Origin of the sequence: Bacillus sp. RC240, from assembly GCF_044907945.1 — a bacterium.
GTDB classification, from domain to species: Bacteria; Bacillota; Bacilli; order Bacillales; family Bacillaceae_G; genus Bacillus_A; species Bacillus_A mycoides.
In genome coordinates, this window is record NZ_JBIYCT010000012.1 from 57,672 (window position 1) to 115,160 (window position 57,489).

Sequence of the window (57,489 nt, forward strand, 5' to 3'; positions counted from 1 at the left end):
TGTTTTTGGCTGTTCTTCTGCTACCTTTGATTGTACAAATGTTTGGTTTGCTGTTTTTAATTCATTATACGTTTGAACAATTTGTTCTCCTGTACTTGCTATATTCTCAAACACTTTCTTTGCATTGTCATAACTTCTTTGTAATTCGTTAAAAGCTGCTTGTGAATACTGACCTGGTTTTTCACCAAATTCATAAGTACCTGCCAATACTTCTTTCACTTTCGCAATCTCTTCATATAACGCATTTACTTGCTCTAATTTTGTACGATTAGAAAACTCGTTATATGCTGCTAATACTTCTGAAGAGCTCAACGCTTTACTATATAATTTTGCAAGCGCAATTTGTCCATTTAACGGAATACCACCATTTCCGTTACTATCTGGGTCTGCACCAAGTGCAAATGGCACGTTCGGGTGATATACTTTCCCTTGAGCTGGTTGACTATTTACTTTTTTACCATCTACATAAATTGCTACTTCACTACCGTTATACGTTCCTGTTAAATGATACGTTTTGTTTGCTGCTAATTGAACGCCTACACGTTTATAACTGCCACCAATATGAGCCCATAGTTCTACATATCCATTTCCTGTAGATTCAAAACCAATTCCGCCACTCTCTGTATTTTGTAAAATTCCTTGTCCACGAATTTCATTCATCGAAAATACAGTTTCTAACGTAAACGTATTCGCTACTTTTTCTTTTTGTGCTGCTGAAAATGGAAGGTACCCAAATGTATTTGCTTTTCCATTTAATTTCATTACATTTATTTTCAGAGCTTTATCATATTCAATAAATACATTCCCTTTCACATCACCTTTCGTCCCAAACGGTGAGTTATCTTTAAATGTACCATCTAAGAAATTCACATCAAAAACGTCTGCCTTTGGTACTTTCACATTCGGATCAATATTATCTTTTTTCGTTGTGATTTCTGCAGTTAATGGTTGCTCACTTTCATTGCCAAACGAATCAATTGCAACCACTTCAAGTGTATATGATTTCCCGCCATCTAATCCAGCAAGCGTAAATGTAAGTTCTTTTGGCACTGGATCACGATAAAATTCAGAGAACGCTAATAGCTTATTTTTAATCTCACCTGTTTGTTTATCCTTTGCTTGCAAGCGATAAGAATGAACAAGAAGGTTGTCCAATGCTTGCGGGAATGTTACTGTTGCCGCATTTTCCGTTACATTTGATACAGCAAGCTTTGCATCCTTCGCAAAGTATGGCTTTTCTTTATCACGATCTTCTACATAGTTGAATCCTTCTTTTTTCGTTGGTAATTTAATTTTCCAAGGCTCACCTGTCCAAGAGTTTGTATGGAAATCACGGCGATTAATCGTTACCTCTTTGTCATCTACCTCTACTAATAAACCTTGGCTTAATGTACTAGCTCCTGGCGGGATATTCCCTTGTACTTTACCACCTTCAACTTCCATATAGCTTACAGAAGATGTTCCAACAGACGTAAAGTCTTTTTGATGAATCGATCTTGGATCATCTAACGGATAATGTGAATGACCTGAAAACGTAATTACTTGTGGGTATTCTTTTAATACCGCATTAATTTTTGCACTATCTTTCGTTCCCCATTCTTGGCTACCGTACACTGTATCTTTAATATGTTGATGTAAAAACACAAAAATCGGTTTTTCTGGATCATCTTTTTGTGCCTTTGCCATTTCTTCTTTTAACCAATTAATTTGCTTGTCCGAATAATAGCCATGCGTTGTTCCATCCTCTGGTGACATTACGATAAAGTGATACCCTTTTACTACATTATGATAATAAATCGATTCCATTCCTGTCTTTTCTAAGAAACGCTTCTGTGCTCCCTCTACAGATAAGCCGTTCCAATAATCATGATTACCTAGAGAATTCATTCGTACCGCATCTTTATTTGCATTTTCGTTATACACTTGCATAAAACGATCATATTGCTTTACTGAACCCGAATCAGTAAAATCACCTACAATGACAAACGCATCTTGCTTTGGTGCAAGCGTATTAAATTGCTCAATCGCTCTTTTCCAGCGGAACGTATCATCTGTTCCACTATCTTTAATATGCACATCACTTACAACTGGAAAAACAAGCTTCTTCTCACTTGGTGCCTTTTCTTGCTTTTTCTCTTCCGCTTTAACCGACGCACTCCACGGAAATGACACGAATGCTAATACAAAAACCATCAATAATCCAATAAGTCCTTTTACTTTTCTTAAAGCAGTTCTTTCCACGTAAATCCTCCTCATATAATAAACTATTTACAATGGTTATTGTATCGAATGCATATTAACTTAGTTTGAATTAAGAATGAAATTTATTTAATTTTTGTAAATATACAGTCAATTTTGTGTAACATCCCACATTACTTGTATTATCTTATACAACCACCTTTTGTCTTACAGACTCTCATAACTTATTACTAGCTGTAAGCCTATTAAACATCTTTCGTGAAATTTTTCGCCCCTTTATTAACACAACTATCGTTTTACAACATTTAATAGTAATAAAAAGAAACTATGAAGGGAGGAACTATTAATGGCTTGTAAAAAAAATATCGGCTGCTATGCCCCTTTATCTATCATCTGCCCTCCCTACGATCCACCTAAACCACCAAGCTGTGAACTAGTCACGAATGAATTTGCTGGTAATTTTTTTATAACAAAAGAAATCCCTCCACCTTCTGAAAATTCCACATTAGTTTTATGGGAAGGAGATGGTTTACTTAAAATATCAGGTACCATTTCTGTGTATAATAGCACTAGTAGTACCGGAGGGGTTACCGTTCAAATTATTGGGCAGGTGACAAATACTTTTACTGTCTATCCTGGCAACACAATGTCATATACAGGTCAATCATTACAATCTGTGACAATCATTAATATTCCAAATAACCCAATTCAATATATAGAGGGAAAATATTGTTGCCAATTCTCATTTTGCTTATAAAATTCTTTACCACCCTAACTTACAAACTATACAAAAAAGCATACCATTACGGTATGCTTTTCCTTATGAAATCGGATAACGCACTGTAAGGCATAATTGCCCTTGGCTCGTTGCCGTCCCTGTTGTTACAATTTGAATTGTAGTAAAATACCTTACTGTAAACGATCCACTACTTTGTGGTTGTACAGTAATTGTATTAACTACTGTCGCTCCTACTAGAAAGTTTACTGTAACTGGATTTACACCCACATCATATTTTATATATCCAGATGCGTACAGGTCTTGTGTAATATTATTCGTATATACCGTTTCAGTGACCGCACCAGTAGCAGCCCAATCTATACACACCTGATCTTGAACAAGTGTTTTACTGGAACAGCATGATAAGTTAGAATTGCACATCTTAGTCCTCTCCTTTTCTATTATGAAAGTGGATAACGTGTTGTTATACAAAACTCTCCTTGATATGTTCCAGCTGTTCCAGCAGGTAAAGTTACTTCAATTGTCTGGAAACGACGGTACGTAAAAGCTATACTCGTTCCAGGATTTAATGTTTGTGTATCAAGTGTAGCTCCTGTTGCATCCAAAACTGTAAGCGTGATTGGACCTGGCCCGACGTCATACCTAACGAACCCTGTTCCAATCATATTTTGATTAATATTGTTGTTATACAGCACATTTGTAATTGCAGTAGCAACTACAGTTCCTGACCATGGACTACACACTTTATCTTGTACAAAATTTTTATCTGGACAGCAAGTTAATGCTGACCCTGAGCACTCACAAGACATAGTTGTTTCCCCTCTCTCTTTTATATTCCCTATATGTGTATGTCCCTCAGAGTCTTTTGCCTGTACTATTCATCTATTTTCAAAAAATATGCAAATTCCATTACCAATGACTAGATAGATTCCGATCTGTTTCGTTTTTTCATAAATTTATAGATTAAAATACCACCTACAATAATAAGAACGACGGCTAATATCGGTAGCATATATTGTCCAACAACACCCGCTGCTTTTTCCCAATGCGGACCTAATTTCATTCCAAAATAAATATACAAAGTCGTTAATGGGAACATTGCTACAAATGTATATATGCTAAATTTCCATATGTTCATTTTCGCCATACCACATGGAACGGAAATAAGCGTTCGAACTCCTGGCACAAAGCGTCCAACAAATGCTACAACCGGTCCATATTTTTCAAAGAAATCATCTGCTTTTTGAATTTGTTCTTCTTTAATGAAGAAGTATTTCCCGTATTTTATTAATAGAGGACGACCACCGTAATACCCGAGCGCATATAACGTTAAAGGTCCTGTCGTTCCGCCAAGCGTTCCAGCTAATACAGCTAGCCAAAAATTCATATCTCCCTCATATACCCAATACCCAACCATGGGCAAAACTACTTCTGCTGGAATAAATTCAAACGTTAATGCTAACACAACTCCAAAATAAGAAAACTGCTTTAAAAACTCGATTATATCTAAAATAATTTGCTCCATATTTTCAACTCCTATCCTACGTTTACGTTATGCTTTTCTTGTAATTGAACTGGCGCCATCTTTACAATTCGGTTCAAAATGAACAACACAATTCCAATATCATCTAAAATACCGATAAACGGCAGGAAGTCTGGAATTAAATCAAGCGGCATCGCAACATACCCAACTAAAAAAGCAACAGATAAAATTTTCTTCTTTATTGAAACCTCTTTTGAAGTAAAAAAGTCAAATAGGAATGGAACGAAACGACGAACATGAAATACAACTCTTAATCTACTAATAAGTTTTTTCATTTTTATTTCTCCTCTCTTTGTATACAAAAAGGACCCTACCAAATATGGTAAGGGTCCTAAAAAAGACAATAAGGGGCCTTTACCATTGCTGGTAAAGGTCTCACTAACAACGAAACGTTGCCAATAAAGCCGAGGGTTTCTCCCTGTAATGACGACTTTACTGTAATAAGTTACTCCCCTTTATATACACAGTTTTATACAATCACATTAAAATATTTACCTAAGCTTGTCAATATTTTTTTCATTCACCATTCAGATTATTACATTGCAAAAAGCTCTCTTTCACGCTCTCTATTGAAGTAAATTGGAGTGTATAACCATCTGGATCAAGAAATATTATTTTAACTTCTTCCCCACATCGTTCTTCTACAAATGATATTTGATAAAACGCTAACTTTTTCTTTAACCGCTCGATATTTGTAGTTTTTAACAATAGTTCCTTCACTGATGAGGTTACAGTTTCTCTATACTCTCCCAGTCCCCTGTTTACAACAAAACAAATTCTCGTTAAACCAATATCATACCACACACCTGTTACACGTATTTGTGGCCTCTCCTCGCTCGGTTTAAACCCTAAAATTCCTTCATAAAAATATAATGTTTCCTTTAAGTTTTTAGATTCTAAGACAATACATGTTGTAACACTTTCCATCCGCACTCCCCCTGCCCCTTTTAGTTTTCTATATGAGTCATAATTTGCAATTATGTACGAATACAATACATAGTGATGAATATTTCATTTATAAAGGAGGCGTGTAACATGGATAAATTCATGAAATCTTACATACCTTATCACGGTCCAAATGATCCTTGCCCTCCAATTGGAAAGAAATACTACTCAACTCCCCCACACCTATTTATGGGCTTTCAACCACCTAACTTACCCCAATTCCCACCAAACGAAGCTTTAAGAAAAGGGACTTTATGGCCTGCTTTTTATGATTTTTATGAAAATCCTCACAAAAAAGGACGGTGAATAAAAACGTGACACAAACATTGCCTGATGAATATTACAAATGGATTGAAGAACTACAAGAACTAGACTTTGTATTAGTTGAACTTACCCTCTATTTAGATACGCACCCCGACGATACTGCAGCTATAAATCAATTCAATGATTTCTCCTATAAACGAAGAGTATTACAACAAAAAATTGAAGAAAAATACGGGCCACTTCAGCAGTTCGGAAATAGTTATTCTAACGCTCCATGGCAATGGAGCCAAGGACCGTGGCCATGGCAAATATAAAATGAAACTTTAATCAAGTGGAGTTTACGGGCAGCAAATAGCGGGATAAAGGAGAGAAACTATGTGGATTTATGAAAAAAAATTACAATATCCAGTTAAAGTGAGTACTTGTAATCCAGCACTCGCCAAATTATTAGTTGAACAATATGGCGGTGCGGACGGCGAACTGGCTGCTGCTCTTCGCTACTTAAATCAACGTTATACAATTCCTGATAAAGTCGTTGGCTTACTAACCGATATTGGTACAGAAGAGTTCGCACATTTAGAAATGATTGCTACAATGATTTATAAATTAACAAAAGATGCAACACCTGAACAAATGAAAGCTGCCGGATTAGACGCGCATTATGCGAATCATGATAGCGCCTTGTTTTACCATAATGCAGGTGGTGTTCCTTTTACTGCCACTTACATTCAAGCGAAAGGAGATCCTATCGCAGATTTATACGAGGATATTGCAGCTGAAGAAAAAGCACGAGCGACTTATCAATGGCTAATTGATTTATCAGACGATCCCGATATAAATGATAGCTTACGCTTTTTACGCGAACGAGAAATTGTCCATTCTCAACGTTTCCGAGAGGCTGTAGAAATTTTAAAAGAAGAACGTGATAGGCAAATTTATTTTTAATACACATATCCTAGCGATATGTGTTTTTTTACGTTAAAAGTGAAATTCTTCCTGCATTAACATATAAATAGTATATTTATTCAATTTTACGCATTATTTTAAAATATTTTTAAAATTCCCTCTTGCTTTCTAGTCATCAGACCTTTAAAATAATAACAGTCAATCGACAAATTATTTGAATTTTCGACAAAAAAACGCTCATTAGGAGGCTTTTCTTTATATGCGTACAACTTTAAAACCAGCGCAAATACTTTCGATTAGTTTATTACTATTCGCAGTTTTCTTCGGTGCTGGTAATATGATTTTCCCGCCTCTTCTCGGTCTTTCTTCCGGAGAAAATATGTGGGTTTCCATTACAGGATTTATTATTACAGATGTCGGTTTATCTTTACTAGCTATCGTCGCTGTTGCCCTTGCTGGTGGTAGTTTTAATACTTTAGCGAGCCGTGTTCACCCAAAATTCGCAGCAGTATTCGCTATCATTATTTATCTTTCCATCGGCCCACTATTTGTTATTCCACGAACTGGAACTGTATCTTATGAAATTGGGATTGCACCACTTTTCCCAGATCAATGGTACTCTATGTTAGTTTTTAGTGCGATTTTCTTTATAGTCGTCTACTTCTTATCGTTAAATCCATCCAAATTAGTAGATCATATCGGAAAAATATTAACGCCAATTTTGCTTGGAATTATTGCAATTATGGCAACAAAAGCGATTCTTTCACCAGGATCATTTGCAGAACCTGTTGGTGACTATAAAGAAATTCCATTTTTCAAAGGATTTCTTGAAGGCTTTTTAACATTAGATGCAATCGGAGCACTCGTATTATCAACGATTGTTGTAAATGCAATTCGTCAAAACGGGATACAAGATAAGAAATCCATTGCGAAATATACAATTATTTGCGGAAGCATTGCGGCTCTTTTCTTAACAATTGTTTACTTCTTACTAGGTTATATCGGCGCTTCAAACGGAAACTTAGGACAATTTGAAAATGGCGGTCAACTATTAGCAACTATTATGTATCAATTTTTTGGGACAAGCGGTAATGTTTTATTAAGTATCGCAATTATCTTTGCTTGTTTAACGACTGCAATCGGTGTTGTAAGTGCATTCGCCAACTATTTCACAACAGTATTAACAAATGTTTCATATAAGAAGCTTGTACTATACGTTTGTATTTTTAGCTTCGTTATTTCAAACTTAGGATTAAGTTTATTAATCAAAATTACATTACCCGTATTGATTATTTTATATCCAATTACAATCATTTTAATTTTCGTATCATTTATCGATAAATATACGAAACGTAAACCTTCTGTCTATATCGGAGCGATGATCGCAGCATTCATTATTAGCTGTATTCATGCACTTGATAATGTGGGAATGATACCAAGTTTTATCGCTAATATCGTACACACAATTCCTTTTTATAACTTAGGAATCGGCTGGATCGTTCCAGCAATAATCGGTGGTATAATCGGATACTGTACTCCACAAACAGAAGCTGCAGGTGAAGTTTCTACAAAATAAAGAAAAGAAGCAAGCATTGATTATGCTTGCTTCTTCTTTATTTTCAAATCGTATGCTTAAACGTAAACAGCTCTTCTTTTGACTGCACAGCAGGTTGTTCCTTTTCTACATCTGTCTTCATTCTCACTCCTCCTAACCTTACTTTCATCATCGCCTCTTCTATACTTTTTACAATCATATTTCCTGAAAAAATAGTAAGTCCAAAAAATGTGATGGGAACGAGCGGAATCCACGGATTCACTGTTAATGATCTAAAATAGACTCCAATTAAACCTGACCATTCATGCGTGTAAGATTCTATTTCTTCTATCGGTCCTAAAAACTGAACTGTTCCACCAAAGAATATTTCCAGTAATCCTAAGTGCAGTAAAATAGTAAGAGTTTGCGTAAACTGCTGAAAAAATACAAGTATAAACGTCATATAGAGATGCGGGAAAATATGCTTTATAACAATGTGCCTTCTCGATCCACCCAATATACACGCAGCTTCAATAAATTCTTCGGTTCTCAATTTACGTACTTCCTTCGCAACATACAGTGCAATAACTGGCATCACAAGCATTACAAGTAATAAAACTTGAAACGAAGCTCTTTCAAAAAAGGTTGTTGTTTCCTCCCCACTCCCAAATGCATTTGCAAGGTGAAGAAAAAAATACGCAATCATAACTGTTGGAATAACTGTAAAACTATCAAAAAAAGCCTCGATTTTTGAAAACCCTCTTTTTACATATGTTCCAAGCACAACACCAAAAAACACACCTATCACCATTCTAAGTGCCGCAATTAAAATAGATATACCAATCGTCCACTTCGCACCTTCAATGACTAAATGTAACAGGTCGTATCCTTTCCGGTCTGTCCCAAGTAAAAATTGTAATGAAGGTGAAAACGGTGGCACTTGTGGATTTTCATCCGCATCATATTGCAATGTAACTTGTCTAATATGTCCATCATTCCATATCGTATTTCCGATGCTCAAAAGAACTAATATGAGAAGAAACCCAATGCTTATCCAAAATCTTTTATCGCGTTTTATATACGTCCACATATTATAGTCTCTCCTTCATCGCAGCTGGAATGAGATAATGAAACAATTTAAACAAAATAAAAATCGGAATATAAATAAGCAGCACACTAACGATGAAAACCTCAACCCTAATACTCTCATACGATTTCAAAAACATAAAAATACCACCCGTATTAAAAATCCATTCTATAATATATAAATTAGATAACATAAAAAAGATATTCGTTTTCGCAAAGAAAAGTGTACTAAGCAACACATTTCGTAAAACATGACGATTTAAAATATGAAAACGATTCAGCCCTTTCGCCTTAGCAAATAGTACATAATCTTTTTCTAGCTCATTTTCAAAACGAAGCACTAACATTTTTACAAACAGAATCGTAGTCGGTATACTCAAACAAAATATCGGCAATCCTCTAATCGACTCGCCTCCAATTGACGCAATTTGAAAAGGTAAAAAGCCTGTTCTTTTAAAAAACCATATAACTAAAATTTGTGATACTAAAATAAGTAGAATGTCTGGAATAGATTCTAGGAAGATGAGAAATGATTTAATGCGATGCTGTATACGCGGTGAACTATTCATAATGACATAAACAATACAAAATGCTACAAATAATGAAATGAAAAAAGCCGCCAAAAAAATCACAATCGTTTCTTTATAATGGACGAACAACTGCGGAAATAAAAATTTACCTCTCACATATTGAAAATTGGAGATATCCATTAAGTTCACAAACACTTCTTTTAAACTCTGTATGTACTTTGATGCATGCAACTCAAATCCGTAAAATAATTTCGGTAATGCCCCTAAACAAATAATACCCAAAATCGAAATAATAAATTGAACCGTCACTTCCATCCCATTCAGAAAAACTTTTTTGACCACGTTTTCCCTTCTCTCTCTATATAATTTCCCTTTTAATTTTATTCTTAATTTTCTGAATTGTAAATATTTATACATAAAAAAATCACTAGGTTATGATTCTAGTGATTCTTTATGCGCATGCCCTTCTCTTTTCGCAAACGGCATATACAAAATAAAACATCCAATAAGTGCAGCTATTTCTAATGAAATAATATAGTAAGGGTGTGGCCCTAACATATCGAGTAATGAAGCAGTTTCTGGCTTACGAGCTAAAAACATATAATTGCCACCTGTTTTGTAGTTCACAAAAGAAACGATTGGAATTATTATGTTTAAAAATATCATCGTACGCTTAATTGATTGCAAGGTCGGTCTATATCCTTCTACCCACGTCATAAAGAGTGGTGCCCAAATGAGTAATACATGTGCAACGAAGAATTCTATAAAGCGAAAATGCGGAAAAGCATATTGCACGTTCGGCGTTAAAATAGCTTGTGATGCACCGATAATTCCTGTAAAAAATACAATCTCATATATGCGATAACTTTTCGTTACAATCATAATCGATGCTAACAATAAACTAATCGTACATAACTCGAATGGTAATGAAGTGCCTAGTTCAAAAATCCCCGATTTCCATTCCCACATATGGAGCCCAATTTCACTCCCAATAAATAAAAATGCAATCGCATATCGAACCGCTATATTCCACTCACTTTGCCGTAATATATCTTGGTATTGATACAGAAAAAATATCCCCACCAACATAATAAATAATATAAGGACGTGTTGCCTTGAGTATGGAATAAATGGTTTTAATGGATGCGCACTAAAATAAGCTTCCATCTTCCTTCCTCCTCTCCTTCATACAATATTATTGTTAGAAAGAAACAACGAGTCAATTCATCTGCTTAAACCATGTACAACCTCTACATTACATTTACATATCGATACCTTACAAAACTGTAAGGTTATTGTAAGCTAAAACGATTTGTCAGATTCTTCACCTCTTCTATACTTAATGTAGATACTAAAACGAACGAAAAGGTGATAAATAGATGAAGAAGAAAAATAAAGTGTTAATTACTAGTGTAGTAGCGATCGGAATTGCAGCTGGATCATATTTTGCATTTGCTGGCGGTGGTTCAGAAGTAGCAATGGCATATAGCGGTTATAAAATTACGGAAAAACAAATTGAAAATGCACAAAAATTTGGCGGCGAAGTTATTCCAAATGGTATTGAAACAATTTCATTCGATCCAACAAAAGGTACGTATGAATTAGCTGTTAAAAAAGGTGATGAAGTGAAAAAAGGTCAGCTTCTGTTTAAATATAATGACCCTACTGCTAAACAAGGTGTAACGGAAGCAGAAATGCAAAAGAAAATCGCACAAAAAGAAGTAACATTGTTCCAAAAACAAATTGATGCAGCGAAACAAAAATTACAAAAAGATAAAAATGCAGGCCTTCCCGCTGAAGCATTAAAAGCATCCGAAATTGAAGTTGGGCAATTAGAATCACAACTTGAAATGAAGAAGTTTGAAGTAGAAAAAGCTGATGAAATGATTAAAGTAGCAAAAGAGAAAGTAAACACACTTTCTGTAACGAGTCCAGCCGACGGTGTAATTGATGATATCGTAAAAACTGCTGATGAAAAAACAGGTATGAGTGGCATTACACTTCGTCACGCTGGTCAATTTAAAGTAAAAGGTCAACTTTCTGAATATGAACTTGCTAGTATGAAAGTTGGGCAAGAAGTAACTGTTTCATCAAAAACTGTCGCTGGTAAGACTTGGACAGGAAAAGTAACAGAAATCGGTTCTACACCATTAAAGAGCATGGACGAAAACAAAACTGTTTCTAATTATCAATTCACTGTCACATTAGATAATAGTGAAGAATTACAAAACGGCTTCCATGTTTACGTAACGAGTAAATCTGGCGAAGCAACTGGTACGATTGTTCCGAAAAGCAGCATTGTGAAAAAAGGTGACAAAAATGTTGTCTTCGTTGTAAAAGACGGTAAAGCGAAAGAACAAGCAGTTACTGTTGAATTCGAGACAGATAGCGAAGCAAAAGTTTCTGGAGTGAAAAAAGGAGAGGAAATTATCTCTAAACCTGAAAAAGACTTAAAAGACGGTATGGAGGTTGTCACTCAATGATTAACTTAAAAGGCATCACGAAATCTTTCCAAAATGGTGCAGAGTCCGTTCAAATATTACACGGAATTGATGTAACACTAAACCAAGGAGAATTCACTTCTATTATGGGACCATCTGGTTCTGGTAAATCAACATTAATGAACATTATCGGTTGCTTAGATAAGCCAACGACAGGTGCGTACGAACTAGCTGGTCAAAACATTTCAAACATGTCTGAAACAGAACTTGCACATGTTCGTAATAAAGAGATCGGATTCATATTCCAAAACTTTATGTTATTACCGAGACTTACAGCACTTCAAAATGTAGAACTACCTCTTATTTACGCTGGAGTCGATAAAAAAGAAAGACGTGAGCGCTCATTAGCAGCTTTAACAAAAGTCAGTTTAGCTGATCGTGCTACTCACTTACCAAATGAATTGTCAGGTGGACAAAAGCAGCGTGTCGCAGTCGCACGTGCAATCGTAAATAACCCGAAATTTCTCTTAGCAGATGAACCGACGGGTGCACTTGATACGAAAACAAGTACACAAATTATGGATCTCTTTTACGAATTAAACAAACAAGGCTCAACAATCATTATGATTACCCACGATCGTGAAATTGGGGAAGCGGCCGCACGTCAAATTGTAATTCGTGACGGAAATATCGTCCAAGATTGGAGAGGTTAATTTTGAACACGAGTGAAAATATACGCATGGCCCTTTCCTCTATCTTTGCTCATAAAATGCGTTCTATATTAACAATGCTAGGTATTATTATCGGTATTAGCGCCATTATTACTATCATTTCAATGGGTGATGGTACAAATGCAAAGTTTAAAAAAGAGTTAGGCCAAGGAAAAGATACTGAAGTAACGATTTACTACAACAACCCTGATTATGGAACTGATAGTGCCAAAATCACACCTGATATGCTAAAACGTCTTCAAACTGTACCAGGCGTTAAAGATGTTTATCCAGATGTAAGTATGAAAGTAAAAGCATCTTCTGGTTCAAAAGATGTCTCTCTTGATTTAAAAGGTGGAACAGGCGCCTTTATGACAGATTCGAAAATAAAATTAGTTCACGGTCGTGAATTAAACGACAGCGAATTAAACCAAGCAATTCCTGCTGTTATATTAAATGAAGAAGCTTTCAACAAATTATTTAGTGGTTGGGAATCAAATCTATACACAGATGTAAAAGGAAAGCCGTATAAAATAGTCGGTGTATACGAAACGAAAAACGAATTTGGAATGGCTATGCCTGAAGGTTATACATCTCTTGAAAACGCGCCTGTCATTTCAGGAGTAAATGAGTATGACTCTGTAAAATTAACAATGACCTCTCCAACAGAACGCAAAAGTGTAGAAAAACAAGCTGTTTCTGTTTTAAACGACATGAAAGCTCCTAAATTCGAGCACAAATTCGAAGCACAGGACTTAGGTGAATTTACGAAGCAATTAGACGAATCCATCGGTATGATGAAAATGGTATTCGGTGGCATTGCCGCTATCTCCTTACTTGTTGGTGGTATCGGTGTAATGAACATCATGCTTGTATCTGTAACAGAACGTACACGTGAGATCGGTATTCGTAAAGCACTTGGTGCAACGCGCGGTAAAGTATTAACACAATTCTTAATTGAATCTTGTATTTTAACAGGACTCGGTGGTTTCATCGGATTCATGCTCGGTATTTTCTTCGCTTGGATCGTCTCAATCTTTGCCGGATGGCCACTCGTTATCTCAAAAGAACTTGGACTTCTTTCAGTAGGTATCTCAATGCTAATCGGTATTGCATTCGGTTTACTACCAGCAAACAAAGCTGCTAAACTTGATCCAATTGAATGTTTACGATATGAGTAAATAAAAAACGTAGGAGTTTACACTCCTACGTTTTTTATTTTGTTGAAGGCAAATTCAATTTTATCGCTGTTTTATTAAAAATCTGCGTCTCTAACTTCTACTATATAACTCTGAAGCAATTCGCGAACTAATTCATAACAATATCGTCCCTTTAAATCATGTTTCTTCTATTATATATGTTTCATGTTGCGATTACCTTTTTATCCTTGCAGCTTCCATTTCACATTACAACTATCCTGCAATCCTATTATTGCAAAAATACTATGTAATAACACAAATTCAAGGCGTAATTTTTTCCATACTACAACTTGTTTTGTAACAATTATATCTCTATTTCATTAAAATCACCCCTATATATACGACTTCACACACAAGAAGATTATATTTTCATAACTACATTACGATTCAAATAGTTAAATACCCCTTTTTTGTAACGTTACAGAAACATTCTCGTAACACAACCGATACAATTTTAATCTATTAGCAATTAAAATTGTATTGATTTTATGATTCTTATGTTCTAATCCCCTAAAAAACGCAAAGAAAACGCTATCAGGATATTAATGGAATTATTACAGAATATTAATGCCTCGTTACGAATGCTTTGTAGTTTTGTGTTTTCCGCAAATAAGAAAATAATGGTTGCTATAATGAGGTCAACGAAAACAAATGCAATGGAGGCTATTATGAAAAAATTTATGGGTATAGCAACAGCAGCGGTTTTTGGTCTTGGGATTTTCACAACATCTGCTAAAGCAGAAACAATCGTAACGACTGATGTACTAAATGTACGAGAAAACCCAACTACTGAATCACAAGTTGTCGGAAAGTTATTAGATGGATATAAAGTTAACGTTTTACATACAGAAAACGGCTGGTCAAAAGTTAAATTAAATAGTGGTAAAGAGGCTTTCATAAGCGCTGACTACACAAAAGATACTTACTACGTAACAGCAAACGTATTAAACGTACGTGCTGGAGCGAATACAGATTCAGCGATTCTTGGTAAATTGAAAAAAGATGATGTAATCGAAACAACACACCAAGTACAAAATGATTGGATCCAATTTGAATATAACGGCCAAACAGCTTATGTACACATTCCTTACTTAACAGGAAAAGCACCAGTTAAAGTTCAGCCAGTAGTTAAAGCTGAAAAAGTAACTAACGTTCAAGATACAGCTAAAGTTCGTGAAGCAGTTAAAGCTCAAGAGGCAGCTGAAGCTCAAGCAAAAACTAAAGCTCAAGAAGCGGCTAAAGCTCGTGAAGTAGTTAAAGCTCAAGAGGCAGCTGAAGCTCAAGCAACAGCTAAAGCCGGGGAAGTAGCTAAAGCTCAAGAGGCAGCTAAAGCTCAAGAAGCGGCTGAAGCTCAAGCAGCAGCTAAAGCTCAAGAAGTGGCTAAAGCTCGTGAAGCAGCTAAAGCTCAAGAAGTGGCTGAAGCTCAAGCAGCAGCTAAAGCTCAAGAGGCAGCTAAAGCTCGTGAAGCAGCTGAAGCTCAAGCAGCTAAGGCTCAAGAGGCGGCTGAAGCTCGTGAAGCAGCTAAAGCTCAAGAGGCAGCTGAAGCTCGTGAGGCAGCTAAGGCTCAAGAGGCAGCTAAAGCTCGTGAAGCGGCTAAAGCTCAAAAACCAGCTACACAACAACCTGTTGCGAAAGAAACTGAAACAAGTGCACCATCTTCTTCTCGTGAATTAAGAGTTGTAGCAACAGCTTACACAGCAGATCCACTTGAAAATGGTTACAAAGCCGGAGATCAAGTAAAATCAGCTATGGGCCATAACTTAACAGCTAATCCAAACATGAAACTAATTGCAGTTGATCCAAGTGTAATTCCATTAGGTTCAAAAGTATGGGTTGAAGGTTACGGAGTAGCAATCGCTGGTGATACTGGTGGAGCTATTAAAGGAAATAAAATTGATGTTTTAATGCCAGATAAAGGTACATCAAGTAACTGGGGACGCCAAACAGTTACAGTGAAAATTTTAAACTAATTATAAAAAAAGAGTTAGTCTCATTATTGAGGCTAACTCTTTTTTAATGATTCTTACATTCTTTCTTTCTCTTGAAAGTAACTAATATTATCCCGAAGCCATTTTCTCTCTGACATAAACAAGCTCCCCCGTTTTTTATATACTTTATCAAACGTCTTTAAAACTTCTTCATGATCAGCAAACTTATGTAAGAAACGAAGAGCAATAACAATCTCTGATTCATCGGTAGGTACTACTTCATTTTTACGTCTTCTAGAAACAATCTTATTCACACGTTCACAAATTGGCTTAATCGTCCTTTCGTCTCCATATGCATAAAGAGCTCGAACAGCCTCGTATTTCACCATTATATTTCTATCCTTTAAAGCTTCAATATAAACTATTTGTAAGTCCGCTCCCCCTATTTTTGCTAACACTTCAATAACGGTTGAACGAACATAAGCACTATCCCTATATAAAAGCTTTGTTAATGGAAGAATCGATTGATTTGTTCCAATCTCAAGCAACGTATAACAAATATTTGTAATCTCATCTTTATTTTCTTCAGTATCCAGCAACTTTAGCAACGCACGTTCCGCTTCTAACGATTTATATAACTTTAAGGAAGAAACTGCCCAAAAACGAACACTATCGTTTTTATGATAAATATAAGGAATAATTTTATTTGTACTACTTACTTCTGGTAACGGATAAATATTACTAAGTAATTCACTTAACAGAGTCGGGCTCTCTTCATATTCCAAACGATCTATAAGGTAATCAGCAATACAGATTTCTTTCGTATTTATAGCGAGTTTCGTCATTAAATAATAAATATCTTTCTTCATAGATATCTTTTTTGCTTTTATTAACTTCTCCTGTAAATAAGGAAAAGTTAATAGGTCATATAGCTCTTTTGCTTCATCATATGCACGATGCCATATATCTGTCTCTTCATCGGCCATTCGCCTTAATAAATCATCTATATACTCTTCCATCTCCTTCTCTCCCGTCCAAATTAAATCTATCTCTTTGCATTCTATATACGATAGATTACTATTTCAACAGAAAAAAGAGGATGCCATAGCATCCTCTCCTCCCTTCCCTATTCCACACAAGTAAACTGTGTCCAAGCCCCAACATAATCTAGTAAAAACAGTTCTTCTTCCGCAATTGTACCGACAATATTTTTCCGTTCATCTATCGGCATTTCTTTCAAGATGATTTGTAGTTCACCTTTATACTTTCCGAATAGGTTATTACCAATTACAACTTGCCCTCTTTTCTGTCGTACACTTTCGCGCACTGGGAAATCATAGTCTTTGTACTTTTTACGCACTTCTGTAGAACGTACCATATACTCTGTTATGTCACCGCGTCTTACGTGTAATTCTTGCAGTGTCGCTCTCTTCTCTACTTCAGTCGCTTCGTCTACAAATTGTACCTTTAGCTGTAACATGTAACGATTTAAGTTTCCTAGTTTCTCTAACTCTTCTTCACTCGCATAAGCATTTCCGATAATAACATCATCAATAAGCCCTGTTGCCCATAAATGTTTCGCTTGTACTTCAATTGGTAAGTTACGATGTTGTTCTAACGTACATAATCCGTCATTAATATCCCATGGACCAATTTCAGCTGCATGTGACGTAATAAATGCTGCCGTGCGAATACCATGCTTTTTAAAGCGTTCACTACAGCGAATGAAATAATCATACGGAAGACCAGTAAATTTTTGCGGATAAAAATTGTGACAACCAATTAAAGCTGATTTATTCGCTTGATGCGAAAGGATATTTTCTAAATAGGCAATATCATTACTTACATTCAGCTCAATTTTTAAGCCATATGGATTATTAGTCATTTTCGCTTCTGTTAACCCGTCAAACCCTACATCTAAACGAATTCCATCTGCACCTAACTCTGCAAAGAATGATAGATCACTATAACTAATACCAAGTTGATCGAATACAGCCGGAGCTACATCTAAAATAACTTCCATATTATACTCTTTTGCATGCCCAATAATTTCTTTAAATTCAGCTACAATTTCCTCTTTTGGACGATTAACAGACAGTAAACATGTGAATATTCTTGAAAAACCGTGGCGTGCCGCTGCCGAAATGTATGCCATATCTTGTTCTTTCGTTGAATGCTCTGGATAAAGTGAAATTCCTAATTTACGCTCCATGCTTTTGCATCTCCTTCACACGTTGTATTAATGCCATGCTCGTAAATCTATATTTTGCAGATAAACATGTTGCACATAAAATCGTTGGTACGATGATAAAGTACGGTGATTCTAAACTAAATGCCACATAAGCTCCCATTGAACATCCAATAAATAATATCGACACAAGTAGTAAAACTAATAGCGATTTACTTTGTATCCACTTTGAATAATGTGCAATACACTGCCCCGCCACGAATGTAATTAAGATGATAATTGCTCCGAGCATTCTGTTTTCTCCTCTCCTGCTAATTGTTGTTTCTCATACATTTTGAAGAATGGATAGTAAATAACGAATGAGATAACAAAGTTAACAAGTACAAGTACACCGGCCATAATTGTCCAGTCCGTACTAATAATCGCTGCAATTGGCGCTAACATCGTAAATGGCAGCTTCGCCATCATGAGCGGAATCATACCTGAAACAACTGCGAAATATGATACCGTCGTTGTAACTAACGGTGTAATAACGAACGGAATAATTAAGATTGGATTCATTACAATTGGTGCCCCGAAAATAATTGGCTCGTTAATATTGAATAATCCTGGTACGAATGATAATCTACCTAACTCTTTTAAGAACTTAGATTTAGAGAACATAAACATAATAACTAAAGCTAACGTTGAGCCTGATCCACCGATCCATACGAACCATTGAATAAATTGCTCTGTAAATAAGTTTGGTAACTGATGTGCATTTCCTGTAGCCGTAAATACTTCCATATTTTCAAGAATTGCTGAATCCCACATCGGACGAATGATTGGTCCTAAAATCGCTGGGCCATGTATACCGAACGACCAGAAGAATACAATTAGGAATACTGTTAATAAACCACCGAATAAATTATTTCCTACTAATACTGATTTTAATGGTGCGATTAAATATGTGATTGTTGTGTTTACATCAAATTTCAAACCGTAACGAATACCCCAGAATAAAAGAATAACTACTAAAGTTGGAATTAATGCTGCAAACGAGTTTGCAACTGCTGGTGGTACACTATCTGGTAATTTAATCGAAATATTATGCTTAATCATAAAGTGATAAATTTCTACTGCAATTAATGCTGTAACAATTGCTCCGAATAAAGAAGTTGCACTTAATGTTCCTACTGAAATATATCTACCTGCATCAATAACACCTGGTACAGCTTTTGTTATTTGAATTGGTTCAACTGATGCTAGTAAAAAGGCGAGTACAGATAATAATCCTGCACTTAATTGATTGAGCTGATAAAAGTTCGCGAGTGAAGCCCCTACCCCAAACGCTGCGTATAATGCCATTAATCCTACTGTAAATCGGAATGGAATATCTAAAATATGGCGAAACGGTGCAATCCACTCCATATATGCATCAATTGGTAAGTTTAAAAAGATAACGAAAAATGACCCGACAATCGTTAACGGTAATGTAGAAATAACTCCATTTCGAATTGCTAATAAATGTCGTTGCCCCGCAATTTTTTGCGTTGTCGGCATAATCTTCTGTTCCATAAAACTCATAAAACCATTCATCGATAACCCTCCCTATGTTCAATGTGGCGAAATTTAAAAGTTATAACATTATAATGTTTATATTTAAAAAAATATAATTACGCTAAAACTAATTGTTCAGCTTGCTTAAGTACTTTCAAACCATCACACATGCCATAATCTCGTTGTTCTATAATTGCAACTGGTATATCGTATGATTTCGCAAGAAACTCTACTGCTGGAAACAAATACTTCACCTGTGGTCCAATTAAAACAACATCAGCATTTTTTATTTCCAGTTTCACAAGTTCTGAATCAACTGCTTTAATTTTATAATCCTTCCCTTGTTTCTTTGCCTCTTCTTGCATTTTTCTTACAACCATACTCGTTGACATACCTGCCGCGCAACATAATAAAATGTACATCTTATACTGTCACTTTCTCTTCCACTCGTTTATGAAGAGTAATAAATTCTTCAGCAAGTTCTTTCACTGTAATGGCATTCATTAAATGATCTTGTGCATGCACTAATAATAAACTTATTTCTGCATGATTTCCTCTTGCTTCTTCTTGAATTAAATCCGTTTGAATACGATGAGCGGATGATATTTCCTCACTAGCAAGTGTCATCTTTTCACTCGCATTCTCAAAATCTCCTTGTCTTGCAAAAGCAATTGCTTCAAGCGCCGCGCTTCTCGCGTTGCCACCATGTAAAATTAACGCAAATGGAGTTTGCATATCAGTCATTTAAAATTCCCCCAAGTTATGTTTTTTCTATATTTTTATCTTATTATGAAAACGCATACAATTAAACATAAAAAACTTCCGTTGTGTAACGGAAGTTTTAATATACTTTTTCATAATGATAGTAAGATTTCTTGAAAATCATCAACAGCTTGAGCCTGATGCAATTTTTCTATTATAGTTTGACTAGACATAATATCAAATAAAAAATCATAAAGCTTTTGTAAATCTTCATTATTATTGCGCTTCACACTAAATATAATAATAACTTGTACTTTTTTATCTCCCCAGTCAATCGCCTTATCGAGTGTACAAAACATCAAAAATGTCGTATCGCTTAATAATTGCATCGGATGCGGAATTGCCACTAAGTTTCCAACCGCTGTAGGAGATGTGTTCTCTCTCTCCATAATAGAAGCATAAAAGTTTGCGGATACATAGTTTTTCTCAGCAGCTTTCTCACATAAAAACTGGATAACCTCTTCTTTCGTAGAAGCACTACGATTTAAGAAGATCAAATCTTCCTTAATATATTGCTGGATACTATCATTCACATGTGTAAATAACTGCTTACCAATTGATTTAATCTCTTTATCATCAAATATTGAGTTTACCTTTATAACCGGAACAGGCAAACCACTCGGTATATAAATCGTACTAATAATACAATCTATTTTATCTTTATAAAGATCTTCCACTTTCAATTGATAGTACCCTGTAATACCTACAATCTCTAGTTTATCTCGGAAATGTGATAGAATTTTATATTTCAGTAGTTGTGCACTCCCTTGACCAGTTGCACAAACTAATAAACATCTTTTTTTTTGATTATTTTCCTGCAAGCGGCTCATCGCCCCACCAAAGTGAATGGCAATATAACCAATCTCACTCTCTGGAATGGATTCATCCGTATATTCACCAATTATATCTCCAACGAGAACTGCAATTTCAAAAGCATATGGATAATTTTTTTTCACTTCTGCCAAAAGAGGATTTCGCGTATTTAACTTATATTTCAAACGATTTAATAACGTTTTTAAATGAACACCAAAACCAAATAATAATTCTTCATCGTAATAAAAAGTAAGATTCCGTTCTTCCGCTACTTTGAAAAGAATATGCTGCATGAATGCATATACGTCTTTCCCTAATAGCTCTTCCACATTTTCATAGCGATCTCTCGCTGTAACAGCAGTACTTAATAAATGCATCGTCACATATAAAATTTCTTCTTCTGGAAATTGAAGTTTTAGCTCTTCCCCTAAATTCCCTAAAATCTGTTTCGCAATTTTATATTCTTTCTTTATTATAAGTTCAGATTCCTCTACATGCAGTGCTTGAATGTAATGATCATCCCTGCATCTCTTTAAAGCAATCGCAATATGAATTGATAAATTATCAATTTCTATATCTGATAAATATATCGTTCCTCCCTCGATATACTTTAGTATAACTGAGCGGATGAGAGAAATATGGGGTAACGATAAATATGTGTCCGTCTGCTCATAGTTCTCATGAAACGGAGTATGGTCATAACGCGGCAAACCATATTGTGATAAACAAGAACGAATATTAAATTCTTCTCCTACAATACGTATACCATAATATGGTCTTTTTTCAATTTGTAACTCATAGCGACTACAAATATCTGTAACATCTTTCATAATTAAATTTACAGTAGATTTACTCACATAAATCTCTTCCGCTAGCTGTGAAAGCTTCACATACCCATCTGTCGTTAAAATACGGTGTAAAATATAAGCTACTCTTTCTTCATAAGAAGTTGGAATCTTTTCTGTCTGTTTTTGAAATACATTTACGCAAAAATCTTCAAACTTCTTAGTTTGTATAATTTCTAGTTCGTACCCATTCCCTCTTTGTGATTCAATTTTCGCTCCGTGTTCTTCCAATATATCATTTAATAATTTTATATCCTTTTGAATCGTCTTCGTTGATACGTGTAAACGGCTCGCTAAAAAAGCTCGATTTAGCATCGATTTCTCTTCTAAAAACTCCTCTAAAATGGAAATTAATCGCTGATGCACTTTTGTCATAGCTCTTCCTCTCGCTCTTTATATAAAAGGGAAAAAGCCACTGAAATCAGTAGTTTTTTCCCTTTTATCCCGCGTTCATTATTTCTTTAGCGTAAATCCAAACTTATCCCAAGCTTGTAAATAATCTAATAAGAAGATTTCTTCCTCTATAATTCGGCCGACTACATTTGTTTTTCCTGTATTCACCATATCTTTTAAAGCAATTTGCAATTCACCTTTATATTGGCCATATTTCTCATTATCAATTAAAAGATCGCCACGCTTAATTTCACGCGTATTATGCGGTTTAAACTCTTCTTTTTTATATTTCACACGACTTTGTGTAGAACGAATCATATATTCAGATACATCCCCGCGATAAAAATGAGGTTCTTCTAATACGATAATTCTTTCTAAATCTGTTGTTGTATCGTATAGTTCTATATCAAATGTTTGTTTCTCTTTATTTAACGCACCTAGTGCTTGTAATTCTTCTTCTGAAGCATAAGCATTCGCAATAATAACATCATCAATTAATTCTGTTGCAAACAAATGCTTCGCCTGTGTTGTCATCGGTAATTCGCGATGCTGCTCTAACGTACATAACCCTTCTGTTACTGGCCAAGGTCCGTATGTTGCATCAAATGATGAAATAAAAGCAGCCGTTCTCATACCGTAATCTTTAAATTGTTTCGAGCATTTAATGAAATGATCGTATGATAATCCTGAATAACGATGTGGATAAAAATTATGGCAACCAATTAAATTTTCACGATTTGGTCTATGGCTCATAATGTTATCTACATATTTCGTACCGTTACTCATATTAATTTCAATTTTTAAGCCGTATGGATTGTAAGTCATAATCGATTCTTCTAAACCAGAAAATCCAACATCTAAACGGATACCGTACGCTCCTAACTCATGGAAGAACGATAAATCATTATATGAAATACCTAATTGTGTAAAGACAGACGGACTAATATCAACTAATACTTGGAACCCTAATGCATTTGCATGAGAGATCGTTTCTTTAAACTCTTCTATAATTTTCTCTTTTTCGCCATCTACAGATAATAAACATGTGAATACACGTGTAAATCCGTATTTACTCGCTAATGTTACATACTCTTTATCTTTCTCTACTGTCGAATGTTCTGGATAAATAGAAATACCTAATCGTCTCATATGTACACGCCTCTTTCTTCATCATATTGTAAACCTTTTCAAATATACGTAGCGAAAAAGTATGTATCCCCTTTTCTTCCACTACAATTTGAATCCGCTTTCTTTAAAGAAAAAACAATTTCTATCATTCATAACAACTACTAGTCTATACATCTATACTTTACATCTTTTTTTCATAGTTGTGTAGTCTTTCCACAAATTTGTCAGTTTTTCACCTAAAAAATTGTTATCCGCTTTCAAGACACCTTCCTTGACTGTTATGTTGACCAATACATATACTCGAAAGAACAGAGATAAAGTGAAACTTTAATCAGTGCGGGGTTTTGTTCATCCCCCACTGATTATTAGCCTTCACCAATCGGGCGTTTACGGACAGCATGGCTCCCACCTAACTTCTTTGCTCCAACCAAATTTTGAGGTGAGAGTCTTACTGCCCGTTAACGCGGGAAAACTTTTATATAGGGGATGAATATATGGGAGAGGCAGTACTCGTAAAACGAGAACCGTTATGGACAAAAGAGTTTATTGCGCTAATTCTAGCAAACTTATGTATGTTTTTAGGATTTCAAATGTTAATTCCAACTTTACCTGTTTATGTGAAAGAAATTGGAGGCACAAGTTCAAATATCGGATTCGTTGTCGGCATGTTTACCGTTGCAGCACTTTTTATTAGGCCGCTAACTGGAAATGCCTTGCAGAAATTCAACAAAAAAATCATTTTAATGATCGGTACCGCTATTTGTTTACTCGCTATGGGCAGTTACCTTTTCGCTTCAACCGTTTTCCTATTGCTTGCCGTTCGAATTTTACACGGAGCTGGTTTTGGTATTACAACGACTACATACGGAACTGTCGTTTCAGATTTAATTCCGCAAGCTCGCCGCGGTGAAGGCATGGGATACTTCGGTCTTTCTGGAACTATTGCCATGGCGCTCGGTCCGCTTATTGGACTTTGGCTTATGCAAGCATATAACTTCACGATTCTTTTTTTATGTGCACTTTCATGCACAATAGTTTCATTAATATTAACGAAACTACTTCAAATCAAAAAATCGCCGCAACCACCACAGCAAACATCTGGTACCTTTCTCGATGGATTTATTGAGCGTAAAGCTTTACTTCCTTCATTATTAATATTATGTATTACATTAATGTACGGGGGAATTGGGAGCTTTATCACATTATTTGCTACAGAAGTCGGGATTGCTGATATCAGTCTCTTCTTTTTATTTAACGCACTTGCAATCGCTGTAACTCGTCCGTTTTCTGGAAGATTATATGATACGAAAGGCCATACATTCGTCATCATTCCAGGAGTTATTATTACGTTTACAGGTATTATCTTGCTGTCGTATACAACTACAATTCCGAGTTTAATTATTGCCGCAGCGTGCTACGGCAGTGGTTTCGGAGCAATTCAACCGGCACTACAAGCATGGATGATTGACCGAGTAGCACCGCACCGGAGAGGAGTAGCAACAGCAACATTCTTCTCAGCATTTGATCTTGGAATTGGTGCTGGAGCGATTATTTTTGGATTCATTGCACACTTTACCAACTATGCAACTGTATATCGATATTCCTCTTTATTACTTATTGCTTTCTTGTTCATTTATATTACAAGTATAAGAAAACAAAAGCATAGAGATAAAAATACAGAAAAAGCTGCTGGATAATTCAGTGGCTTTTTTCATCCCACAATAACCTCATACTAATCAATACACGTTAAACATTCCCCATTTTTCGATGGTATAAAACTACAGGCATTTCCCTACATATTTTTTTAACTTTCATCAAAAAATATACGATGAACTCGCAGACGCTTTTTTTCATATGTAATCGAAAAATATTATTCTAAAAAGTGTGACTCCTTTACAAAAATACCATTTACAAAAGTTGAAAACCAATTAAAACCAGGTGTTTCTTTAAAGATTTGTAAACTTTTTATCCCTTTGTAAATTTAGTGTAAATTTTACTGATAAACCGTTTACAGTGCCTCAAGGTTTAGTTAATAATTACATCGTACATGAAATTTAAGGAGTGGAATGCGTGGAATACAATATTCAAGATATGATCTTCCAGTTCATTGGTGGATTAGGTATTTTCTTATTCGGGATTAAATACATGGGCGATGGACTGCAACAAGCAGCTGGAGATCGTCTTCGCGATATTCTAGATCGTTTTACAACAAACCCTCTTATGGGTGTACTAGCAGGTATGTTAGTTACAGTATTAATTCAATCAAGTTCAGGAACAACCGCTTTAACAGTCGGACTTGTAAGTGCTGGATTTATGACATTAAGACAAGCAATCGGTGTTATTATGGGTGCGAACATCGGAACGACAGTTACTGCATTTATTATCGGGATTAAAATCGGAGAATACGCTCTCCCAGTTATGGCAGTTGGAGCAATCTTACTATTCTTCTTTAAAAATAAAAAAGTACAGTCTTTAGGTCAAGTCGTATTTGGGTTTGGTATGTTATTCTTCGGTTTAGAATTAATGAGCGCAGGTATGAAGCCTCTTCGTTCTTTAGAGTCATTCCAAGAATTAATGGTTAGCATGAGTGATAATCCAATTTTAGGAATTGTTGTTGGTACAGTCTTCACTTTAATTGTACAAAGTTCAAGTGCGACAATCGGTATTTTACAAGAACTATTCGGTCAAGGTGCTATTGATTTACAAGCTGCTCTTCCTGTATTGTTCGGTGATAACATCGGTACGACAATTACAGCCGTATTAGCAGCAATCGGTACTTCAATTGCAGCAAGACGTGCAGCATTAGTTCACGTTATCTTTAATATTATCGGTACCATTATCTTTACGATTATATTAATACCATTTACAAGTTTAATTCAATATTTCCAAACGTCATTAAACTTAAATCCAGAAATGACAATTGCATTTGCACACGGGACGTTTAACGTAACGAATACAATCATTCAGTTCCCATTCATTGCAGTATTAGCATGGATTGTAACAAAACTTATTCGTGGTGAAGATGCATCTATTAACTTCAAACCACAGCATTTAAATCCAATCTTTATTGAGCAATCTCCAGCGATTGCTTTAACAGAAGCTCAAAAAGAAATTATTCGTATGGCTGAGTTTTCATTAGATGGACTAAAAGAAGCTAATCATTTTTTAAATACACAAGACAAAAAACACGCTAACATGGCTACTCAATTAGAAGGAGCTATTAACAATTTAGATAAAAAAATTATCGAGTATTTAGTTTTACTATCAGAAAAACCACTTTCACCTACAGACTCTGAAAAACATTCAGTTTTAGCAGGTGTTGTTGGAGATATTGAACGTGTCGGTGATCATGTAGAAAACCTTGTAGAACTTGTAGATTTCCAAATTTCAAACCGCGTTTCACTATCAGATGAAGCACTAGCTGAATTAAATGAAATGCTTGAATTAACAATTTCAACATTACAAGATGCAATCAATGCTTTAACAAACTTCGATACTGAACTAGCACAAACGGTTATTGCAAAAGAACGTAAAATTGACCAAATGGAACGTGTTCTACGTAAACGTCACGTATTACGTCTGAACGAACGTAGCTGTTCAGGTGATGCAAGTATCATCTTCGTTGATATGGTAAGTAACTTAGAGCGTATCGGTGATCACGCTGTAAATATTGCTGATGGTGTTTTAGGCGAGCAAGGTAAACTAGCAGTAAAACAATCATTATAATTAGAAAAAGAGACGCTAATGTAAGCGTCTCTTTTTTCATTTCATCTTTACAACCGTTCTTCCTTTTAACTTTCCTTGCAGTATAAGTGTAAACTTCTCATCTAATTCTTTTAATGTACATTCTTCTGTATAAGATAATAGCTCTGAATTTTTCCACTCACCTGCTAGCAATGCCCACACTTCTCTTCTCATATCTACTGGACATTGAACTGAATCTATTCCTAAAAGGCTAATCCCTCGTAATATGAATGGGTATACAGTTGTATTTAATTCGTGCCCTGCTACGTTCCCACACGTTGTTACACAGCCTCCATACTTAACTACCTTTAAAGAACTTTCTAACATGCTTCCGCCTACGGTATCGACAACCCCAGCGTATATTCCTTTAAGCATCGGTCTTCCTGATTCATCACTCAACTCCTCGCGGCGAATCATCTTTCTTGCACCTAAACGTAGCAGCATCTCTTTCTCTTCCATTTTCCCTGTTGCCCCTACTACGCTATATCCTAGCTTCCCTAAAATACTAACTGCTACACTGCCTACTCCGCCCGTAGCACCCGTTACTAAAACATCTCCCATACTAGGCGTAATTCCCGCTCTAATGAGCTTATATACCGATAAGGCAGCTGTAAAACCGGCTGTCCCGTACATCATACTTTCCTTCAAAGACATTTCTTTCGGTAAAGGAACAACCCAAGATGATGGCACGCGAATATATTCTCCGAAACCACCAGAAGTATTCATACCTAAATCATATCCAGTTACAATAACTTGATCGCCTTCCTGAAAGGCGTTATTTTCACTACTAACTACCTCCCCTGCTGCATCTATGCCAGGTGTATGAGGATATGTTCTCGTTACACCTTTATTACCAGTAGCTGAAAGGGCATCTTTATAATTTAATGAAGAATAATGAACACGTATTAATACGTCTCCTTCAGGTAAACCATTTACTTCTCTCTCAACAAGCTTTCTTTCAAATTGATTATTTTCCTTTTCTTTCACGACAATTGCTCGGAATGGTGTATAATTCATTACGCTCTCTCCTTCATCCGTAAAATCCTTCTTTATTATATAAGAAGTACATATACAGCTAATCACATCTTCTTGGCTATATTTCAACAAATCTTACTTCTCTATCACTTTCTCACATTACATATTTTCATTTCTACTAAAACAACTTATACTTATTCTACATCTCAAAAATAAAATATAGAAAATCTAACTTTTTATAAATAAATTGAATTTTTACGAAATGTAAATGATTTGTAATGTTTTTTTTCGCTAAATTTCATTATAATAAGTGGATATGAGTGTCGTATTTCAATCCAAATGAAGGAGTACAAGAAATGGAGCAAAACCCATCTTTACAAGAAAATACACGAACTAAACCGAAAAATAGTAAGAAAAAAACAAAAATTATTATAAGCGTTATTCTATTAGTTTTAATAATAGGTGGCGGTTATACATGGTTTTTAGTAAATAAAGCATCTTCTGCTGTTCGAAACGCCGCTCACGATTTAGCACGCGGTGATAAGTCTGATTTACGTGCTAAAGCTGTAAAACCTATTACAAATAACGTCTCTGTCTTAATAATGGGTGTTGATGAAAGCGATGTCCGTGGGAAAGAATATGGTGAAGCTATAAGAACGGATGCACTATTACTTGCAACGTTTAATAAAGATAGCAAAACTGTAAAGCTATTAAGTATTCCACGTGACACGTATACTTATATTCCAGTAGAAAAGAAAAAAGATAAAATTACACACGCTCATGCATTCGGTTCTACTAAAAACGGAAAAGATGGTGGACCACAAGCTAGTATTGATGCAGTTGAAAAATTAATGAATGTTCCCGTCGATTACTTTGTAAAATTCAACTTTAAATCATTCATGAAAATCGTTGATGATTTAGGCGGCATTGAAGTTGACGTACCAGTTGAGTTTACTGAACAAGATAGTAATGATAACGCCGAAGCAATTCACCTGAAAAAAGGTGTTCAAAAGTTAAATAGTGAAGAAGCTCTTGCTCTTGCTAGAACAAGGCACATTGATAGTGATGCGATGCGTGGACAACGTCAGCAACTTGTTATTGAATCAATTTTAAAGAAACTAACAAGCGCTGGATCCGTAACAAAAGTTGGAAACATCATTGATGATATTAACGGACAATTCGTTACAAACTTAACATTCGATGACATGCTTTCATTCTATAAATATGGATCGGATTCGGAAATTGAGAAATTACAACTTCAAGGTGAAGATTGTTACATGGCAAAAGGTGATGATACATGTAGTAAGTCAGCTGGTGGTGGTCGAACTTACTACTACAATCCAGATAAAAAAGAATTAGCTAATGTTACAAACGAACTTCGTAGTCACCTTGGACTACCTGCCTATACAAAATCTGATTCTGATTCGAAAAAAACAAGCTCAGAGAAAACAAAAGCATCTACGTCTGAAAATACGAGTGAACGCGAATCAAGTAACGATGAAACTCAAAATAAGAATAACAGTGAAGATACAGAAACATCGTCTAATGACAATGAATAAAGTGAAGCAGTGCTCTATGGAGGTAGAGCACTGCTTCTTTTTAATGCTTTCAAAATAAAAAATCAGAACTTTCCAACTATCTTTTTTAATATTTTTAAATTATAATAAATAGTAGTAATCTATTCCAATTATCAGGGGGCCCACGCATATGAAAGCTGCAGTAAAACATAACATTTCAGATTTTAAAGAGTACTTAAAATCAAACGATATATACATGGAAGAAAATATAGATGAAAATGATGGTTCGGTACATTTTTCAGTAGGATTAGAAACAGAAGCTGGCGCAAAAATTCAACTTATCGCTGCTTTCCAAAGCGAACATCCTGCTGTGGATATATACTGCTTCAATGTTGCTCTTGTACCTGATTCAACATCAACAAATGATATTTTACATGTCATCAATGAATTAAACACATCTTATCGATTTGCAAAATTCACGCTAAACAAACAAAATGCAATTGATATTTCAACATCTCTTGCATTCTCAGAACCAAACTTTAATCCCGCACTTGTCTTTGAACATACGAGAATGCTATATAAACTGGCAAACGATGAATATAAGAACTTAATGAAAGTTATTTGGGCGTAAATAAAAAGATGGTGCTACAAGAGCACCATCTTTTTATTTCGATATCATATCAACCCACATCTTTATCGCGGTTCCTACAATTAAAGTAGACAATACGTATTGCAAAACTTTTTGATTCACTCTCTTCCCTACTCTCACTCCAAGAGGAGCGGCAAATAAACTTGCTATCGCAACGATAAGAGCCGGAATAACAACTATTTGTCCAGTAATCACTTTCCCAGTAGTAATTCCTATCGAGGAAATAAAAGTAATAGCGATAGATGTTGCTATTGTTGTACGTATCGGTAGTTTTAAAACAACTAGCATAATCGGTACTAAAAGAAATGCACCACCAGCCCCAATAATGCCGGAAACACTTCCTACAATAAACGCTAGCAAACTAGCGAGCCACTTATTGTACGTAATTCCTTCTGTCCTCTTACGATTGCTTCGCTTCGGTATAAACATCATAATAGCCGCAATAGTAGCTAGTAATGTGTAAACAACGTTTACAGCATGCTCATTTAATAGATTCGCACTAAAGCTACCTACAAAGCTTCCTATTAATATACTAGCTCCCATATACACAACTAAAGTTTTATCCATATCGTTACTTTTCCTGTACGCCCACGCGCCTGCAAAAGTTGCAAAAAACACTTGAATCGCTGTAATACCACTCACTTCATGTGATGTATATCCAGCAAATCCTAGCAATACTGGAATGTATAAGATCATCGGATAATTAATAATTGCACCGCCAATCCCAACCATTCCTGAAATAAACGAGCCTATAAACCCAATAATAAAAAGTAGTACTGTTAAACTCATATTGTATCCCCCGCCTTCTAAAAAGAAGGTGATTTAAATAAATAAATTCACATTCCCATCCGAAGCATCTGCTAAATAAGCTCCTACTCCTGCAAACTCTACCCCATCCATAATCTCTTCCTCTTTTAACCCTAATAAATCTACTGTCATTTGACAAGCTACAAGTTTAATTCCCTGTTCTTTCGCCAAATCGATTAAATCTGGTAAAGGCATCGCATTATGTTTTTTCATAATACCTTTAATCATCTTTGGTCCCATACCGGCAAAATTCATTTTTGATAATCCCATCTTATCAGCGCCGCGCGGCATCATTTTTCCAAACACTTTCTCTATAAATGTTTTCTTTACTTTCACATGCTCATCTTTCCTAAGAGCATTTAAACCCCAGAAAGTATGAAAAATAGTCACTTCATGATCGTACGCCGCTGAACCATTTGCAATAATATAAGCTGCCATCGCCTTATCATAATCTCCACTAAATAAAACAATCGTCGTTTTCTTCTGTTGTTCCATGTTGTTCTCCTCCTAATTACCTATAGGGGTATTTTAAAATTTGTAAAAAGGCTCAAATCATCTAGCTACACCTAATGCTACTTTTCCCCTTACAAAACGTTCATACCGCCTGAAACATTTATAATGCGCTGAAATCCTAATTTCTTTAATACTTTTGCTGCTTGCTTACTTCTCATCCCACTCTGACAAATAACAATTACTTCCTTATTTTTATCTAACTGATTTACTTTACTAGCTAACTCATTTAGTGGGATATTCTGAAATCCTTTCATATGATTTCCTCTATATTCTCCAGCTGTACGAACATCGATAAATTGTTTTCCCTTTTTCCCCACTATACTCTTTAATTCTTTTCCATTTATATTTTGAACACCTTTCACCGGTAAAAAACGTGAAATAACAAGCCATGCAGCAATTACAATGAAAAGCGTACTTAATATTGTATTCATAAAAACAACCTCTCCGCCTTTACAAAACTAGTTCTTCACTACGCCTTCTTAATCCAAAACTTCAGCACATCGTCTTCTATATTATGCTTTACTATTTCATGACCGCCTGTTTTTGACCATGCTGGAATATCTTTTACTGATCCTTTATCCGTTACATGTACTTCTAACACTTCTCCAGATTGTAAAGCATCCATCGCTCTCTTCGTTCTTACAATCGGCATTGGACATGCTAAACCCTTCGCATCTAATACTTGTTTTACATTCATCATCTATTCCTCCAGTTTGTTATTTTATAATGAATCATGAACTGCACAACGATTTGGGCCAATCTCCATTTCACGCTCTTCTTCCACACTCGGATAAATCTTACCCATATTCGTTTGACGAATTTCTTCATAAGCATTCGGCTGAGGCGGTAAGTTCTCTGTCACAGTTTTACGAAACTCTCCCTCATCAACAATATTTAACCCTACATTCTCCTTAAATAAATCTTGTAAATGCGCACTCACAATGCCTCTGTCGTCCATTTCACTTATTTTTGAATAATGAGCCGGTAAAACAATTAAATCTTGAGACAGTTCCTTATAAAGTTTATATAACGTATTTCGTAAATCACTCACCCAATCTTCAGCCTTCCCAGCAAGATCTGGACGCCCGATTGAATCTACAAATAAAATATCGCCTGATAATAAATAGGAATCATCTACAATAAATGATGTACTTCCAATCGTATGCCCCGGTGAGTATAATGCGTCAATTTCAATTTTGGTACCCCCCACCGTAATAACAGATCCTTCAACAAGCGGTTTATATGAGAAAACGACTTCCTCCGCATCTTTTGGAGGTAACCAATACGTACCACCTACTTTTTCAGCTAACCTACGTCCTCCAGAAATATGGTCTGCATGTAAATGTGTATCCATGACATTCGTAATAGTAACACCATACTCTTCCGCAAAATCTTCATATGCTTCAACCGTTCTGACTGCATCAATAACTGCTGCTTCACCGTTTGAGACGATCATATAAGATAAACAGCCTTTTCCAAGACGGTTAAATTGATATACACTTCCTCCGCCCTGTACATCTCCTACTTTTAACGGCTTTACATATTCACTCCAAGCTTTCATACCACCAGCTAAATAATAAACATCATTGAATCCGGCATGTAACAATTGCTCTGCGACAAACTGCGAAGAACCTTCTTTCGCACATACGACTAAAATTTCTTTCTCCCTCGGCAATTCATCTACAATATGATCTACACCATCTAATAAGTCAAAATACGGTTTATTTATAGAAGAAACTTGTTTCCCTTCAATTTTCCAATCTTCATAGTCCGTTTCATTCCGAACGTCTAAAATAAACAACTCTCCGAATAAAACTTTCTCGGCGACCTCTTTTGCTTGTAATATCTTAACACTCATCCAATTACCCCCATAGGTATGTTTTTATTTAAAAAATTTTATTTCCCCACATTCCCTTGCCACTCTAACATATCTGGAATGACATTCTTCACATTTGAATAACCTTTCTCTTTCAACATTTGGCACGCTATATCACTACGGTTACCAGTTCGGCAAACAACATAAATTGACTTCACATGATCTAACCTAGCACTATCTATTTCACCTAATGGAACCAAAATGGCAGATGGAATATGACCAAAGGCAAATTCCGCCGCTTCACGAACATCTAATACAGTACACTCTTCACCACTTAATAATAGATCTTGCAATTCCGCATTCGTAATTGTATGAGGATACTTCACAACTTCATTTACTTCATGTTCGTGTGCTTTTCTTACATAATGCTTTAATATATCTCCCTCTTGTTTCGTTCCAATATATTGATGCCCTACTTTATTTGACCAACTTTGAATATCTAGCGTAGAACCTTTATCTGTCGCCTCTATTTCAATAACTTGCCCTGATGCCAATCCTTCCATCGCCTTTTTTGTCTTCACAATTGGCATCGGGCAAGCCAAGCCTTTACAGTCTAAACTCGTATCAACTTTTATACTCATAATCATTTCCTCCCTAATTATTATACGTATACCTGTATGGGTATAATGAAATGTTTTTGAAAATCTGTCAACACATACGTTTGACAGATTATCTGCTTTTTACAAGTAATTGAACAGCTTCTTTGATTAACTCTTCATTTGAGCCATTACCTGTCTCAAACTGCTCACGTAAACATTGCTCTAAATTTGTTCCAACAACGAGTCCAATTGTACGATCAAGTGCAGAACGGGATGCAGTTAACTGTGTAATAACATCTCGGCAATCTTTTCCCTCTTCCATCATGCGAAGCACACCACGAACTTGACCTTCAATACGTTTCAATCTATTTTTCATATCTTGATTATATTCCACTGTAGACCACCTCCGTAATTATAACTATATTATACATTACTTTGTAACTTTGTATAATATCATATACCCTTTAGGGTATATTGTAAAGTTTTTAATTTTAAGCCTATAATTTATACTTTCTAACCAGATAAAAATAGACCGAATCAACCATATGGCGGGTTTCGGCCTATCCTTATTCATTAATTTACGTTAATCGTTATTAATTCAGCTATATTTCTATCATTAATCACAATCGCCTTTTTCTCATTATTCGGCAGTAAAATTATATACTTCCCTTTTCTGGGAGTCTTCCAAATGAATTTTCCTTCTTGATTAGTCTTCCCTATCGAAATTACGATTTCTTTGCTAGGCCCAGGTGATTCATCTTTTATAAGCATAATTTCAAAATCTTTTATCGGTTGTTTCTCTTTATTCTGAACATAGAAAGTTATAGGATTACCAACCTTACTAGCATTCTCCTCATTATTTGCTATACAACTAGACATCAAGATTATGACCAATATACAAAACAAAATCCCAATATACTTACTATATTTATTCAGACCATTTTTTAATATTATTAAAAACATCGTCTGTTATCCGATTTCCAGAATTCATATTTTTATTTCCTCTTGTATGAATGGCTATTATTCTGACACCCGTATCAAAATAATGGTATACAGGTGATCCACTTTGCCCCTCATAAGTATCAATCCTATATGTTAAAATTCTAGGATTAACACCTTCAATTGGACCATAGTCTCTCCACATTGTGTAACGTTCATTTCCTACTTTATCAGCTGGATATCCCGGAATCACCGCAAGTAAACCTTTTGGTGAATCTACATAGGTAGTTCTATATCCCAACCACCCTGTATAATCTCCGGGAGACCCATTTAATTTAATCGTTCCATAATCATAATCTGAATTTCCATTATCAGTCCATCCACTTACTGAGTAAAGTTTTGTTCCTTTAAAAGGTAAATACGGTGCTTGTCCTCCATTACGACCTGGAGTTACAATAACATTTGTCGCCCATCCACCAATTTCTTTATTGTAAATACAATGTCCAGCTGTAAGCACTGTATCTTTACTAATTAGTGCTCCTGTACACCCATAAATTTCTCCATTATTATACTGAGTTGCTACATGGACTATAGCGCTATACGGATATGAAGTTGTATCATTGACCCGTATTCGATCATCTATTCCTATAACAGAATAGGTAAGAATATTAGGTGAATAATTTAACTTAGTATTTTCCAATAAATATCCCCAATCTTCCCTACCATGTTTACGCCCTTCAAACGAAGGCGAAACAAGATCTTCTCCTCTTAGATCATTACTATACAAAGATTGTTCTTGAAAAAGTACTCTTTCTCCCTCATTCGAAACTGATGTCCAAGGTACATCTTCTGCATATACCTTCTGATTCACCCAAAATACCATATAAAAAAAGATAAAGAGAACACCAAAACTGTAAAGAGCCAATCTACATCTTATAGAAATAAAGCTATACACTTTAACTTACCTCCTATATAAATGATAGCGAACAATTGAGGATCCCCTTTATAAATTCTAATTTTTCTTTTCTTAAAAGTCAATGTAATTAATAATGATTATCATTATTAATTACATTGACTTAACAAAACAATGAAATTATTTACATTCTTTACTTTGAGTTAAAAAAGCTTAGTTCTTCCAAGGATTCGGCTGTAAAGAAAAGGAGTTAGGTGGGAGATCAACTTCCCGTAAATGCCCAATTGGTGATGGCTAATACTCGGCGGGGGATACTATGACTAATACAATATATCTACTACAAAAAATTCATTTCATTTACGAAAGAAAGAATCAACCGTTTTATTATCCTACCTCCTATAATCTCTTTGTAAAACTATAATCCATCTCTCCACCTAAAGCTTCAGCTGTATCACCAGTTTCTCTAAAATCATGTGTATAAATTTGCTCAAATGAACCAAAATCTACTTGTTTATAAAATTCATAACAAGGGAATCCATCATGCTCTCCTTGAATATCGATACTACCATCCTTTTTAACACATACAGTTAATAAATAATCCACAGGAGGTGCATATATATTTAATGGATTACTTGCACTGGCACTCATTTTGAATTGGACACCATCAGAATTCCATGCAATATGAGTACACACAATATTTTCAGTACTCGCTTTTCCTGTTCTTTTATTCACAGAACCATCTGGATTTGTAATCTTCTCTGTCGTAATACCCGTGTTTGCATATGAAAACACTTCTTCTTTATAAAAATCTACTACTACCTCTTGCTCAACTCTAGAGCGCATAGTATTTACCGCATGTGGTGTAAATTCACGTGAATCACCTTCGAATTGGATTACTCTTCCTGTTTGTACATCCTTACTCGGTTCCGTCCAAGACATTGGAATAAATACACTGGCTCTAATTTTAACGATATTCGTCATAAGAAACACCCCTGTAATTCTAATTTTATATACTGCATACTATTGAATAAAATAGACCACAATTTCAATCCTAGAACCAATAGCTTTCTCTTTTACGTTTGCTACTTCCTTCTAAAAAATAGCGCTATATTTATATCTAGATTTTCGTTTTAAAGCTATATTCCATTTCTCCAGCTAGTGCTGCTGGGGTATCATCCGTTTTCCTGAAATCATGTGTATATATTAATTCAAATGAACCAAAGTCGATTTGTTTATAAAATTCATAGCAAGGAAAACCATCATGTAAACCTTCAACATGCACAGTACCACTATCATTAACTCGTATAGTCAAAAAATAATCAGCTGCAGGTGCTGCCGCGTTTAACGGATTACTTGCACTTGCTCTCATTTCAAATAAAACTTCATCTTCACTCCATACAATATTTGTACATGCAATGTTTTCTGTACTTGTTTCTCCTTTTTGATACTCAATTGAGCCATCTGGATTTGTAATTTTCACAGTAACGATACAAGCATCTGCATATGTGAAAATTTCTCTTTTATAAAAATCAACAACCACTTCTTGTTCTAATCTTGAACGCTTTGTGTTCACAGCGTATGGTGTAAATTCACGTGCATCTCCGGCATATTCAAACACTCTTCCCATCGCAGGATCCTGAATAGGTTTCAGCAAAGCATACGGTGCAAATACACTCCCTCTAATTTTAACGATATTAACCATGTGAAACCTCCATAATTCATTGATTTTATTTAGATAAATCATTATTTGTTCTATTACCATTATATAGTCAATTTGATTGACTATATCCTGTATAGTACAATAGATTCTACTTATAGTCAATTTAATTGACTATAAGCAAGGAGGTTATATACATGACTCATCAAACACTTAACGAACTAGATCTTACTTCACTTTTATCACTATCCTTCAGTACATTAATTACTGAACTACACGACAAATTAAGTGAATTGGGATTTGAAGATATTAGGCCAGCGCATGGTTTTATGTTCAAACGCATCCTTCCTAATGGAGCAACCGGTATAGAACTAGCTGAATCTTTAGGGGTTTCAAAACAAGCCATAAGTAAAATGGTAGATTCTCTTGAGAACAGTGGTTATGTCACGCGCCAAACGCATCCTACTGATAAAAGAGGTAAAATTATTGTTTTAACCGAGCGTGGTTTAGCAGTAATGAAAGCAAAAGAAGAAATAGTAGCTGAAATAGAACAACGATGGATTGCAAACATAGGTGCAGAACGAATGCAAATGCTTAAAGAGGATTTAACAACATTCGTTACTAAAGAAAATACAGGAAAATTATCATCGAGCATACGACCTGTTTGGTAAACAAAAACTCCATATAAAAAACGAATCCACTTTGATTATTCTTTTTCAAAGTGGATTCGTTTTTTACAGCTTTATTAAAATCATTGATTCCTCTAAATTTTGTTTTAAATATATGGGATACCCATATTTTATACATTATATAATTCCGTAACTCTCTGCACGATCAGCTCTGCCGTATTCTCCTCTGGCGGCATCAACAAATTTGTAACCGGCCCATACACAACAGGATTTAATTCCACTTCATACCCACCATATGCATACTCCTCTTTTGTCGGTAAGTAACCAATATATCCATTCGTATAGCCACCAAAGAAAGCTAGTTCATTTTGAAGACTCTCTTTCATTTCTAAAACAGTTTCTGAAAAAGGTTCCATCGGTATTCCAGAGAATATACCATCATTAATTTGAAACAATTGAATTTCTAAATCGATACTTAAGTGCCTAATGTTTTTCCTATGCTTATCTAAAACAATAGCAAGCCATTCGTCAGTATTCACACCCCACTGCTTCTCAGCTAATTGGGCCATTCTTTTTATCTCTTCAATTTCTGGAATATCCTTTAACTTCATTTGCATCGTACTCGAAATAGTTCTTAGCTTTACAATTGGTCTATATGTAACTGTTGGTAATATCGTTAACACATGTCCACTGAGTACGTAAGCCATTTGTTTTAATGCTTCCTGTGAACCACGATACTTCGCATTCACATTTCCAGTGGCACCTTGAACAATAATAACAGGACAGTTTACTATTTTCTCCAGAATCTCTCGCGTCATTCCAGGATAATCTGCTGATAATACATCGCTATCCCCTTTTAAAACATTCGGATGAGCAGTACAAAATACAATGACCCCAGCTAACTCCTTTGACTCAGCATTTCTCATTGCTAAAACACCAATTCTTTTATCTACAATACCCTCTATATTTATGCCCATCTTTGCTTTTCCATCAGGTGTCCTCTCTCTTCGGTTTACTCCAATATCACCTGTCGTAACATCCCACCCAACTTCACATGACCGCATATTATTATTCGCAGTAATAGCACCCTGCACTACATTATTTAGTAAAATCGTTTTATACGACTTTATTAAAGGATGATCACCGACTGTTTCCGGACCAGAATGAGTATGTGTATAAACGACAGTTATTTGCTCAAATGGTACATGAAGCTCACTAGCTACTCGTTCACGAATAATATTCGTATCTTCTACTAACATTCCAATGTTATCAATACTTATAAATACAGTCTTCACTTCATCTTTTTCAAATACAAAGATTGTCCCGTAAATGTGCTCTTCAATATTATTAATTCCTGTATCTCTATGGTATCCAATAAAATCAATACCTAAAGGCGGCGTAATATCCACCTGACATACCCCTACTTTGCTCACTTGAATCGCTCCATTTCTATATGTAACTCCCTTTCTTCAAGAATAGCATATTTACCATTTTCAAAATAAAAAGAACGGACAAGAAATTCTATGTCCGTTCTTTTCATCACACATACTTCCGATGCACCATCTTCCCATCATAAGAAAACACAACGCCCTTACTCTCCACCATCGACTCCATATGCACTGTTCTTCCCCATAGCTGATGAAGATACGGTAATACTTTTTCTAAGTATTTTAAATCTAACTCAATTCCTTCATAGCTATGTTTAATGTACAATTCCCCATTCTTTAAGTAGTCTCCATCTTCTACTACTAAGTACGGGAAACCTCCATTTGTGCGCATATTTACGAGTTGATCGCGTACATGCTCCCATTCTTTATCAATTACTTTATATTCTTTTCCTTGGCGCTGGAATAAGTACATATCTTCTCTCATTACAAGTTTTTTATTTAAATAGTTTCTTAGGAACGATACATCCCATTCAATTTCCCGTACTTCAAAGATTTTGTCACGACCAGAACCAGGTTTCACACCGCGTCGTTTCATTTCTTCTGTCGGGTTGTTATAGCGCTCTTCAATATCTTCAAACATTTTAATACCGAGGTAGTATGGATTAATACTTGTTTTTGATGGCTGTACGACACCTGCATTTAATTTCGCAAATTCAATTGCTTCACCAGATGTTAAGTCCATTTCACGAAGTATGCGTTGATGCCAGAAGGAAGCCCAACCTTCATTCATAATCTTCGTTTCAAGCTGTGGCCAGAAGTATAACATTTCTTCACGCATCATCGTTAATATGTCGCGCTGCCACTCTTCTAGCTCACGGCTATATTCTTCAATAAAGAGGAGTAAATCTTTTTCTGGCTGCGGTGGGATTTTCTTCTTTTTATGCATATTAGGTCGTTCTCTCTTTTTGTTTCGATCATCTAAATTCCATAAATCATCGTACTGTGATATCTTTTTCTTTTCTACATCCTCTTCTAAATCTTCAATACTCCATGCAAGTTTCGGACGCATAAGCGATGGATCAATATGTTCTTGAATGGCAAGTACGGCATCTAAAAATGTTTCTACCTCTTCTCTTCCATACTTATGTTCATACGCCTTCACACGATCTGCTGTCGCTGCCATACTCTCCACCATATCGCGTTTCGTATTAGAAAAACGAATATTATTTTTGAAGAAATCACAATGTGCTAAAACGTGCGCCACGATTAATTTATTTTGAATTAAAGAATTCGTATCTAATAAAAAGGCGTAACATGGATTAGAGTTAATAACGAGTTCATAAATTTTACTAAGTCCTAAATCGTATTGTAATTTCATTCTGAAAAATTGCTTTCCAAAACTCCAATGCGAAAACCTCGTCGGCATCCCATATGCACCAAATGTATAGATAATTTCCGCTGGACATACTTCATAGCGCATCGGATAAAAATCAAGACCAAATCCAGTCGCAATTTCCGTAATTTCAGCAATCGCATATTGTAGTGCTTTATCATCACTTGCTCTCATTATTTTCCCTCCTTACACTTTCCCTTAAGAAAGTGTATGATGAGGAACAAGCTTTCATGAGGATTGATTGCATAATAAAAAGACACCCTCTAAAAAAACGAGAATGCCTCTTTCTAATTAACCTTCAATGATCTCCATCTTCTCCGTAATCGGTGTACGAGCTTTTCCTTCTGGTGCTTTATCGAAATAGCCGATATGAAGAATTCCAATGATGCGCTGGCCTCGTGTTAAACCGATTCCTTCTATAAATAGTGGATTGTAGTTTAATCCACCTGATTTCCAAACGCACCCTAAGCCGCGTTCCCAAGCAAGTAATTGGAAGTTTTGCATAAATGCACATGTTGCAGCGTAATCTTCGTCACGTTGAATTTGACGCGGATCTTCATTAATGTAAACAACGATTTGTGCAGGTGTGCTTAAGAAACGATCAGATAAAATCTTGCCGCGTTTCGCTCTTTCTTCTTCTGTGAAAGAGTTTAGTACTGCGTCCACTAATTTCTGACGGCCTTCTCCAATGTATAATTTACAATTCCATGGTTCACGGTGTTTATGATTCGGTGCCCATGTTGCGTCGTTTAATAGTTCAATTAATAGCTCTTTTTCTACTGCTTTATCTGTAAATGTACGAACAGAACGTCTTTCTTTAATAACGTTTGCGATGGAAGTATATGTAGTCATATTTTTCTCTCCCTTATTTTTATCTATATGTATAAATCCGTCATTGATATTGATTTTCAATTTCGATTATAACCTAGTTTTTCACTATTAATCAATGTTTTATGTTGGAAAACCATGAAAAACTTCTTTTTATACTGTGAATAAAAAAACTTAACTTGTTCACAAGTTTTTCACATTTTATGGAAATGATATGTGTAAGTTTTCCACATTACCCATCTAGGAGGAGTTTATATGTACAAGAAAATCGCAGTAAGTATGACTATGGCAGCATTATTGTGCGGGATATCTGTCTTTCCTGCTTCCGCTGCCACGCCAAAAGAAGTAACAATGCACCATCATAAGCCTATTTCAGAAGAAGAAATGCAGTCGCTCGAAAAACTCGGCTATAATAAACATGAAATTTGGAAAGCTGCCCACATTGCAAGAATAAGTAAAAAAGAAATTAAGGACGTTTTAGCTTACTATAAGCAAAATAAATCTTGGGAGAAAACAGCCGAGCATTTCGGTGTAGACCCAAGTAAATTGAAAAAGCATCATATGAATAAAGAAACGAAAAAAGCACTACTGCAAAAATTAGCAAATATGCAAAAGTCCACACCAGATGGACTGAAACAAAAAATGAAAGAATATAACATCGGCTTACGCCAACTTACCGTGTTAACAATCATCTCTCAAAAAAGTAATACCCCTCTTGACGATGTACTAAAAATGAAAAAAGATGGGATGGATATTAAACAAATTGCGGAAAAATTAAATGTTAAAAAAGAAGATATACGGGCAGAAATGATTAAATTAGTGAAGTCTATTAAAGAAAAGAAAACAAATTAGCCTGTCAAAAAGGAAGAGATATTCAATACTCTTCCTTTTCTTTATCCCGCTATTTGTGGGAGTCGTGCTGCCCGTAAAATCCAGATTATTAGCCTTCACTTTATGAACTTTCAATTTTCAAGTATAAATTCCCTTCTTTCCCAAAAACTAACACAAGTAAATGATGTGTGTAAGGGGTGAGGAAATGTTCCGTGTATCATCTAAAAAGAAGAAAAAAGCACTCTGTTCTATTCCGGAGTTTATCCACACTATGAAAGAATCCAGTGATTTCGTGTCTTATAACGTAGTAGACGATGGAACATTGTGTTTGTTTTATTATAAATCTACAGCTGAATCACTCCTCATTAATCGATTCATTTTAACACCTATTAAAAGAGAATTAGATCACATTGAAAATATAAGTGATATAGCAAATATCGTCACACTTGAGGAGATTATCACTGGCCCTACTATTGATGACATTCGTGAAAAATTATTAAGTGGGTATGTACTTATACAACTAAAAAATGATTCTCAAATCGCAGAATATGCACTTATTCGTGCTGAAAGTTCCGTTTTAGGTACACGGCTATATAACGATACTGAAAATGAATATAGTGTCATCGGTCCAAAAGTCGGATTTGTTGAGAATATCGATACAAATATACACTTACTTCGGCGAAATATCGTCACAGAACAATTAGTTTTCAAAGAAGTTATAGTTGGTTCTATATCAAAAACAAAAGTCGTAGTTGCTTACATCGAAGATATTACGAATGAGCAGCACGTTAATACTGCGATGCAGCGCCTACAAGACATTGACTTTGATGTTCCTTTCGATGCAACTATGATTGAACAGTTTATTAGTGATAACAGCAACTCTCCCTTCCCTGTTTTACTCCCTACAGAGCGTTTAGATCGCTCCGTTTATGCATTATTGAATGGAGGAGTCGTCATTTTAACAGACGGTTCACCTTACGCATTAGCTGGACCAGCGACATTACTCGATTTCTTCGTCTCTCCAGAAGATTATTATTTACCATGGATAGCAGGCTCATTTCTTCGAATGGTTCGCTTTTTCGGAGCAGCATTCTCGCTATTTTCATCAGCTATTTATACAGCTGTATTAACGTATCACTATCAAATGATTCCTGCGGATTTACTAGGTCCGATTATTTTTTCAAGAGCTAATGTACCCTTTCCGCCCATTTTAGAAGCACTTTTTTTAGAAATCACAATCGAATTGCTCCGTGAAGCTGGAGCACGATTACCTACAAAAGTTGGACAAACAATCGGCATCGTTGGCGGGATTGTAATTGGCCAAGCATCTGTTCAGGCTGCTTTAACGAGTACCATTTTATTAATTGCAGTTGCTTTATCAGCACTCGCTTCTTTTACAACACCAACTGTAAAAATGTCTTCTACTATCCGGATACTACGATTTCCACTTATTCTTTTAGCTGGTGCATTTGGGGGCTTAGGTCTCATTGTAGGATTCGTACTCATATTAGCTCATTTAATTCGCTTAAAATCACTTGGATCACCTTATCTATTACCTCTATATCCATTTCGCGGTTTAGGAACGGCAGAAGGTCTCTTTCGCTTGCCATTTAGTCAAACTGCAGGACGTGCCTCTTTTCTAAGACCAAAAAAAAAATGGCGCTATGATCCAAACAAAGCGAAAGAAAAACATGATGGTGAAGAGAAATGAAAAATACTTTATTATGCTTTTCCATTATCATTTTAATTTTCCAATCCGGCTGTACACAACCGAATATAGTAGACACACAGCGAATGATTCATATAGGTGGATTTGATATAACGAAAGATAAAAAATTTCGCGGGACAATCTTATATCCCGATTACACAAAAGGCGTTCAATCAAAACCAGAAACTCAGTCAACTACCGCAGATACAATTGAAACAATTTCTTCACTTCTAAACGCCAAATCACCACATACGATCGCTGTAGGTCAAATGCGTGTTGTCCTATTTGGAAAATCATTTGGTGAACGTGGAATTGGGGATGTTATTAACAACTTACAACGTGATCCTAATATTGGCCGAGATGTGCAACTAGCGCTTGTAGATGGTTCAACAGAAGAATTACTTAAACATGTCAAAACGAATGGATCGCTATATCTATCTGATTTACTGGAGCAAAATATAGAAACCGAGACAATCCCTCGGACAGCTTTAAATATTTTTTTATATAACTTTTATTCATCTGGATGCGATCCATTTCTTCCTTATATTAAAGTTGATGAAGACAAGTCTGCTTCCATTAAAGGAATTGCTTTTTTAAAAAAGGATAAAGTGGTTATGTACACAGATAAAAAAGGATCTTTTTTATTAAAACTACTCATTAATCCAACTAAAAATGGTCGTTACGAAGTTCCGATACGTCAAGGTAAGCATAAAGGATTGATCGCTACTCAAAACTTATCCGGGAAAAGTTTTTGTTCTCTTTCCCAAAACGGTGACATTCCGAAAGTTAACATCCACTTAAAGTTAAACGGACTTATAAAAAATGCTCCCGACTGGCTCGATTTAGCAAAGCACGAAAATATAACTTACGTAAAAAAACATGTAGAAAAAACGCTTGAGAAGCATTTAAACGAATTAATAAAACAATTCCAAGAAAAAGAAATCGATCCGATAGGTATACAAGAAGAAATTCGTAGTCATTCAAGAAAATGGACTATAAAACAAATTCAAGAAATGTACCCTAATGTAGACGTTGCTGTTCATGTGCAAATCAATGTCGTGCAATCTGGTATCGGAGAATAGTGAGGTGCTGTAATGGCTGGACAAGATAAAACACATACTGTTTCCCCTTATTTCACATTTCTTCTATTACACTCCCTTCAAATTGGAGTAGGTGTGTTAGGATACCAAAGGATTATTGCGCAATATGCCGGTTATGATTCTTGGATTTCTCTTATTGTTGCGGGCATTGCAACTCATATCGTGCTATTTTGCATGCTTAAAATGTTAGAAAAAGATAATGATTTAATGAATATTCATACGACATGTTTCGGAAAGTGGATTGGAACATTTTTGTCCGTATGCTTTGCTGCATACCTTCTATTATTTTGCCTTACTGTCCTTCGTACATATATTGAAGTCATTCAAGTTTGGGTCTTCCCTACAATTAAACCGTGGAAATTAACTTTATTATTTTTACTTGTGACTTACTACGTAATTAAAGGTGGTTTTCGCTCTGTAACAGGAATATGTTTTTGGGGCGTCGTAATACCGATTTTCGTCCTATTTTTCTTAGTTTTCCCAATGAAATACGCGCATGTCCGTAACATTCTCCCAATTCTAACTCATTCACCTTTAGAAATTCTAACTGCAGCGAAATCATCTGCATTAGAATTTCTTGGATTTGAAGCAATTCTTGTTTTTTATCCATTTATAAAAAAAGAAAAATCATTAAATAAATGGGCGCACGGTGGTATTGCTTTTACAACAATTCTATACGTAATACTAGCCATTGTTTCCCTTATGTACTATAGCCAAGGACAACTACATCATACAATTTGGCCAACATTAACAATGCTAAAAATCATAAAGATTCCTTTTATCCAAAGGTTTGAGTACATCATTATTTTCATGTGGTATCTTATTATTTTACCTAATCTTTGTTTAACAATTTGGTCTTCTTGTTGCATTAGTAAAAGGTCTTTTCACGTACCATTTAAAATTACACTTCCATTTTTTATTGCAGCTATATTTATTTCATCCTTATTTTTCACAAACCGTGAAAGTATCAATACATTAAATACAGTACTGTCTCAAGCTGGTTTATATATTGTATACGCTTATATCCCAATTTTATTTCTATTCCATTCACTACGATGGCGATTCAAAAATCAGTCGAAAAAATCTTCACCCGACACACCATGATATTTGATACAATTTGATTAATACATTTGTAAAGGGGACAAGCGAATGAAAAAGTATGTATTTTCTTTACTTGCAGTACTGAGCCTAATTCTTGTTGGATGCGGGAGTACTAGTACAAATGACAAAAAATCTTCTGAATCAAAAGAAGAGCATGACCACGCATCACATACTCAGCAAGCTGATATTCAAGAAAAGACAAAAGGAGTCGACACACTCCCTACCTTCCTAGACAAGCTTGATCCGCAAATGAAAGATATCTACACTGTCGCTGGACAAAATGCAGAGCTATTAGATTGGATTCCATGTTACTGCGGTTGCGGTGAGAGTGTAGGACATAAAAACAATAAAAACTGCTTTATTCGTGAAATTAAAAAGAATGGTGAAGTTGTTTGGGATTCCCACGCAACAACTTGTGTCAACTGTCTAGAAATCGCGGTTGAATCGGCTTCTATGAAACAAAAAGGAAAATCAACGCTCGAAATTCGTAACTATATCGACAATAAATACAAAGAAGGGTATGGCAAGCCAACACCTACGCCAATGCCAAAAGCATAAAAACGAGGAAATCCCTCGTTTTTCTCTTTTCATTCACCTTTTTTCTTAACAAATTCTTTCAAGTGTATTTCTCCTTACTTGTCACACACTATATATAACTCCTCGGTAAGGAGGGTACACAGTGCAAACATATAACGACTATGATAAAGCTCTCTATTACACGTATTGCTGTAATTGGGATAAATTACTCGTTCTCATGGTTCAAACGAACGATCAATTATTTTCTAAGCGTATTGAGCATTTTTTACACGCTTATCAATACAGTAAAGAACTACCAGAAGTTGATAAACAATTGCAGCTCCTATTTCAATATATTGACCACGCATCCCAAAAGTCACATGTAGAAGAAGTAGAGCAAATTCAAATGTAAAATATAGCGCTATTCTCTTTATGAGAATAGCGCTTTTTTAAAATGTTTATATCAATAAAAGTTTCTCCTTATAAAACTTTTATTGATAAACATATTTTTTCTTTCTTTTCCCTACCACTTCATACTATAATTTAGTATGTAACTATTATAAGTGAGGTATAAAATATGGGACGAGAAAAAAAGCAAGAGTATGCTTTATTTGCTGCATGGGGAGCTTCGTTTATTGCTACATTAGGAAGTCTATACTTTTCCGAAATTATGAAATTTGAGCCTTGTGTCCTTTGTTGGTATCAACGTATTTTTATGTATCCATTTGTTTTATGGCTCGGTATCGCTGTAGTAAAGAAAGACTATCGCATTGCAAGTTATTCTTTACCAATCGCAAGTATTGGTGCTTGTATTTCTTTATATCACTATGCAATTCAAAAAATCGCAGCATTTTCAGCTGCTGGGGCAGCTTGCGGCCGCGTACCTTGTACGGGAGAATACATAAACTGGTTCGGCTTTGTGACAATCCCGTTTTTAGCACTTATCGGCTTTATCACAATCGCTGTTTGTAGCTTCATCGTAATTAAAAACAAATAAGGAGATGAAAGAATGAAAAAAATGCTTATATTTGGCGGTATTATTATCGCCTTGTTTGCAGCAATTTTCGCTGTAACACAAATGGAAGAAAAAAATGCTTCAACAAGCCAAAAAATTGATAATGCTACTGATAGTAAGACAAATGGCCCTGACTACTATACAAATAAAATCTCTCTTTCAGATCTCCAAAAGAATTTAAAAGAGAAAAAAGAAGAAACAGTATACTTTTATCAAACATCTTGCGTTCATTGTCAAAAGCTATCTCCTATCGTAGTACCAATGGCTAAAGACTTGAATGTTGATATGAAAGTTATGGATATTGAAAAATTAGATGCTCCTTGGGATGAATATAAAATTAAAGGAACTCCAACAATCATTCATTTTAAAGATGGTAAAGAAGTGAGCCGTATTAGCGGCGAACAACCGGAAGACAAATTAAAAGAGTGGCTTGAGCAAACGAAAAAATAATAAGAAAAGGAAACTCCTTCTATACATGAAATGCGTGTAAACTCCCACACTAATGTATAAGGAGGGGGTTTTATGCCAGAAGTGAAATGCTCTGTTTCCAATTGCTCATTTTGGGGACAAGGTAACCTTTGTCAAGCAAGTGCAATCGTTGTTCAACCTGATGCACAAGAAGCAGGTCAAATTGAAAACAGTTCATATACAAACGCTACTTTAACAAACGAGACGCTTGAAAGTTCTGTAACAACGAGTGTAGAAACGTGTTGTCATACATTTAAACCGAAATATTAAACGTAAAAGCATACGATTAGTCGTATGCTTTTTTACATTCCTCTCCAAACATCATGCATCATAAAAAAGTACAAAATAACGAGAAGGACCGTCCCGCATAAAGTAATGCGTCGATATACACTCTTCTCCCCTTCCCTCGCTTTAACAAATGCCCAAATAAATCCGACGAACAATATTAAATCAATATATGGAACATAAAAGGAAAAGACGAGTAACGCATATAAATACACGATAAATAAACAAGTCGTGATTAAGAAAATTTTAAATGCAAATTCACTTTTCATAATGTGACCGCCCCCCAGTCTGTACTGTATTATATTCAGCAAAACATAATAGTTGCTGTTTCAATTTTTTCATCTCACTATTTACAGGCGCGCGATTGGTATGAAATCAATAAAAACAACTAAAATTCATCACAAATAAGCTACCGTCTATTTACGGTAGCTATTACGGGACATTATATTTCCGTTTATATAGGTTACTTAAAATCGAATAAGGTAATTGTTCATAACGAATTTTTTCTCCTGTTTCATCTACAACATACAAATTGTTTCCTATATAATAGGTTCCATCTTTTCGTTTGGAATACACTGTGTATCTTTCATTTGGCAATACTGTTTTTACTTTCGTCAATTGTCCATTTGGTTCTTGCCAATATATATTTACACGATCTACTAACGTAAGCATTCCAATTTGTTCTTCTTCTACTTTACGACCATTCCAGCTCACAACACGATAACCTAGCTTATATGCTTCATATTCGGGACTCGTATGAAAACGAGAAATAATTACTTTCGTCTGTAATTGTACCCGGTCGTATAACCATTGTATGTCCCGATCGTGCATGCGAATACAACCATTCGACTCCCTGCTTCCAATTGTTCCTTCCCGATTTGTCCCGTGAATTGCATATTCCTTTTTATCTAGACCTAGCCACCTCGTACCGAGAGGGTTATTCGGAGCACCTCCAGCTATTTTTTTACGATGGTATTCTTTATTTTTATATTTAGTTATAATACAAAAATTCCCTTCAGGCGTCGGGGTGCTATCTCTTCCTGTCGTTATCGGAAATGTTCTAGTATAGTTTCCCTCTTCAAAAAAAGACAGCTGATTCGTCGTAAGGTTAACTAATATTAAATGATCTGTATTAGCAAAAACGCTAGCTGGCAGGCAGAAAAATAGGATTACGATAAACCATACTTTCTTCATCTAAATCCTCCCTAGCACTAACATCATAATAAAGTGAAACTTTACTCGGTGGGAGGGTTTGTCCATCCCCTACTGAATATTAGCCTTCACCAATCGGGCATTTACGGGCAGGTATCTCCCACCTAACTTCCTTGCATTCGCCGAATTTTGAGGTAGGAATCTTACTGCCCGCAAATAGCGGGATAAAGTGAAACTTTAATCAGTGGGGGTTTTGTCCATCCCCACTGATTATTAGCCTTCACCAATCGGGCATTTACGGGCAGTTAATCTCCCACCTAACTTCTGTGCTCCACCTGAATTTTGAGGTGGAATTTTACTGCCCGTTAATGCGGGATAAATGCAATTAGCTTTACTTTGCTCTTATAAATGAAAACTATCCATTCACAATTACTCCACCATTTACATGCATCATCTGTCCCGTTACATATGCCGAATCACTAGACGCTAAATATACATATGCAGGCGCTAATTCATACGGCTGACCAGGCCTTTGCATAGGAACATTGCTCCCAAACTGTGATACTTTTTTCTCATCAAAACTGGATGGAATAAGCGGTGTCCAAATTGGGCCTGGTGCAACACCATTTACACGAATTCCTTTTTGTACTAACGACTGAGATAACGATCTTGTAAAAGCGACAATTGCTCCTTTCGTTGCAGAATAGTCGATCAACGTTTCATTTCCTTCATACGCAACGATAGATGCCGTGTTTATAATTACATCCCCTTGCTTTAAATGAGAGAGTGCTGCTTTTGTAACATGAAAATAAGAAAAAATATTAATACGGAACGTTTTTTCTAGCTGTTCCGCTGTAATATACTCTAGTCCTTGCTGCGGATATTGCTGTGCGACGTTATTCACAAGAACATTTAGCCCCCCTAGCTGCTGGGCGGTCTCTTCTACAATCTCTTTACAATGTTGTTCATTACTCAAATCTCCCGGCAATAATACACAATTCACGCCTTCTTTTTCCACAAGTTGTTTCGTCTCAGTTGCATCTTCGTCCTCATCTAAATAAGCAATCGCAATATTTGCTCCCTCTTTTGCAAAAGCGATAGAAACAGCTCTTCCAATCCCGCTATCTCCTCCTGTAATTAATACATTCTTTCCTTTTAACTTTTCACTTCCTTTATAACTTGGATCTTCAAACTTTGGAAGAGGATTCATTAACGATTCAATACCAGGTTGTTTATTTTGATGTTGTGCTGGCATTGTTAAAAAGTTTTTTTGCTGCGGCATAACTTCCTTCAACTCCTTTCCCCTTATAATGCGCACAATAAAAAAAACTACTTACACATTAAAGAACCGCAATTCACACACAGTTTTACGATTAATATTCGAATTTACGACATAAAATATGAGTTGTTCTAAAGTTTTTATGCAAAACTATTGCAAAATAGTTAAAAAACGAATATTATATATAACTGTTGTGAAAATTATTCGTAAAAAGAAAGGATGTTTATATGTTTAACCTTTCAAAACATAAAACTTCTATTAAAACTGAAATTATGGCAGGTATTATTACCTTTTTAACAATGGCATATATCATTGTCGTAAACCCTGTCATCCTTGGGGATGCAGGTGTTCCGTTTGAACAAGCATTTACAGCTACAATTATCGCTGCTGTTGTCGGAACATTATTTATGGCGATCTTTACTAATTTACCAATCGCAATTGCACCAGGTATGGGATTAAATGCTTACTTCTCTTATTCTGTTGTAAAAGCCCATGAAGGCATGACTTTCGCAATTGCATTCTCTGCTGTATTCGTAGCAGGTATGATTTTAATTTTGTTATCATTCACATCTTTCCGTACGAAATTAATGGAAGTAATTCCTGAGAACTTAAAACATGCACTTACTGCTGGTATCGGTCTTTTTATTGCTTTTATCGGTTTGCGCTTAACGGGAATTGTTACAAAAAATGATGCAAACTTAGTTGGGCTTGGCGATCTTCACTCTGCTCCAGTTCTACTAGCATTAGCTGGCCTTGGAATTACAATTATCCTTATGTCTTTAAATATAAACGGGGCACTATTTATCGGAATGTTATTAACTGGTATTATCGCTTACTTCACAGGTCAATTAACATTCTCAAGCGGCGTTACATCAATGCCTGGATTACCAGAAGGAATTATCGTTTCAAATCCAATTACTGCTGTATCTGATGTAATTAACTACGGATTATACGGCGTTGTGTTCTCATTCTTCCTTGTTACACTATTCGATACAACAGGTACACTACTTGGCGTTGCACAACAAGGTGGATTTATGAAAGATGGAAAGCTTCCAAAAGCAGGACGAGCTCTTCTATCTGACTCATTCTCAGCAACAATTGGAGCTATGTTCGGAACAACACCATCAACAGCTTACATTGAATCATCTGCTGGTGTTGCAGCTGGTGGTCGTACTGGTTTAACAACTGTTACAGTAGCTGTTCTATTTGCATTAGCAGCATTCTTCGGACCGTTAGTGAGCGCTGTTTCTGGCGTTTCAGCTATTACAGCACCATCACTAATTATCGTTGGTAGTCTTATGATGGGCTCAGTTCGCCACATCGATTGGGATACATTCGATGAAGCATTCCCAGCATTTTTAGTAATCTTAAGCATGCCACTTACATCAAGTATCTCAACAGGTATTGCACTTGGATTTATTTCATACCCACTTATGAAAGTGGCAAAAGGACAATTCCGTGCTGTTCACCCACTTGTGTATTTATTCGGGATCTTGTTCGCTTATCAATTAGTTTTCTTACCACATTAAAATCCCTCGTTGTGAGGGATTTTTTATTTACAAAAAAACATTTGACAACAGCATACACTTATGGAATAATTCGAAATAGTTAAATATTCGATGTCTTATCAAGAGCAGGTGGAGGGATGAGCCCTACGAAGCCCGGCAACCGACCCATTTATGGGCACGGTGCTAATTCTTACAACACATTGTGTTGAAAGATAAGAGTAATATGATAAGACGTCTTTTCTATATGAAAAGACGTTTTTATTTTCACTCCCTCCTCTCTTTTCTTAATTTAGGAGGGATTTTTTTATGAAAAAATTATGTTCCACCGTACTCATTATTCTCTTACTCGCATTAACAGCTTGCACAAATGAACAAGATGCTATCTCTTCACAAAAGCAACAAACGGTGAAGAAAGAAGCTACTACAGCAGCAAATCATTTACAAGCAGAAATTCCAAGCCAAGTAAAAAACCCATTAAAAATCGCATTAATTATGCAAATGTCCATCGGAACTTTTTCCTCTCAATATATTGAGGGTGTCAAAAAACAAGTCGAGCTATTCGGCGGCAGTGTGCAAGTCTACAATTCTGATAATGATTTAGCAAAAATGGCAGCAAATCTAGATACTGCTATTAATTCAAAAGTTGATGGTATTTTAATTGATCACGGTCGCTCTGAAGCACTAAAACCCGGAGTAGAAAAAGCATTACAAGCGAATATTCCTGTAGTTGCATTTGATAACGACCTACGCTTACCAGGCGTAACGATTATTGATCAAGATGACTATACTCTTGCATGGAAATCATTAAAAACGTTAGCGGAAGATCTGAATGGACAAGGGAATATCGCCGTCGTATGGGTTGGCGGATTTGCTCCAATGGAACGTCGCAATGTTATCATTGATGCTTTTTATAAACGTTATCCAAATATAAAAGAAGTTGCACGCTTTGGTACCGCTAGTAATAACACACCACTTGATACGCAAACACAAGTAGAGGCTTTACTAAAAAAATATCCGAAAAAAGGTTATTTACAAGCTATTTTCGCTTCGTGGGATGAGTTTGCTAAGGGGGCCGTCAAAGCACTCGAACAAGCTGGTCGTACAGATATAAAAGTATACAGCATTGACTTAAGTAATGAAGACTTACAACTCATGCAAAAAGAAAATTCACCTTGGACTGCTACGGCTGCAACCGATCCAGCTGAAGTCGGTAAAGTTCAAGTGCGTTTCTTATACAAGAAAATCGCTGGTGAACAAACGCCAGATATTTATTCACTAGAACCTTATTTAGTAAAGAAAAATAGTTTGCCACAAGAAAATATAACGATGGATCAATTATCAAAACATATAAACGGTTGGGGAGACTCGAAAGATGCATATTCACCTTGGATGAAAAAATTAGAGAAGGAGAAAAAATGATGACATTCTCTCTTCAAAACATTACACATTCTTATCACATCTCTACCCCTGTACTAGAAAATGTTTCTATTAACATACAAAAAGGAAAAGTTCACGCTTTACTAGGAATGAATGGTGCAGGAAAAAGTACTTTACTAAAAATAGCAACTGGTGAAATTCAACCAGTTGCTGGGAATATAAAAATTGATAATCAGTCTATTTCCTTTACTTCACCACGCGATGCAAAAAAGCATGGTATTTCTTTCGTAACACAAGAAGTGGATCACGGACTTATTCCTGGATTATCTGTATTAGAAAATGTACTAATCGATCATTTAGCAATGCAAAATAAAGTACTATTTTCAAAGTCAAAATTAGTCTCACTCGCTAAACAACATTTGCAAACTGTACAGGCTGATTTAAATGTTTCGGAAGATGTTTCAAACTGCTCATTACATGAAAAACAATTACTTCTTATCGCAAGAGCTTTATCCAACAATACAAATTATCTTTTATTAGATGAGCCTACTTCTTCTCTTGGACCGAAAGAAGTTGAAACCTTCGGGCAACTATTAAAAGATTTAACATTGAAAGGAATTGGCATCATCTTAATTTCTCATCGTTTATCAGAGATTCGAAATTTTGCGGATGATGTAACCGTATTACATAACGGTAAAGTTGCAATTTCTGAAGCGATTACAAAGGTTACAGATCAACAAATTGTGGAAGCGATGACTGGAAAACAACTTACACTTCCTATTAATACAGCACCAAAACGAGGGAACGAAGAATTATTTAAAGTACAAGAACTTCCATTACACAAAGACCATTCTCCTCTTTCTCTCACCGTACGGAAAGGTGAAACTGTTGTGATATACGGATTAATTGGCAGTGGCAAAACAACACTTGCTGAAACGTTATTTGGTACTCGTCATACTTATCACGCAGAAATAGATGGTCAAACAATAACAATTAAAACACCGCGAGATGCGATTAAAGCAAAGATCGCACTTGTACCAGAGGAAAGAAGAAAACAAGGCGTATTTCTTTCGGAAGATATTATAAGCCACACTAATTTACACCAATCAGGTTGGAGACGAAAGCAAACCGAAGTAAATAATGCTACTACAGCAATTTCTTCTTTCAGCATTTTACCCAATGACCCAAAAGCATTTATTCATTCACTTAGCGGTGGAAACCAGCAAAAAGTCTCCATTGCAAAGTGGCATGGATTCAAACCGAATCTATTTCTTTTGGACGAGCCAACTAAAGGTGTAGACATAGCTGCAAAACAAGACATTTTTCAATTCATTCGTAACATTACTGAAAACGGAAATTCCGTAATTTACTTCACAGGAGAACAAGATGAAGCACTACATATCGCCGATCGTATTCTCATACTAGCAAACGGCGAATTTGTAGGTGAGTACTTGCCGAATGACCTATCTCCTGAACAGCTTTTACATTTATCTGAAGGGAGTTATTCCATTGAATCTCGTTCATAAAACAAAAACTAAGAAACTATATTTACCTACCCATCTTTTTTATCAATTTAGCACGATTGCTATCATTATAGGTGTTACAATTTTTTTCTCTATCGCCAACGATTCTTTTTTAACCTACAACAATATTAGTGATATTTTACGTTCTATTTCTATTGTAACGTTACTCGCAATTGGCGTTACCTTTACATTAATTGTAGATGGATTTGATTTATCAGTCGGCTCTACCGCTAGTTTAGCCACAATTACCGCGGCTTCTTGTCTCGTTTTATATCGACAAGAACTAATAGTCACACTCCTTATTCCTATTCTTTGTGGACTATTAGTTGGATTATTAAATGCACTACTCGTTATCCGAATTAAACTACCAGATTTACTAGCTACATTAAGTATCATGTATATCGTGAATGGACTACACTTAACATTTTCAAAAGGATCTTCTATTTATGAAGGAATGTCTGGTGCCAAAGGACATTTTATTCCATCCTTTTTATTTATCGGTCAAGGTTCTGTGTTAGGAATTCCAGTCCCTGTCATTATCATGCTTATCGTCGTTTTAATTGCATATGTATTTTTAGAAAAAACAACGTACGGTCGTTTCTTTTATATGACAGGTGGGAATCGAGAAGCTGCTAGACTAGCTGGTATTCCTACTGATCGTTACCGTGTATATGCTTATATGATTAGCGGTTTACTTGCCTCTATTGGCGGTATTATTTTATGTAGCCGCGTTGGAACAGGACAAGTTTCAGCTGGCGCCCCATTATTAATGGATGCAGTTGCAGCTGCCTATATCGGTTATGCAATGTTCGGTGCTAAGAAACCAAATGTCATCGGAACATTTCTTGGTTCCGTATTAATTGGAATCATATTAAACGGCCTTACAATGATGAACGTTCCTTATTATGCGCAAGATATCATTAAAGGCAGTATTTTAATTGCAGCTTTAGCCTTTTCATTTATTAAAAAGAAGCGTAAATAAAAAAGTAGCGCATCGAATTCCGATGCGCTACTTTCCTTTTGCAACAATCACACGAACTACTTTCAACGCAAAAAGCAAAAGACCGTTCGCTATTGCTGTAACACCTAAGAAGATTGCTATCATAAGCTCTCCCATTCCGTTATTAAATATAAAAATAATAGAAGAAATGAAAGCCAAAATAAACAATATGAACGCTGGTATATATTTAATAAAAGGCTTCTCAAATGATCTTTTAGAAAGAAGAAATGTAATTAACAATGTCATAATAAAAACAAAATATACCGCAAATAAAAAAGTCATATGAAAGCCTCCTCTACGACCAAACTACTTAAAAGAGGTTAGAAACCTTTAATATTTCTCATTTACCTGCAATTCTTTACTATACTTTTGAATGAACACTGATGAAATAACCATTACCATTCCTATACTAAAACCAATAAGCTGATCTAATAACATTTCATCATGAATGAACCAGCGCAGTAGAAATACGCCACCAAAAATAAGCAACATTGTAAATCCAGTATGTCTAAGCCCTTTATATACATTTTCCATATGTATCACCTCTCTACATACTTTTATCCATAT

General features: G+C 35.6%; 64 protein-coding genes and 1 riboswitch (1 of these 65 cut by a window edge). Of the genes, 27 read left to right on the forward strand and 37 right to left on the reverse strand.

The window, feature by feature from the left end:
- Positions 1-2,241, reverse strand: the 5' portion of a protein-coding gene (locus tag ABH955_RS25525; RefSeq protein WP_404455472.1) for a LamG-like jellyroll fold domain-containing protein. 222 nt of this gene lie to the left of the window's left edge; the window shows 2,241 of its 2,463 coding nt (coding positions 1-2,241); it begins with the start codon at positions 2,239-2,241; its stop codon lies beyond the left edge, outside the window.
- Between the two features lie 304 nt (positions 2,242-2,545).
- Here ABH955_RS25525 and ABH955_RS25530 point away from each other — a divergent pair, with 304 nt between their 5' ends.
- Positions 2,546-2,956, forward strand: a complete 411-nt coding sequence (locus tag ABH955_RS25530; RefSeq protein WP_404491819.1) for an S-Ena type endospore appendage — start codon at positions 2,546-2,548, stop codon at positions 2,954-2,956.
- 63 nt (positions 2,957-3,019) lie between these two features.
- Here the strand turns inward: ABH955_RS25530 and ABH955_RS25535 are convergent, their stop codons facing one another.
- The 5 genes from ABH955_RS25535 to ABH955_RS25555 all read right to left on the reverse strand — a co-directional run bounded on the left by ABH955_RS25535 (position 3,020) and on the right by ABH955_RS25555 (position 5,408).
- The gene (locus ABH955_RS25535; protein ID WP_404455466.1) at positions 3,020-3,358 is read right to left on the reverse strand and encodes a DUF3992 domain-containing protein; all 339 of its coding nucleotides are present in this window, start codon (positions 3,356-3,358) and stop codon (positions 3,020-3,022) included.
- Positions 3,359-3,378: 20 nt separating this feature from the next.
- Entirely contained in the window at positions 3,379-3,747 is a 369-nt protein-coding gene (locus ABH955_RS25540; RefSeq protein ID WP_404446133.1) for a DUF3992 domain-containing protein, read from the reverse strand.
- A 110-nt stretch (positions 3,748-3,857) separates the two neighbouring features.
- On the reverse strand, positions 3,858-4,463 hold the full coding sequence (locus ABH955_RS25545; RefSeq protein WP_002010780.1) for a DedA family protein: 606 nt from the start codon (positions 4,461-4,463) through the stop codon (positions 3,858-3,860).
- Positions 4,464-4,474: 11 nt separating this feature from the next.
- Positions 4,475-4,756 (reverse strand): YkvA family protein, encoded by a 282-nt coding sequence (locus tag ABH955_RS25550; protein ID WP_000733852.1) that lies wholly within the window; start codon positions 4,754-4,756, stop codon positions 4,475-4,477.
- Positions 4,757-4,997: 241 nt separating this feature from the next.
- Positions 4,998-5,408, reverse strand: a complete 411-nt coding sequence (locus ABH955_RS25555; RefSeq protein ID WP_404491820.1) for a VOC family protein — start codon at positions 5,406-5,408, stop codon at positions 4,998-5,000.
- Between the two features lie 108 nt (positions 5,409-5,516).
- Here ABH955_RS25555 and ABH955_RS25560 point away from each other — a divergent pair, with 108 nt between their 5' ends.
- The 4 genes from ABH955_RS25560 (at position 5,517) to brnQ2 (ending at position 8,172) form a co-directional block, all read left to right on the forward strand.
- Positions 5,517-5,732, forward strand: a complete 216-nt coding sequence (locus ABH955_RS25560; protein WP_002193326.1) for a spore coat associated protein CotJA — start codon at positions 5,517-5,519, stop codon at positions 5,730-5,732.
- Between the two features lie 8 nt (positions 5,733-5,740).
- On the forward strand, positions 5,741-6,004 hold the full coding sequence (locus ABH955_RS25565; RefSeq protein ID WP_000194953.1) for a spore coat protein CotJB: 264 nt from the start codon (positions 5,741-5,743) through the stop codon (positions 6,002-6,004).
- A 61-nt stretch (positions 6,005-6,065) separates the two neighbouring features.
- Positions 6,066-6,635, forward strand: a complete 570-nt coding sequence (gene cotJC / locus ABH955_RS25570) for a spore coat protein CotJC (protein WP_002010774.1) — start codon at positions 6,066-6,068, stop codon at positions 6,633-6,635.
- A 220-nt stretch (positions 6,636-6,855) separates the two neighbouring features.
- Complete coding sequence (brnQ2, locus tag ABH955_RS25575; RefSeq protein ID WP_404446119.1) at positions 6,856-8,172, forward strand: branched-chain amino acid transport system II carrier protein BrnQ2; 1,317 nt, start codon at positions 6,856-6,858, stop codon at positions 8,170-8,172.
- 43 nt (positions 8,173-8,215) lie between these two features.
- On the opposite strand, the gene ABH955_RS25580 is transcribed toward brnQ2, so the two are convergent.
- From ABH955_RS25580 to ABH955_RS25590, 3 genes are all read right to left on the reverse strand, one after another.
- Positions 8,216-9,220, reverse strand: coding sequence for an ABC transporter permease (locus ABH955_RS25580; RefSeq protein WP_404455460.1), 1,005 nt, complete (start codon positions 9,218-9,220; stop codon positions 8,216-8,218).
- Between the two features lies 1 nt (position 9,221).
- Positions 9,222-10,088, reverse strand: a complete 867-nt coding sequence (locus ABH955_RS25585; RefSeq protein WP_404455457.1) for an ABC transporter permease subunit — start codon at positions 10,086-10,088, stop codon at positions 9,222-9,224.
- 90 nt (positions 10,089-10,178) lie between these two features.
- Positions 10,179-10,913 (reverse strand): YwaF family protein, encoded by a 735-nt coding sequence (locus tag ABH955_RS25590; RefSeq protein WP_404446110.1) that lies wholly within the window; start codon positions 10,911-10,913, stop codon positions 10,179-10,181.
- 212 nt (positions 10,914-11,125) lie between these two features.
- Between ABH955_RS25590 and ABH955_RS25595 the strand changes: the two genes are divergently transcribed.
- The 4 genes from ABH955_RS25595 to entC all read left to right on the forward strand — a co-directional run bounded on the left by ABH955_RS25595 (position 11,126) and on the right by entC (position 16,066).
- On the forward strand, positions 11,126-12,229 hold the full coding sequence (locus ABH955_RS25595) for an efflux RND transporter periplasmic adaptor subunit (RefSeq protein WP_088038535.1): 1,104 nt from the start codon (positions 11,126-11,128) through the stop codon (positions 12,227-12,229).
- Positions 12,226-12,900, forward strand: a complete 675-nt coding sequence (locus ABH955_RS25600) for an ABC transporter ATP-binding protein (protein WP_002087431.1) — start codon at positions 12,226-12,228, stop codon at positions 12,898-12,900. Before ABH955_RS25595 ends, ABH955_RS25600 begins: the two co-directional genes overlap by 4 nt.
- A 26-nt stretch (positions 12,901-12,926) precedes the next feature.
- Positions 12,927-14,078, forward strand: a complete 1,152-nt coding sequence (locus tag ABH955_RS25605; protein ID WP_002029935.1) for an ABC transporter permease — start codon at positions 12,927-12,929, stop codon at positions 14,076-14,078.
- A gap of 563 nt (positions 14,079-14,641) precedes the next feature.
- Entirely contained in the window at positions 14,642-16,066 is a 1,425-nt protein-coding gene (entC, locus tag ABH955_RS25610) for a cell wall-binding protein EntC (protein WP_404491821.1), read from the forward strand.
- 53 nt (positions 16,067-16,119) lie between these two features.
- Here the strand turns inward: entC and ABH955_RS25615 are convergent, their stop codons facing one another.
- From ABH955_RS25615 to ABH955_RS25650, 8 genes are all read right to left on the reverse strand, one after another.
- Positions 16,120-17,043, reverse strand: a complete 924-nt coding sequence (locus tag ABH955_RS25615) for a HEAT repeat domain-containing protein (protein WP_404446103.1) — start codon at positions 17,041-17,043, stop codon at positions 16,120-16,122.
- Positions 17,044-17,150: 107 nt separating this feature from the next.
- Entirely contained in the window at positions 17,151-18,236 is a 1,086-nt protein-coding gene (locus ABH955_RS25620; protein WP_404455451.1) for a DUF871 domain-containing protein, read from the reverse strand.
- On the reverse strand, positions 18,226-18,504 hold the full coding sequence (locus tag ABH955_RS25625; protein WP_404455448.1) for a hypothetical protein: 279 nt from the start codon (positions 18,502-18,504) through the stop codon (positions 18,226-18,228). Before ABH955_RS25625 ends, ABH955_RS25620 begins: the two co-directional genes overlap by 11 nt.
- Positions 18,480-19,790, reverse strand: a complete 1,311-nt coding sequence (locus ABH955_RS25630) for a PTS sugar transporter subunit IIC (protein ID WP_001013048.1) — start codon at positions 19,788-19,790, stop codon at positions 18,480-18,482. Before ABH955_RS25630 ends, ABH955_RS25625 begins: the two co-directional genes overlap by 25 nt.
- A 77-nt stretch (positions 19,791-19,867) precedes the next feature.
- On the reverse strand, positions 19,868-20,173 hold the full coding sequence (locus tag ABH955_RS25635; RefSeq protein ID WP_002087440.1) for a PTS sugar transporter subunit IIB: 306 nt from the start codon (positions 20,171-20,173) through the stop codon (positions 19,868-19,870).
- A 1-nt stretch (position 20,174) separates the two neighbouring features.
- Complete coding sequence (locus ABH955_RS25640) at positions 20,175-20,495, reverse strand: PTS lactose/cellobiose transporter subunit IIA (protein ID WP_002087442.1); 321 nt, start codon at positions 20,493-20,495, stop codon at positions 20,175-20,177.
- A 110-nt stretch (positions 20,496-20,605) separates the two neighbouring features.
- Positions 20,606-22,546 carry a BglG family transcription antiterminator gene (locus ABH955_RS25645; RefSeq protein ID WP_404455445.1) on the reverse strand — a complete coding sequence of 647 codons (1,941 nt, stop codon included), beginning with the start codon at positions 22,544-22,546 and terminating at the stop codon, positions 20,606-20,608.
- Between the two features lie 78 nt (positions 22,547-22,624).
- The gene (locus ABH955_RS25650) at positions 22,625-23,713 is read right to left on the reverse strand and encodes a DUF871 domain-containing protein (protein WP_113768969.1); all 1,089 of its coding nucleotides are present in this window, start codon (positions 23,711-23,713) and stop codon (positions 22,625-22,627) included.
- 473 nt (positions 23,714-24,186) lie between these two features.
- Between ABH955_RS25650 and ABH955_RS25655 the strand changes: the two genes are divergently transcribed.
- Positions 24,187-25,389: an MFS transporter gene (locus ABH955_RS25655; protein WP_201051277.1), complete on the forward strand. Its 1,203-nt coding sequence runs from the start codon at positions 24,187-24,189 to the stop codon at positions 25,387-25,389.
- Positions 25,390-25,762: 373 nt separating this feature from the next.
- A complete protein-coding gene (locus tag ABH955_RS25660; RefSeq protein ID WP_404455442.1) occupies positions 25,763-27,418 on the forward strand; it encodes a Na/Pi cotransporter family protein in 1,656 nt (551 codons plus the stop codon).
- A gap of 36 nt (positions 27,419-27,454) precedes the next feature.
- Here the strand turns inward: ABH955_RS25660 and ABH955_RS25665 are convergent, their stop codons facing one another.
- Positions 27,455-28,453: a YhdH/YhfP family quinone oxidoreductase gene (locus ABH955_RS25665; protein ID WP_404446088.1), complete on the reverse strand. Its 999-nt coding sequence runs from the start codon at positions 28,451-28,453 to the stop codon at positions 27,455-27,457.
- Between the two features lie 314 nt (positions 28,454-28,767).
- Here ABH955_RS25665 and ABH955_RS25670 point away from each other — a divergent pair, with 314 nt between their 5' ends.
- Both ABH955_RS25670 and ABH955_RS25675 read left to right on the forward strand, forming a co-directional pair.
- Positions 28,768-29,970 carry an LCP family protein gene (locus ABH955_RS25670; protein WP_404455439.1) on the forward strand — a complete coding sequence of 401 codons (1,203 nt, stop codon included), beginning with the start codon at positions 28,768-28,770 and terminating at the stop codon, positions 29,968-29,970.
- A gap of 148 nt (positions 29,971-30,118) precedes the next feature.
- Positions 30,119-30,559 carry a hypothetical protein gene (locus ABH955_RS25675; RefSeq protein WP_002029912.1) on the forward strand — a complete coding sequence of 147 codons (441 nt, stop codon included), beginning with the start codon at positions 30,119-30,121 and terminating at the stop codon, positions 30,557-30,559.
- A gap of 33 nt (positions 30,560-30,592) precedes the next feature.
- On the opposite strand, the gene ABH955_RS25680 is transcribed toward ABH955_RS25675, so the two are convergent.
- The 11 genes from ABH955_RS25680 to ABH955_RS25730 all read right to left on the reverse strand — a co-directional run bounded on the left by ABH955_RS25680 (position 30,593) and on the right by ABH955_RS25730 (position 37,866).
- Positions 30,593-31,366 carry a sulfite exporter TauE/SafE family protein gene (locus tag ABH955_RS25680; RefSeq protein ID WP_002186718.1) on the reverse strand — a complete coding sequence of 258 codons (774 nt, stop codon included), beginning with the start codon at positions 31,364-31,366 and terminating at the stop codon, positions 30,593-30,595.
- 33 nt (positions 31,367-31,399) lie between these two features.
- Entirely contained in the window at positions 31,400-31,879 is a 480-nt protein-coding gene (locus ABH955_RS25685; RefSeq protein ID WP_002087459.1) for a DsrE/DsrF/DrsH-like family protein, read from the reverse strand.
- An 89-nt stretch (positions 31,880-31,968) separates the two neighbouring features.
- Positions 31,969-32,328, reverse strand: a complete 360-nt coding sequence (locus tag ABH955_RS25690) for a rhodanese-like domain-containing protein (protein WP_404455434.1) — start codon at positions 32,326-32,328, stop codon at positions 31,969-31,971.
- 38 nt (positions 32,329-32,366) lie between these two features.
- Entirely contained in the window at positions 32,367-32,597 is a 231-nt protein-coding gene (locus ABH955_RS25695) for a sulfurtransferase TusA family protein (RefSeq protein WP_002134528.1), read from the reverse strand.
- Between the two features lie 21 nt (positions 32,598-32,618).
- Positions 32,619-33,755, reverse strand: a complete 1,137-nt coding sequence (locus tag ABH955_RS25700) for an MBL fold metallo-hydrolase (protein ID WP_404446075.1) — start codon at positions 33,753-33,755, stop codon at positions 32,619-32,621.
- A gap of 38 nt (positions 33,756-33,793) precedes the next feature.
- Positions 33,794-34,354 (reverse strand): sulfurtransferase TusA family protein, encoded by a 561-nt coding sequence (locus tag ABH955_RS25705; RefSeq protein WP_404455431.1) that lies wholly within the window; start codon positions 34,352-34,354, stop codon positions 33,794-33,796.
- An 88-nt stretch (positions 34,355-34,442) separates the two neighbouring features.
- The gene (locus ABH955_RS25710) at positions 34,443-34,706 is read right to left on the reverse strand and encodes a metal-sensitive transcriptional regulator (protein ID WP_000456201.1); all 264 of its coding nucleotides are present in this window, start codon (positions 34,704-34,706) and stop codon (positions 34,443-34,445) included.
- Positions 34,707-34,885: 179 nt separating this feature from the next.
- Positions 34,886-35,275 carry a DUF2606 family protein gene (locus tag ABH955_RS25715; RefSeq protein WP_219917220.1) on the reverse strand — a complete coding sequence of 130 codons (390 nt, stop codon included), beginning with the start codon at positions 35,273-35,275 and terminating at the stop codon, positions 34,886-34,888.
- On the reverse strand, positions 35,241-36,134 hold the full coding sequence (locus ABH955_RS25720; RefSeq protein WP_227493848.1) for a trypsin-like serine peptidase: 894 nt from the start codon (positions 36,132-36,134) through the stop codon (positions 35,241-35,243). Before ABH955_RS25720 ends, ABH955_RS25715 begins: the two co-directional genes overlap by 35 nt.
- Before the next feature lie 426 nt (positions 36,135-36,560).
- Entirely contained in the window at positions 36,561-37,145 is a 585-nt protein-coding gene (locus ABH955_RS25725; protein WP_002150439.1) for a DUF3238 domain-containing protein, read from the reverse strand.
- Between the two features lie 136 nt (positions 37,146-37,281).
- A complete protein-coding gene (locus ABH955_RS25730) occupies positions 37,282-37,866 on the reverse strand; it encodes a DUF3238 domain-containing protein (protein ID WP_404455428.1) in 585 nt (194 codons plus the stop codon).
- Between the two features lie 152 nt (positions 37,867-38,018).
- On the opposite strand from ABH955_RS25730, the gene ABH955_RS25735 reads away from it, so the two are divergent.
- Positions 38,019-38,492, forward strand: coding sequence for a MarR family winged helix-turn-helix transcriptional regulator (locus ABH955_RS25735; protein ID WP_012260356.1), 474 nt, complete (start codon positions 38,019-38,021; stop codon positions 38,490-38,492).
- A 128-nt stretch (positions 38,493-38,620) separates the two neighbouring features.
- Here the strand turns inward: ABH955_RS25735 and ABH955_RS25740 are convergent, their stop codons facing one another.
- The 3 genes from ABH955_RS25740 to ABH955_RS25750 form a co-directional block, all read right to left on the reverse strand.
- A complete protein-coding gene (locus ABH955_RS25740; protein WP_404446061.1) occupies positions 38,621-39,883 on the reverse strand; it encodes a neutral/alkaline non-lysosomal ceramidase N-terminal domain-containing protein in 1,263 nt (420 codons plus the stop codon).
- A gap of 106 nt (positions 39,884-39,989) precedes the next feature.
- Entirely contained in the window at positions 39,990-41,405 is a 1,416-nt protein-coding gene (gene spoVR / locus ABH955_RS25745) for a stage V sporulation protein SpoVR (protein WP_012260354.1), read from the reverse strand.
- A 117-nt stretch (positions 41,406-41,522) separates the two neighbouring features.
- On the reverse strand, positions 41,523-42,083 hold the full coding sequence (locus ABH955_RS25750; RefSeq protein WP_002087479.1) for a nitroreductase family protein: 561 nt from the start codon (positions 42,081-42,083) through the stop codon (positions 41,523-41,525).
- 231 nt (positions 42,084-42,314) lie between these two features.
- Between ABH955_RS25750 and ABH955_RS25755 the strand changes: the two genes are divergently transcribed.
- From ABH955_RS25755 to ABH955_RS25795, 9 genes are all read left to right on the forward strand, one after another.
- Positions 42,315-42,911: a hypothetical protein gene (locus ABH955_RS25755; protein WP_002087481.1), complete on the forward strand. Its 597-nt coding sequence runs from the start codon at positions 42,315-42,317 to the stop codon at positions 42,909-42,911.
- Between the two features lie 184 nt (positions 42,912-43,095).
- Positions 43,096-44,601, forward strand: coding sequence for a spore germination protein (locus ABH955_RS25760; RefSeq protein ID WP_002188379.1), 1,506 nt, complete (start codon positions 43,096-43,098; stop codon positions 44,599-44,601).
- Positions 44,598-45,680 carry a spore germination protein GerYC gene (gerYC, locus tag ABH955_RS25765; RefSeq protein WP_002140451.1) on the forward strand — a complete coding sequence of 361 codons (1,083 nt, stop codon included), beginning with the start codon at positions 44,598-44,600 and terminating at the stop codon, positions 45,678-45,680. Before ABH955_RS25760 ends, gerYC begins: the two co-directional genes overlap by 4 nt.
- Positions 45,681-45,692: 12 nt before the next feature.
- Positions 45,693-46,802, forward strand: coding sequence for a GerAB/ArcD/ProY family transporter (locus ABH955_RS25770; protein WP_002029888.1), 1,110 nt, complete (start codon positions 45,693-45,695; stop codon positions 46,800-46,802).
- Between the two features lie 45 nt (positions 46,803-46,847).
- A complete protein-coding gene (locus ABH955_RS25775) occupies positions 46,848-47,357 on the forward strand; it encodes a PCYCGC domain-containing protein (protein WP_002125374.1) in 510 nt (169 codons plus the stop codon).
- A gap of 121 nt (positions 47,358-47,478) precedes the next feature.
- Complete coding sequence (locus ABH955_RS25780) at positions 47,479-47,727, forward strand: YhdB family protein (protein ID WP_001195459.1); 249 nt, start codon at positions 47,479-47,481, stop codon at positions 47,725-47,727.
- A 165-nt stretch (positions 47,728-47,892) separates the two neighbouring features.
- The gene (locus ABH955_RS25785) at positions 47,893-48,312 is read left to right on the forward strand and encodes a disulfide formation protein C (RefSeq protein ID WP_002125372.1); all 420 of its coding nucleotides are present in this window, start codon (positions 47,893-47,895) and stop codon (positions 48,310-48,312) included.
- 12 nt (positions 48,313-48,324) lie between these two features.
- The gene (locus ABH955_RS25790) at positions 48,325-48,780 is read left to right on the forward strand and encodes a thioredoxin family protein (protein WP_016093295.1); all 456 of its coding nucleotides are present in this window, start codon (positions 48,325-48,327) and stop codon (positions 48,778-48,780) included.
- 72 nt (positions 48,781-48,852) lie between these two features.
- The gene (locus ABH955_RS25795; RefSeq protein WP_002029883.1) at positions 48,853-49,068 is read left to right on the forward strand and encodes a DUF1540 domain-containing protein; all 216 of its coding nucleotides are present in this window, start codon (positions 48,853-48,855) and stop codon (positions 49,066-49,068) included.
- Positions 49,069-49,100: 32 nt separating this feature from the next.
- Here ABH955_RS25795 and ABH955_RS25800 read toward each other — a convergent pair whose 3' ends face one another.
- From ABH955_RS25800 to ABH955_RS25810, 3 genes are all read right to left on the reverse strand, one after another.
- A complete protein-coding gene (locus tag ABH955_RS25800) occupies positions 49,101-49,352 on the reverse strand; it encodes a hypothetical protein (RefSeq protein WP_002029881.1) in 252 nt (83 codons plus the stop codon).
- Positions 49,353-49,515: 163 nt separating this feature from the next.
- Positions 49,516-50,277: a L,D-transpeptidase gene (locus ABH955_RS25805; protein ID WP_404446043.1), complete on the reverse strand. Its 762-nt coding sequence runs from the start codon at positions 50,275-50,277 to the stop codon at positions 49,516-49,518.
- A 373-nt stretch (positions 50,278-50,650) separates the two neighbouring features.
- Positions 50,651-51,517, reverse strand: a complete 867-nt coding sequence (locus tag ABH955_RS25810) for an SDR family oxidoreductase (RefSeq protein WP_404446433.1) — start codon at positions 51,515-51,517, stop codon at positions 50,651-50,653.
- 224 nt (positions 51,518-51,741) lie between these two features.
- Here ABH955_RS25810 and ABH955_RS25815 point away from each other — a divergent pair, with 224 nt between their 5' ends.
- The 4 genes from ABH955_RS25815 (at position 51,742) to ABH955_RS25830 (ending at position 56,904) form a co-directional block, all read left to right on the forward strand.
- Positions 51,742-53,043, forward strand: coding sequence for an NCS2 family permease (locus tag ABH955_RS25815; protein WP_002029878.1), 1,302 nt, complete (start codon positions 51,742-51,744; stop codon positions 53,041-53,043).
- Between the two features lie 92 nt (positions 53,044-53,135).
- A riboswitch (SAM riboswitch) is annotated at positions 53,136-53,241 on the forward strand.
- A gap of 87 nt (positions 53,242-53,328) precedes the next feature.
- A complete protein-coding gene (locus tag ABH955_RS25820) occupies positions 53,329-54,441 on the forward strand; it encodes a sugar ABC transporter substrate-binding protein (protein WP_404491822.1) in 1,113 nt (370 codons plus the stop codon).
- The gene (locus ABH955_RS25825; RefSeq protein ID WP_404491823.1) at positions 54,438-55,925 is read left to right on the forward strand and encodes a sugar ABC transporter ATP-binding protein; all 1,488 of its coding nucleotides are present in this window, start codon (positions 54,438-54,440) and stop codon (positions 55,923-55,925) included. Before ABH955_RS25820 ends, ABH955_RS25825 begins: the two co-directional genes overlap by 4 nt.
- The gene (locus ABH955_RS25830; protein ID WP_113936759.1) at positions 55,909-56,904 is read left to right on the forward strand and encodes an ABC transporter permease; all 996 of its coding nucleotides are present in this window, start codon (positions 55,909-55,911) and stop codon (positions 56,902-56,904) included. Before ABH955_RS25825 ends, ABH955_RS25830 begins: the two co-directional genes overlap by 17 nt.
- A gap of 27 nt (positions 56,905-56,931) precedes the next feature.
- Here the strand turns inward: ABH955_RS25830 and ABH955_RS25835 are convergent, their stop codons facing one another.
- Together ABH955_RS25835 and ABH955_RS25840 are read right to left on the reverse strand one after the other, a co-directional pair.
- Positions 56,932-57,204: a hypothetical protein gene (locus ABH955_RS25835; protein WP_000143386.1), complete on the reverse strand. Its 273-nt coding sequence runs from the start codon at positions 57,202-57,204 to the stop codon at positions 56,932-56,934.
- A 48-nt stretch (positions 57,205-57,252) separates the two neighbouring features.
- Positions 57,253-57,456 carry a hypothetical protein gene (locus tag ABH955_RS25840; protein WP_000432819.1) on the reverse strand — a complete coding sequence of 68 codons (204 nt, stop codon included), beginning with the start codon at positions 57,454-57,456 and terminating at the stop codon, positions 57,253-57,255.
- Positions 57,457-57,489 lie beyond the last annotated feature (33 nt).

What these genes read in the sequence shown, in the direction of transcription:
- ABH955_RS25825 (WP_404491823.1), top strand. Translation starts at nt 54,438, where the DNA reads ATGATGACATTCTCTCTTCAAAACATTACACATTCTTATCACATCTCT.
- ABH955_RS25530 (WP_404491819.1), top strand. Translation starts at nt 2,546, where the DNA reads ATGGCTTGTAAAAAAAATATCGGCTGCTATGCCCCTTTATCTATCATC.
- ABH955_RS25730 (WP_404455428.1), bottom strand. Translation starts at nt 37,866, where the DNA reads ATGGTTAATATCGTTAAAATTAGAGGGAGTGTATTTGCACCGTATGCT.
- ABH955_RS25790 (WP_016093295.1), top strand. Translation starts at nt 48,325, where the DNA reads ATGAAAAAAATGCTTATATTTGGCGGTATTATTATCGCCTTGTTTGCA.
- ABH955_RS25535 (WP_404455466.1), bottom strand. Translation starts at nt 3,358, where the DNA reads ATGTGCAATTCTAACTTATCATGCTGTTCCAGTAAAACACTTGTTCAA.
- ABH955_RS25560 (WP_002193326.1), top strand. Translation starts at nt 5,517, where the DNA reads ATGGATAAATTCATGAAATCTTACATACCTTATCACGGTCCAAATGAT.
- ABH955_RS25615 (WP_404446103.1), bottom strand. Translation starts at nt 17,043, where the DNA reads ATGGAAGAGTATATAGATGATTTATTAAGGCGAATGGCCGATGAAGAG.
- ABH955_RS25700 (WP_404446075.1), bottom strand. Translation starts at nt 33,755, where the DNA reads ATGAGTGTTAAGATATTACAAGCAAAAGAGGTCGCCGAGAAAGTTTTA.
- ABH955_RS25725 (WP_002150439.1), bottom strand. Translation starts at nt 37,145, where the DNA reads ATGACGAATATCGTTAAAATTAGAGCCAGTGTATTTATTCCAATGTCT.
- ABH955_RS25800 (WP_002029881.1), bottom strand. Translation starts at nt 49,352, where the DNA reads ATGAAAAGTGAATTTGCATTTAAAATTTTCTTAATCACGACTTGTTTA.
- entC (WP_404491821.1), top strand. Translation starts at nt 14,642, where the DNA reads ATGGAATTATTACAGAATATTAATGCCTCGTTACGAATGCTTTGTAGT.
- ABH955_RS25595 (WP_088038535.1), top strand. Translation starts at nt 11,126, where the DNA reads ATGAAGAAGAAAAATAAAGTGTTAATTACTAGTGTAGTAGCGATCGGA.
- ABH955_RS25555 (WP_404491820.1), bottom strand. Translation starts at nt 5,408, where the DNA reads ATGGAAAGTGTTACAACATGTATTGTCTTAGAATCTAAAAACTTAAAG.
- ABH955_RS25785 (WP_002125372.1), top strand. Translation starts at nt 47,893, where the DNA reads ATGGGACGAGAAAAAAAGCAAGAGTATGCTTTATTTGCTGCATGGGGA.
- ABH955_RS25695 (WP_002134528.1), bottom strand. Translation starts at nt 32,597, where the DNA reads ATGATGAATGTAAAACAAGTATTAGATGCGAAGGGTTTAGCATGTCCA.
- ABH955_RS25550 (WP_000733852.1), bottom strand. Translation starts at nt 4,756, where the DNA reads ATGAAAAAACTTATTAGTAGATTAAGAGTTGTATTTCATGTTCGTCGT.
- ABH955_RS25770 (WP_002029888.1), top strand. Translation starts at nt 45,693, where the DNA reads ATGGCTGGACAAGATAAAACACATACTGTTTCCCCTTATTTCACATTT.
- ABH955_RS25775 (WP_002125374.1), top strand. Translation starts at nt 46,848, where the DNA reads ATGAAAAAGTATGTATTTTCTTTACTTGCAGTACTGAGCCTAATTCTT.
- ABH955_RS25640 (WP_002087442.1), bottom strand. Translation starts at nt 20,495, where the DNA reads ATGACTGATATGCAAACTCCATTTGCGTTAATTTTACATGGTGGCAAC.
- ABH955_RS25580 (WP_404455460.1), bottom strand. Translation starts at nt 9,220, where the DNA reads ATGTGGACGTATATAAAACGCGATAAAAGATTTTGGATAAGCATTGGG.
- ABH955_RS25675 (WP_002029912.1), top strand. Translation starts at nt 30,119, where the DNA reads ATGAAAGCTGCAGTAAAACATAACATTTCAGATTTTAAAGAGTACTTA.
- ABH955_RS25545 (WP_002010780.1), bottom strand. Translation starts at nt 4,463, where the DNA reads ATGGAGCAAATTATTTTAGATATAATCGAGTTTTTAAAGCAGTTTTCT.
- ABH955_RS25705 (WP_404455431.1), bottom strand. Translation starts at nt 34,354, where the DNA reads ATGAGTATAAAAGTTGATACGAGTTTAGACTGTAAAGGCTTGGCTTGC.
- ABH955_RS25630 (WP_001013048.1), bottom strand. Translation starts at nt 19,790, where the DNA reads ATGAATGGTTTTATGAGTTTTATGGAACAGAAGATTATGCCGACAACG.
- ABH955_RS25605 (WP_002029935.1), top strand. Translation starts at nt 12,927, where the DNA reads ATGGCCCTTTCCTCTATCTTTGCTCATAAAATGCGTTCTATATTAACA.
- ABH955_RS25835 (WP_000143386.1), bottom strand. Translation starts at nt 57,204, where the DNA reads ATGACTTTTTTATTTGCGGTATATTTTGTTTTTATTATGACATTGTTA.
- ABH955_RS25690 (WP_404455434.1), bottom strand. Translation starts at nt 32,328, where the DNA reads ATGAATACAATATTAAGTACGCTTTTCATTGTAATTGCTGCATGGCTT.
- cotJC (WP_002010774.1), top strand. Translation starts at nt 6,066, where the DNA reads ATGTGGATTTATGAAAAAAAATTACAATATCCAGTTAAAGTGAGTACT.
- ABH955_RS25795 (WP_002029883.1), top strand. Translation starts at nt 48,853, where the DNA reads ATGCCAGAAGTGAAATGCTCTGTTTCCAATTGCTCATTTTGGGGACAA.
- ABH955_RS25625 (WP_404455448.1), bottom strand. Translation starts at nt 18,504, where the DNA reads ATGCTCGGAGCAATTATCATCTTAATTACATTCGTGGCGGGGCAGTGT.
- ABH955_RS25620 (WP_404455451.1), bottom strand. Translation starts at nt 18,236, where the DNA reads ATGGAGCGTAAATTAGGAATTTCACTTTATCCAGAGCATTCAACGAAA.
- ABH955_RS25715 (WP_219917220.1), bottom strand. Translation starts at nt 35,275, where the DNA reads ATGTTTTTAATAATATTAAAAAATGGTCTGAATAAATATAGTAAGTAT.
- gerYC (WP_002140451.1), top strand. Translation starts at nt 44,598, where the DNA reads ATGAAAAATACTTTATTATGCTTTTCCATTATCATTTTAATTTTCCAA.
- ABH955_RS25760 (WP_002188379.1), top strand. Translation starts at nt 43,096, where the DNA reads ATGTTCCGTGTATCATCTAAAAAGAAGAAAAAAGCACTCTGTTCTATT.
- ABH955_RS25720 (WP_227493848.1), bottom strand. Translation starts at nt 36,134, where the DNA reads ATGGTATTTTGGGTGAATCAGAAGGTATATGCAGAAGATGTACCTTGG.
- ABH955_RS25840 (WP_000432819.1), bottom strand. Translation starts at nt 57,456, where the DNA reads ATGGAAAATGTATATAAAGGGCTTAGACATACTGGATTTACAATGTTG.
- ABH955_RS25815 (WP_002029878.1), top strand. Translation starts at nt 51,742, where the DNA reads ATGTTTAACCTTTCAAAACATAAAACTTCTATTAAAACTGAAATTATG.
- ABH955_RS25600 (WP_002087431.1), top strand. Translation starts at nt 12,226, where the DNA reads ATGATTAACTTAAAAGGCATCACGAAATCTTTCCAAAATGGTGCAGAG.
- ABH955_RS25820 (WP_404491822.1), top strand. Translation starts at nt 53,329, where the DNA reads ATGAAAAAATTATGTTCCACCGTACTCATTATTCTCTTACTCGCATTA.
- ABH955_RS25645 (WP_404455445.1), bottom strand. Translation starts at nt 22,546, where the DNA reads ATGACAAAAGTGCATCAGCGATTAATTTCCATTTTAGAGGAGTTTTTA.
- ABH955_RS25750 (WP_002087479.1), bottom strand. Translation starts at nt 42,083, where the DNA reads ATGACTACATATACTTCCATCGCAAACGTTATTAAAGAAAGACGTTCT.
- ABH955_RS25685 (WP_002087459.1), bottom strand. Translation starts at nt 31,879, where the DNA reads ATGGAACAACAGAAGAAAACGACGATTGTTTTATTTAGTGGAGATTAT.
- brnQ2 (WP_404446119.1), top strand. Translation starts at nt 6,856, where the DNA reads ATGCGTACAACTTTAAAACCAGCGCAAATACTTTCGATTAGTTTATTA.
- ABH955_RS25670 (WP_404455439.1), top strand. Translation starts at nt 28,768, where the DNA reads ATGGAGCAAAACCCATCTTTACAAGAAAATACACGAACTAAACCGAAA.
- spoVR (WP_012260354.1), bottom strand. Translation starts at nt 41,405, where the DNA reads ATGAGAGCAAGTGATGATAAAGCACTACAATATGCGATTGCTGAAATT.
- ABH955_RS25590 (WP_404446110.1), bottom strand. Translation starts at nt 10,913, where the DNA reads ATGGAAGCTTATTTTAGTGCGCATCCATTAAAACCATTTATTCCATAC.
- ABH955_RS25755 (WP_002087481.1), top strand. Translation starts at nt 42,315, where the DNA reads ATGTACAAGAAAATCGCAGTAAGTATGACTATGGCAGCATTATTGTGC.
- ABH955_RS25540 (WP_404446133.1), bottom strand. Translation starts at nt 3,747, where the DNA reads ATGTCTTGTGAGTGCTCAGGGTCAGCATTAACTTGCTGTCCAGATAAA.
- ABH955_RS25810 (WP_404446433.1), bottom strand. Translation starts at nt 51,517, where the DNA reads ATGCCGCAGCAAAAAAACTTTTTAACAATGCCAGCACAACATCAAAAT.
- ABH955_RS25805 (WP_404446043.1), bottom strand. Translation starts at nt 50,277, where the DNA reads ATGAAGAAAGTATGGTTTATCGTAATCCTATTTTTCTGCCTGCCAGCT.
- ABH955_RS25665 (WP_404446088.1), bottom strand. Translation starts at nt 28,453, where the DNA reads ATGAATTATACACCATTCCGAGCAATTGTCGTGAAAGAAAAGGAAAAT.
- ABH955_RS25655 (WP_201051277.1), top strand. Translation starts at nt 24,187, where the DNA reads ATGGGAGAGGCAGTACTCGTAAAACGAGAACCGTTATGGACAAAAGAG.
- ABH955_RS25735 (WP_012260356.1), top strand. Translation starts at nt 38,019, where the DNA reads ATGACTCATCAAACACTTAACGAACTAGATCTTACTTCACTTTTATCA.
- ABH955_RS25635 (WP_002087440.1), bottom strand. Translation starts at nt 20,173, where the DNA reads ATGTACATTTTATTATGTTGCGCGGCAGGTATGTCAACGAGTATGGTT.
- ABH955_RS25650 (WP_113768969.1), bottom strand. Translation starts at nt 23,713, where the DNA reads ATGAGACGATTAGGTATTTCTATTTATCCAGAACATTCGACAGTAGAG.
- ABH955_RS25680 (WP_002186718.1), bottom strand. Translation starts at nt 31,366, where the DNA reads ATGAGTTTAACAGTACTACTTTTTATTATTGGGTTTATAGGCTCGTTT.